General features: G+C 68.5%; 55 protein-coding genes, 2 tRNA genes and 1 pseudogene (1 of these 58 only partly in view). 40 read left to right on the top strand and 18 right to left on the bottom strand.

Annotated elements, in window-relative coordinates:
- Positions 1-1,026, top strand: partial view of a beta-galactosidase gene (locus ACFWQC_RS20155; protein ID WP_378681892.1) — the 3' portion only. 987 nt of this gene lie to the left of the window's left edge; the window shows 1,026 of its 2,013 coding nt (coding positions 988-2,013); the start codon falls outside the window, past its left edge; its stop codon occupies positions 1,024-1,026.
- On the opposite strand, the gene ACFWQC_RS20150 is transcribed toward ACFWQC_RS20155, so the two are convergent.
- From ACFWQC_RS20150 to ACFWQC_RS20115, 8 genes are all read right to left on the bottom strand, one after another.
- Positions 1,010-2,374 (bottom strand): hypothetical protein, encoded by a 1,365-nt coding sequence (locus ACFWQC_RS20150; protein WP_378681890.1) that lies wholly within the window; start codon positions 2,372-2,374, stop codon positions 1,010-1,012. The two genes, ACFWQC_RS20155 and ACFWQC_RS20150, sit on opposite strands and share 17 nt — an antisense overlap.
- A 2-nt stretch (positions 2,375-2,376) precedes the next feature.
- Complete coding sequence (locus ACFWQC_RS20145) at positions 2,377-3,003, bottom strand: hypothetical protein (RefSeq protein ID WP_378681887.1); 627 nt, start codon at positions 3,001-3,003, stop codon at positions 2,377-2,379.
- On the bottom strand, positions 2,996-4,846 hold the full coding sequence (locus ACFWQC_RS20140) for a hypothetical protein (RefSeq protein ID WP_378681884.1): 1,851 nt from the start codon (positions 4,844-4,846) through the stop codon (positions 2,996-2,998). The genes ACFWQC_RS20145 and ACFWQC_RS20140 overlap by 8 nt, the downstream gene beginning before the upstream one ends.
- Positions 4,843-5,505, bottom strand: coding sequence for a hypothetical protein (locus ACFWQC_RS20135; protein ID WP_378681881.1), 663 nt, complete (start codon positions 5,503-5,505; stop codon positions 4,843-4,845). The genes ACFWQC_RS20140 and ACFWQC_RS20135 overlap by 4 nt, the downstream gene beginning before the upstream one ends.
- Positions 5,506-5,525: 20 nt before the next feature.
- Positions 5,526-7,097 carry a hypothetical protein gene (locus tag ACFWQC_RS20130; protein WP_378681879.1) on the bottom strand — a complete coding sequence of 524 codons (1,572 nt, stop codon included), beginning with the start codon at positions 7,095-7,097 and terminating at the stop codon, positions 5,526-5,528.
- The gene (locus tag ACFWQC_RS20125) at positions 7,094-8,143 is read right to left on the bottom strand and encodes an AAA family ATPase (protein WP_378681876.1); all 1,050 of its coding nucleotides are present in this window, start codon (positions 8,141-8,143) and stop codon (positions 7,094-7,096) included. The genes ACFWQC_RS20130 and ACFWQC_RS20125 overlap by 4 nt, the downstream gene beginning before the upstream one ends.
- A complete protein-coding gene (gene pnuC, locus ACFWQC_RS20120) occupies positions 8,136-8,759 on the bottom strand; it encodes a nicotinamide riboside transporter PnuC (protein ID WP_378681873.1) in 624 nt (207 codons plus the stop codon). Before pnuC ends, ACFWQC_RS20125 begins: the two co-directional genes overlap by 8 nt.
- Positions 8,760-8,834: 75 nt before the next feature.
- The gene (locus ACFWQC_RS20115; RefSeq protein ID WP_378681871.1) at positions 8,835-10,547 is read right to left on the bottom strand and encodes a S8 family serine peptidase; all 1,713 of its coding nucleotides are present in this window, start codon (positions 10,545-10,547) and stop codon (positions 8,835-8,837) included.
- A 179-nt stretch (positions 10,548-10,726) separates the two neighbouring features.
- Between ACFWQC_RS20115 and ACFWQC_RS20110 the strand changes: the two genes are divergently transcribed.
- The 7 genes and pseudogenes from ACFWQC_RS20110 (at position 10,727) to ACFWQC_RS20080 (ending at position 18,961) form a co-directional block, all read left to right on the top strand.
- Positions 10,727-11,371, top strand: coding sequence for a TetR/AcrR family transcriptional regulator (locus ACFWQC_RS20110; RefSeq protein WP_378681868.1), 645 nt, complete (start codon positions 10,727-10,729; stop codon positions 11,369-11,371).
- Positions 11,372-13,124 (top strand): annotated as a pseudogene (locus ACFWQC_RS20105) (ABC transporter ATP-binding protein). It abuts the gene before it with no gap.
- On the top strand, positions 13,121-15,163 hold the full coding sequence (locus tag ACFWQC_RS20100; RefSeq protein WP_378681865.1) for an ABC transporter ATP-binding protein: 2,043 nt from the start codon (positions 13,121-13,123) through the stop codon (positions 15,161-15,163). The pseudogene ACFWQC_RS20105 and the gene ACFWQC_RS20100 overlap by 4 nt, the downstream one beginning before the upstream one ends.
- 379 nt (positions 15,164-15,542) lie before the next feature.
- On the top strand, positions 15,543-17,168 hold the full coding sequence (locus ACFWQC_RS20095; RefSeq protein WP_378681862.1) for an MFS transporter: 1,626 nt from the start codon (positions 15,543-15,545) through the stop codon (positions 17,166-17,168).
- A complete protein-coding gene (locus tag ACFWQC_RS20090; protein ID WP_378681859.1) occupies positions 17,165-17,665 on the top strand; it encodes a MarR family winged helix-turn-helix transcriptional regulator in 501 nt (166 codons plus the stop codon). Before ACFWQC_RS20095 ends, ACFWQC_RS20090 begins: the two co-directional genes overlap by 4 nt.
- 101 nt (positions 17,666-17,766) lie before the next feature.
- A complete protein-coding gene (locus ACFWQC_RS20085; protein ID WP_141802577.1) occupies positions 17,767-18,453 on the top strand; it encodes a metal-dependent transcriptional regulator in 687 nt (228 codons plus the stop codon).
- Positions 18,454-18,694: 241 nt separating this feature from the next.
- Positions 18,695-18,961 carry a hypothetical protein gene (locus ACFWQC_RS20080; protein WP_378681856.1) on the top strand — a complete coding sequence of 89 codons (267 nt, stop codon included), beginning with the start codon at positions 18,695-18,697 and terminating at the stop codon, positions 18,959-18,961.
- Here ACFWQC_RS20080 and ACFWQC_RS20075 read toward each other — a convergent pair.
- From ACFWQC_RS20075 to ACFWQC_RS20065, 3 genes are read right to left on the bottom strand one after another with little or no spacing between them, the layout of a single operon-like run.
- Positions 18,947-19,825 (bottom strand): Sir2 family NAD-dependent protein deacetylase, encoded by an 879-nt coding sequence (locus ACFWQC_RS20075; RefSeq protein ID WP_378681853.1) that lies wholly within the window; start codon positions 19,823-19,825, stop codon positions 18,947-18,949. The genes ACFWQC_RS20080 and ACFWQC_RS20075 overlap by 15 nt on opposite strands.
- Positions 19,825-20,091 (bottom strand): DUF2277 domain-containing protein, encoded by a 267-nt coding sequence (locus tag ACFWQC_RS20070; RefSeq protein ID WP_378681850.1) that lies wholly within the window; start codon positions 20,089-20,091, stop codon positions 19,825-19,827. The genes ACFWQC_RS20075 and ACFWQC_RS20070 overlap by 1 nt, the downstream gene beginning before the upstream one ends.
- A gap of 31 nt (positions 20,092-20,122) precedes the next feature.
- Complete coding sequence (locus tag ACFWQC_RS20065) at positions 20,123-20,884, bottom strand: LuxR C-terminal-related transcriptional regulator (RefSeq protein WP_378681848.1); 762 nt, start codon at positions 20,882-20,884, stop codon at positions 20,123-20,125.
- Positions 20,885-21,060: 176 nt separating this feature from the next.
- On the opposite strand from ACFWQC_RS20065, the gene ACFWQC_RS20060 reads away from it, so the two are divergent.
- Positions 21,061-22,239 carry a saccharopine dehydrogenase family protein gene (locus ACFWQC_RS20060; protein WP_378681845.1) on the top strand — a complete coding sequence of 393 codons (1,179 nt, stop codon included), beginning with the start codon at positions 21,061-21,063 and terminating at the stop codon, positions 22,237-22,239.
- 30 nt (positions 22,240-22,269) lie between these two features.
- Here the strand turns inward: ACFWQC_RS20060 and ACFWQC_RS20055 are convergent.
- Positions 22,270-22,345, bottom strand: a tRNA-Arg gene (locus tag ACFWQC_RS20055).
- A gap of 1,062 nt (positions 22,346-23,407) precedes the next feature.
- Here ACFWQC_RS20055 and ACFWQC_RS20050 point away from each other — a divergent pair.
- Positions 23,408-24,628 carry an LCP family protein gene (locus ACFWQC_RS20050; RefSeq protein ID WP_378681843.1) on the top strand — a complete coding sequence of 407 codons (1,221 nt, stop codon included), beginning with the start codon at positions 23,408-23,410 and terminating at the stop codon, positions 24,626-24,628.
- Positions 24,628-24,822 carry a hypothetical protein gene (locus ACFWQC_RS20045; RefSeq protein ID WP_378681841.1) on the top strand — a complete coding sequence of 65 codons (195 nt, stop codon included), beginning with the start codon at positions 24,628-24,630 and terminating at the stop codon, positions 24,820-24,822. The genes ACFWQC_RS20050 and ACFWQC_RS20045 overlap by 1 nt, the downstream gene beginning before the upstream one ends.
- A gap of 23 nt (positions 24,823-24,845) precedes the next feature.
- Here the strand turns inward: ACFWQC_RS20045 and ACFWQC_RS20040 are convergent, their stop codons facing one another.
- From ACFWQC_RS20040 to ACFWQC_RS20025, 4 genes are all read right to left on the bottom strand, one after another.
- Positions 24,846-25,199, bottom strand: a complete 354-nt coding sequence (locus ACFWQC_RS20040; RefSeq protein WP_378681838.1) for an MscL family protein — start codon at positions 25,197-25,199, stop codon at positions 24,846-24,848.
- A 67-nt stretch (positions 25,200-25,266) separates the two neighbouring features.
- On the bottom strand, positions 25,267-25,926 hold the full coding sequence (locus ACFWQC_RS20035) for an SAF domain-containing protein (RefSeq protein WP_378681835.1): 660 nt from the start codon (positions 25,924-25,926) through the stop codon (positions 25,267-25,269).
- A gap of 180 nt (positions 25,927-26,106) precedes the next feature.
- Complete coding sequence (locus ACFWQC_RS20030) at positions 26,107-26,379, bottom strand: FmdB family zinc ribbon protein (protein ID WP_378681833.1); 273 nt, start codon at positions 26,377-26,379, stop codon at positions 26,107-26,109.
- Between the two features lie 59 nt (positions 26,380-26,438).
- Complete coding sequence (locus ACFWQC_RS20025; protein WP_378681830.1) at positions 26,439-27,002, bottom strand: 5-formyltetrahydrofolate cyclo-ligase; 564 nt, start codon at positions 27,000-27,002, stop codon at positions 26,439-26,441.
- A 77-nt stretch (positions 27,003-27,079) separates the two neighbouring features.
- On the opposite strand from ACFWQC_RS20025, the gene ACFWQC_RS20020 reads away from it, so the two are divergent.
- From ACFWQC_RS20020 to ACFWQC_RS19935, 18 genes are all read left to right on the top strand, one after another.
- Positions 27,080-28,456 (top strand): UTP--glucose-1-phosphate uridylyltransferase, encoded by a 1,377-nt coding sequence (locus ACFWQC_RS20020; RefSeq protein ID WP_378681828.1) that lies wholly within the window; start codon positions 27,080-27,082, stop codon positions 28,454-28,456.
- A gap of 26 nt (positions 28,457-28,482) precedes the next feature.
- Complete coding sequence (locus ACFWQC_RS20015) at positions 28,483-28,905, top strand: hypothetical protein (RefSeq protein ID WP_378681826.1); 423 nt, start codon at positions 28,483-28,485, stop codon at positions 28,903-28,905.
- 10 nt (positions 28,906-28,915) lie between these two features.
- The gene (glp, locus tag ACFWQC_RS20010) at positions 28,916-30,124 is read left to right on the top strand and encodes a gephyrin-like molybdotransferase Glp (RefSeq protein ID WP_378681823.1); all 1,209 of its coding nucleotides are present in this window, start codon (positions 28,916-28,918) and stop codon (positions 30,122-30,124) included.
- Positions 30,124-30,609 carry a cyclic pyranopterin monophosphate synthase MoaC gene (gene moaC, locus ACFWQC_RS20005; RefSeq protein ID WP_378681821.1) on the top strand — a complete coding sequence of 162 codons (486 nt, stop codon included), beginning with the start codon at positions 30,124-30,126 and terminating at the stop codon, positions 30,607-30,609. Before glp ends, moaC begins: the two co-directional genes overlap by 1 nt.
- The gene (locus ACFWQC_RS20000; protein WP_378681818.1) at positions 30,606-31,085 is read left to right on the top strand and encodes a molybdenum cofactor biosynthesis protein B; all 480 of its coding nucleotides are present in this window, start codon (positions 30,606-30,608) and stop codon (positions 31,083-31,085) included. The genes moaC and ACFWQC_RS20000 overlap by 4 nt, the downstream gene beginning before the upstream one ends.
- 79 nt (positions 31,086-31,164) lie before the next feature.
- The gene (locus ACFWQC_RS19995; protein WP_378681815.1) at positions 31,165-31,764 is read left to right on the top strand and encodes a GNAT family N-acetyltransferase; all 600 of its coding nucleotides are present in this window, start codon (positions 31,165-31,167) and stop codon (positions 31,762-31,764) included.
- Between the two features lie 100 nt (positions 31,765-31,864).
- Positions 31,865-32,689, top strand: a complete 825-nt coding sequence (locus tag ACFWQC_RS19990; RefSeq protein WP_378681813.1) for a hypothetical protein — start codon at positions 31,865-31,867, stop codon at positions 32,687-32,689.
- A gap of 54 nt (positions 32,690-32,743) precedes the next feature.
- Positions 32,744-32,819 (top strand) — tRNA-Ala (locus ACFWQC_RS19985).
- A 412-nt stretch (positions 32,820-33,231) separates the two neighbouring features.
- Positions 33,232-34,212: an AraC family transcriptional regulator gene (locus ACFWQC_RS19980; protein ID WP_378681810.1), complete on the top strand. Its 981-nt coding sequence runs from the start codon at positions 33,232-33,234 to the stop codon at positions 34,210-34,212.
- A gap of 81 nt (positions 34,213-34,293) precedes the next feature.
- Positions 34,294-35,109: a carbon-nitrogen family hydrolase gene (locus tag ACFWQC_RS19975; protein ID WP_378681807.1), complete on the top strand. Its 816-nt coding sequence runs from the start codon at positions 34,294-34,296 to the stop codon at positions 35,107-35,109.
- Positions 35,106-35,786: a DUF2848 family protein gene (locus tag ACFWQC_RS19970; protein WP_378681803.1), complete on the top strand. Its 681-nt coding sequence runs from the start codon at positions 35,106-35,108 to the stop codon at positions 35,784-35,786. Before ACFWQC_RS19975 ends, ACFWQC_RS19970 begins: the two co-directional genes overlap by 4 nt.
- On the top strand, positions 35,786-37,261 hold the full coding sequence (locus ACFWQC_RS19965; RefSeq protein WP_378681800.1) for a 4-hydroxyphenylacetate 3-hydroxylase family protein: 1,476 nt from the start codon (positions 35,786-35,788) through the stop codon (positions 37,259-37,261). The genes ACFWQC_RS19970 and ACFWQC_RS19965 overlap by 1 nt, the downstream gene beginning before the upstream one ends.
- Positions 37,258-37,614: a cupin domain-containing protein gene (locus ACFWQC_RS19960; RefSeq protein ID WP_357336902.1), complete on the top strand. Its 357-nt coding sequence runs from the start codon at positions 37,258-37,260 to the stop codon at positions 37,612-37,614. The genes ACFWQC_RS19965 and ACFWQC_RS19960 overlap by 4 nt, the downstream gene beginning before the upstream one ends.
- Positions 37,615-37,628: 14 nt before the next feature.
- Positions 37,629-38,141, top strand: coding sequence for a flavin reductase family protein (locus tag ACFWQC_RS19955; RefSeq protein ID WP_378681798.1), 513 nt, complete (start codon positions 37,629-37,631; stop codon positions 38,139-38,141).
- 101 nt (positions 38,142-38,242) lie between these two features.
- Complete coding sequence (locus tag ACFWQC_RS19950) at positions 38,243-39,580, top strand: MFS transporter (RefSeq protein ID WP_378681795.1); 1,338 nt, start codon at positions 38,243-38,245, stop codon at positions 39,578-39,580.
- A gap of 81 nt (positions 39,581-39,661) precedes the next feature.
- Positions 39,662-40,654 carry an AraC family transcriptional regulator gene (locus ACFWQC_RS19945; RefSeq protein ID WP_378681792.1) on the top strand — a complete coding sequence of 331 codons (993 nt, stop codon included), beginning with the start codon at positions 39,662-39,664 and terminating at the stop codon, positions 40,652-40,654.
- A gap of 207 nt (positions 40,655-40,861) precedes the next feature.
- The gene (locus ACFWQC_RS19940; protein WP_378681789.1) at positions 40,862-41,305 is read left to right on the top strand and encodes a nuclear transport factor 2 family protein; all 444 of its coding nucleotides are present in this window, start codon (positions 40,862-40,864) and stop codon (positions 41,303-41,305) included.
- Between the two features lie 11 nt (positions 41,306-41,316).
- On the top strand, positions 41,317-42,078 hold the full coding sequence (locus ACFWQC_RS19935; RefSeq protein WP_378681786.1) for an alpha/beta fold hydrolase: 762 nt from the start codon (positions 41,317-41,319) through the stop codon (positions 42,076-42,078).
- 321 nt (positions 42,079-42,399) lie between these two features.
- On the opposite strand, the gene ACFWQC_RS19930 is transcribed toward ACFWQC_RS19935, so the two are convergent.
- Both ACFWQC_RS19930 and ACFWQC_RS19925 read right to left on the bottom strand, forming a co-directional pair.
- The gene (locus ACFWQC_RS19930) at positions 42,400-43,806 is read right to left on the bottom strand and encodes a fatty acid desaturase (RefSeq protein ID WP_378681784.1); all 1,407 of its coding nucleotides are present in this window, start codon (positions 43,804-43,806) and stop codon (positions 42,400-42,402) included.
- 147 nt (positions 43,807-43,953) lie between these two features.
- Complete coding sequence (locus ACFWQC_RS19925; protein WP_378681781.1) at positions 43,954-45,195, bottom strand: PucR family transcriptional regulator; 1,242 nt, start codon at positions 45,193-45,195, stop codon at positions 43,954-43,956.
- 280 nt (positions 45,196-45,475) lie between these two features.
- Between ACFWQC_RS19925 and ACFWQC_RS19920 the strand changes: the two genes are divergently transcribed.
- The 11 genes from ACFWQC_RS19920 to ACFWQC_RS19870 are packed head-to-tail and all read left to right on the top strand — an operon-like array spanning position 45,476 to position 56,819.
- Positions 45,476-47,230, top strand: coding sequence for an FAD-dependent oxidoreductase (locus ACFWQC_RS19920; RefSeq protein WP_378681778.1), 1,755 nt, complete (start codon positions 45,476-45,478; stop codon positions 47,228-47,230).
- A gap of 44 nt (positions 47,231-47,274) precedes the next feature.
- The gene (locus tag ACFWQC_RS19915) at positions 47,275-48,081 is read left to right on the top strand and encodes an MlaE family ABC transporter permease (protein WP_378681970.1); all 807 of its coding nucleotides are present in this window, start codon (positions 47,275-47,277) and stop codon (positions 48,079-48,081) included.
- A gap of 1 nt (position 48,082) precedes the next feature.
- Positions 48,083-48,886: an MlaE family ABC transporter permease gene (locus tag ACFWQC_RS19910; RefSeq protein WP_378681775.1), complete on the top strand. Its 804-nt coding sequence runs from the start codon at positions 48,083-48,085 to the stop codon at positions 48,884-48,886.
- A gap of 5 nt (positions 48,887-48,891) precedes the next feature.
- Positions 48,892-50,067: an MCE family protein gene (locus ACFWQC_RS19905; protein ID WP_378681772.1), complete on the top strand. Its 1,176-nt coding sequence runs from the start codon at positions 48,892-48,894 to the stop codon at positions 50,065-50,067.
- Entirely contained in the window at positions 50,064-51,092 is a 1,029-nt protein-coding gene (locus tag ACFWQC_RS19900; protein WP_378681769.1) for an MCE family protein, read from the top strand. Before ACFWQC_RS19905 ends, ACFWQC_RS19900 begins: the two co-directional genes overlap by 4 nt.
- Positions 51,092-52,081 (top strand): MCE family protein, encoded by a 990-nt coding sequence (locus ACFWQC_RS19895; protein ID WP_378681766.1) that lies wholly within the window; start codon positions 51,092-51,094, stop codon positions 52,079-52,081. Before ACFWQC_RS19900 ends, ACFWQC_RS19895 begins: the two co-directional genes overlap by 1 nt.
- The gene (locus ACFWQC_RS19890; protein WP_378681763.1) at positions 52,078-53,304 is read left to right on the top strand and encodes an MCE family protein; all 1,227 of its coding nucleotides are present in this window, start codon (positions 52,078-52,080) and stop codon (positions 53,302-53,304) included. Before ACFWQC_RS19895 ends, ACFWQC_RS19890 begins: the two co-directional genes overlap by 4 nt.
- Entirely contained in the window at positions 53,301-54,437 is a 1,137-nt protein-coding gene (locus ACFWQC_RS19885; RefSeq protein WP_378681760.1) for an MCE family protein, read from the top strand. The genes ACFWQC_RS19890 and ACFWQC_RS19885 overlap by 4 nt, the downstream gene beginning before the upstream one ends.
- Positions 54,437-55,756: an MlaD family protein gene (locus tag ACFWQC_RS19880; protein ID WP_378681757.1), complete on the top strand. Its 1,320-nt coding sequence runs from the start codon at positions 54,437-54,439 to the stop codon at positions 55,754-55,756. Before ACFWQC_RS19885 ends, ACFWQC_RS19880 begins: the two co-directional genes overlap by 1 nt.
- A 2-nt stretch (positions 55,757-55,758) precedes the next feature.
- Positions 55,759-56,244, top strand: coding sequence for a hypothetical protein (locus tag ACFWQC_RS19875; protein ID WP_378681754.1), 486 nt, complete (start codon positions 55,759-55,761; stop codon positions 56,242-56,244).
- Complete coding sequence (locus tag ACFWQC_RS19870) at positions 56,241-56,819, top strand: hypothetical protein (RefSeq protein ID WP_378681751.1); 579 nt, start codon at positions 56,241-56,243, stop codon at positions 56,817-56,819. The genes ACFWQC_RS19875 and ACFWQC_RS19870 overlap by 4 nt, the downstream gene beginning before the upstream one ends.
- Positions 56,820-56,946 lie beyond the last annotated feature (127 nt).

The raw sequence follows: 56,946 nt of genomic DNA, 5'->3' as shown, positions 1-56,946 counted from the left end.
ATCGCCAAGACCGCCGGCGAGATGCGCCGCAACTCCTTCCAGCACGTCGCGCGTGGCGCGGACGGCGCCCTCTTCTTCCAGTGGCGTGCCTCGCGCGGTGGCGCGGAGAAGTTCCACTCCGCGATGGTCCCGCACGCCGGCACCGAGAGCCGGCTCTGGCGAGATGTCGTACGCCTCGGGGCGGATCTCTCCGCGATCGCGGAGGTCGCCGGCACCCGGGTGGAGCAGGCGAGCGTCGCGATCGTCTTCGACTGGGACTCGTGGTGGGCGGCGACCTTCGACTCGCACCCGTCGGTCGATGTCGACCCGATGGCGACCACCCGGGCCTGGCACAAGGCCTGCTGGGCCCGCAACCTCGGTGTCGACATCGTGGGTGTGGCCGCACCGCTCGAGGGCTACGACGTCGTGGTGCTGCCGGTCCAGTACCTGCTCGCCGACGGGACCGTCGACCGGCTCACCGCCTTCGTCGAGGCCGGCGGCACCCTGGTCGCCACCTACTTCACCGGGATCGTCGACGAGCACGACCACATCCGGCTGGGCGGCTACCCGGGCGCGCTGTCCGATCTTCTCGGCGTGCGGATCGAGGAGTTCTGCCCGCTTCCCGAGGGCGACGAGATCCCGCTGACCGCCTACGGCTCCGGCGCGGTCTGGAGCGAGCGCGGCCGCGCCGTCGGGGCCGATGTCGTCGCTGCGTACGCCACCGGCGACTGCGCCGGCGACCCGGCCGTCACGCGCAGACGCGTCGGCAAGGGCACCGCCTGGTACGTCGGCACCGAGCTCACCCCCGAGGCTCTCGACACCCTGGCCACCCAGATCTTCACCACGACCAAGCCGGTCGTCGGCGGTCTCCCCGAGGGCGTCGAGGCGATCCGGCGGGTGGGTGAGCAGGGGACGTACGTCTTCGTCATCAACCACACCCACGAGGCGGTCATCGTCCCCGTCCGCGGCACCGATCTGCTCTCCGACAACGAGGGCGGCCCGCACCTGGTCCGCGCGGGTCAGGTTGCGGTCATCCGGGAAGGGTGAGGGGTGATCCTTCACGAAGGGACCGATAGCGGCGGGGCTTACCGTCGCCCAGATCGGCGAGGGTGTCGACGCGGCGGACGGTGACGTCGCGGGCGAGCATGGCGCCCAGTCGCGTGGCGACCGCCTCGGCGTCACCACCGGCGATGGTCGCGACCACGGTGCCGTCGGCGGCCTGCTCGACCGACCAGCCGCGCGCGCCGGCGTCCTGAAGATGCTGGGTGAGGTCGACGGAGGGGACCAAGCCGCCGGACGGGGTGGTGAAGACGGTGGCCTCGCGTCCTTCGAGGGCATCGATGGCGGGGCGCCCGTCGACGCGGACCAGACGGCCGGTGTCGCCGGTGCGGTAGCGGACCAGGGGCAGAAAAGCGTTCTCACCTGCAGTGACGACGATCTCGCCGATCTCGCCCTCGGGGAGCGCGGAGCCGTCGGGACCTAGGATCTCGACGTGCACCCGGCGGTCGGCGAGGACGAACGGGCCGCCGTCGGTGCTGACCGCCACCGGCCGGGTCTCGTGCAGTCCGTAGACGTCGATCACCGGGCACTCGAAGGTCCGCTCCAGGTCGGCGCGCAGCGTCGCGCTCAAGGCCATCGCGGAGGAGATGATCGCGACCGGGCGTACGACGTCGCGGAGGTCGAGGAGGTGCTCCAGCGAGGTGGGGTGGCCGGAGACCACCTGCGGGTCGGCGTCGCTCAGGAACGCCCGCTGGCTCTCGAGAGGCCACTCGCCGGGGTGAAGGTTCACCCGCGCGACCAGGCTCTCGCCGAAGCCGGGAGCGACCGAGACGTACGTGAACGCCTGGCGCTGCCACACGGCCTGCACCACGGCGAAACGAGCCGGATCCGGCGCCCAGCCGCCGGTCAGTCCGGCGACCAGGTCGCGCAGCCAGTGGAACCCACGGGCCAGCTCGTCGGGGTCGTCCGGCATCACCAGCGCCGCCCCGGTGCTCCCCGAGGAGGTGCCGTGCAGCATCCGTCCGTAGTCGGCGTCCAGCGGCACGAACCCGCCGATGTCCTCGACCAGGTTCTGCCTGCTGATCAGCGGAAACTCACTGAGGGTGTCGAGCGTCCCCTGATGCCGACGGTACGCAGGCAGTGACCGCGCCACCGCCAGGTGCTGCTCCAGCCAGCCCGCGAGCGGAAGCTGTGACCGGGCCGCCTTCTGCTCGGCCGGAGTGAGCCGGTGGCCGACCCGATGCCGCCAGACGGGCGCCGCGGGATGGTCGTCCGCCGCGGCCAGCCGCGCGGATCCGGCAGCCGAGAGCCCCGGCCAGCGTTCGACGTCGGTGAGGGCGGCCGAGGCCATCGGGGTGTATTCGGCCAGGTCAAGCGGGTCCTGTGTCTCGCTCATGGTCACTCCGGGCTGTAACGGCTGGCGGCCTCACGCGCTCGCGCGTCCTCCAGACGCCGCCGGATCTCGGAGCGGTGCTCCCGGTCGCGCCGGGCCCGTTCGAGCGCCTCGGCGCGGGCGGCGGAGTCGAGGCGCGACAACAGGGCCCGGGCGTTGCGCTCGTCCTCTCGCGCCGGCAGCTGCCCGTTCCACAGCAGGAAGGTCCGCGCCGCCTCCTCGCGGCGCTCGGCCTCCTCGACCCAGCGTTGCGGTTCGACGACCGCGGCCAGGCGCAGCGAGAGCGTCAGCAGCGCCCGGTCGAACCGGTCCTCGCGCAGCGCGGCCGAGAGCGGTCCGGCCAGCTCCTGCGAGGCGACCAGCCACAGGACGACCCCGGCTCCCTGGCGCGCGACCGGTTTCGCGGTCGCGGCCACCCTCCGGGCGGCCGCGATGAACTGCCCGCCCGAGGTGTCGAGAACGTCGCCGGCAAGGGCCACGATGTCGACGGCGTCGTCGAGGAACCACGACGGCGTGGTCGAGATCCGGGCCATCACCTCGTCGACGGATGGTCCCGGCGCCAGCCCGTTCCAGGCGGCGTCGAGATCGAGCTCCTCGTCGAGCCAGGCCTCGAACAGCTCCTCGTCAGCCACGGGTTGCTCCTTCTGGGGTGTAGACGGCGATCCGGGCGGCGAGCGCCGCGCATGCCGCGGGTGCCTGCATCACGTCCGGGATCTCAGCGACGTCGTAGCCGAGCCGCTCGGCCTGCTCGCGCGACTGCCCGCGCCAGTGTCCGATGATCATCAGTGACCCGGTGTCGATCACGCGCCGCACGGCGGGTGCGACGTCGGCGTACTCCTCCTGGCCGCGGCCCAAGAACGTGTCCAGCCCGGCGTCGGAGAGCACCACGAGGTGGCGCTGGCCCTCGGCCGGCCGCCGGTCGTTCTCGGGATAGCGGGCACGCAAGAGGTCCAGGGGAAAGGTCGTGCCGCCCCCGAAGAAGGTGGTCAGCTGGCGCATGATCTCGACCCGGTCGCGGGTGTAGGCGCTGTCGCCGGCGACCTGGCCGGCCGAGCTCCACGAGGTGACCCGCACCCGCCCGCCGCCGCGCAGCACCGAGAGCGACAGGATCGTCCCGGCGACGATCGCGGCCGAACCGCGCTGCGGGTTCGTCATCGACCCCGAGGAGTCGAGGTAGAGATCGAGCAGGACCGGCTCGTACGCCGGCTCGGGCTCGTCCGCGATGAACGTACGCCGCCGGGTGGTCACGCCCGGCACGAACACCGCGCCCGTGGTCAGCGTGGCCGGCCAGTCCAGGTCGGCGAGGTCGTCGCCGAGCTCCCATTCCTCCAAGGGACCGGGGATCGCCGGCCCGGCGGGAGCGAGCCCGCGCTGGACCAGGGGCGCTACGTGTGGGCGGGCCTCGGCCTCGTACCAGGCCGCCATCACCGCGTTGGGGTCGGCGCCGGCCATCAGCTCCAGCGTCCGGGCCAGTCCGAGCGCCTGTCCGCTGGCGTCGGAGGCGGCCGCGGCGTCGCCGTCCGCAAGGACGACCTCGGCGTCGTCGGGATGCACCAACGGCGTCTGCAGTCGCGGGTCGCCGATCGCTCCGGCGAGCTCGGCCGCGCTGGGTGCGCCCGGTGAGTCCTCGTGACACCCGCTGCTCTTGAAGCCCAGCAGCAGGTAGGGCGCCATCACCATCGCCCAGGGCACCGCGCCGCTGACCGGGTCGGCAGCGAGCGTACGCACCACGTCGGCCACCGTCGTCGCGTCGTGAGCCGGGTCGAGGCCCGCTCGTGGGTCGTACTCGAGCTCGGCGACCTCCCGTTTGGCCTGATAGGCCTCGTTCCGCTGCTTCGACTCAGAGCCGTGCAGGCGGCGCCGGGCGTTGCGGAGCTGTTGCTCATAGTCCGACTTCCACCGCATCGGCGGCTCGGGCCAGGCGAGGTCGCCCTCGGGCAGCCGCCAGAGGACCTCGTACGCCCGCTGCACCACCCACCACAGCTCGTTGTCCTCCGCGCCGCGCAGACCCTTGGCCAGTGCAGGCGCCGCGAGGGCCCGGGTGAGCTGCACCATGTCGGGGGTCTCGTCCGGGGCGAGCCGGGCGCGCTGCAGCTGCATCACCCGATCGTTGATCAGCATGTCGGACCACAGGTTGGCGCAGAACCCGCTCGCGGCGACCAGGTCGAGGCGGTGCTGCCGGTCGTAGAGATCGATCACCCGCGCCATCTGCTGACGGATCTTCAGCGAGTCGACCCGGGTGCTCGGGGAGAGCACGTGATGGCCGATCTCGTGAGCGAAGACGCTGGTCAGATGCCCTTCTGCGCCGTGGCGGGCGAGCTCGCCGGGGTCGACGTTGACCTCGGGCGGGAACCCGAACCAGGCGAAGCTGCCCTCGTTGGAGCGGGTGTGCACGACCGGGTCATGGAGGTCCACTCCCCACAGGCCGAGGGCCGCCTCCCAGGCTTCGCGCTCCGCTGCGGTCGGCGCCGTCACGCGGCCTCCCGCACGACCTCGAGCAGGTAGGACGTGGGCACACTGACCACCCGGACGCGCGGGGTGTCGACCGGATCGTCGGAGGGCTCCTCGCCGGCGAGCGAGACCGAGTGGCCGAACAGATCGGCGTCGACCTGCCACAGCTCCTCGCCGACCTCGACCAGCCACCGCCCCTCACCCGCCGCGATCACGTCGCCGGGGTGCGCCAGCCAGGGCCCGCCCAGCCCGGCGAACCCGCCGATCCTTGCCAGGAGATAGGCGCGGCCGAGGTTCTGCCAGGCGGGCCAGAAGAACCGGTCCGTACGCTGCCCCTCGGCGAATCCGGCCACGTCGGTGCCCAGCATCCCTAGCGTCGCGCCGACCGCGTCGGTCAGCCCGGCATCCGCGAGGTCGGCGACCGCGCGGAGCGCGTCCGTACGCAGCCCGATCACGCCTGCTCGCCATGCTGCGACTGCGGCGAGATCCTGGAGGAGCCCCGGATCGTTCACCGAGGTATCTCGGTGAACATCCGCGGACGGAGCCGCCAGCCCGGCGCCCAGGAACGCGGCGTACAGGCCCTGATCCCCGCCCCAGCGCGCGACGTTGGCGGCAGTGAGATCGAGATCGAGACCAGCCACAGCAGGCAACGACGCCGCACCGAGCCGGAGCGGGGCATTCACCGAGTGTCCGGGACGCCGGATCACTTCCCCTCCAGCCAGTGGAGGTAGTTGGAGTAGCGCTGGTGGAGATACTTCAGCGCGACCAGATCGTCGTAGTCGCGGCCGTAGATCTTGCCGACCTTGGAGATCCGGCCGACCTCCGACTCGATCCGGGTCAGCCGCTGCGAGACGGTCAGCCGGTCGAGCCCGTCCAGCCCGCCGCCGAGCTCGGCGAGCAGGTCGCCGACGGGATCGGCAGCGTCGAGGCCGAGTGCGACGAACTGCTTCATCGCGGTGTCGAAGAGGTCGACGAGCCAGGAGGCCGGGTCGTGGGCGAGCTCCTTGTCGCCGGCTTCGAACCGCGGGTGCTGCGGGTTGGGCAGCAGCTTGCCGCGGAGCACGAACGGCACCATCGCGCGCACGTCGTCGAGCCCGACGGACGAGGCGCAGCGGAACCAGGCCGAGGCCTTGGCGTACAGGATCAGGGTCTGCAGCGCCCGCACGGAGAGGCCGTTCAGGGTCTGCGCGCCGAGGTCGACGACCAGGTCGGCGCCGGAGTTGGCGTCGATGACCGCGCTCACGTCCCCGCCGGCGGTCGCGACGACGTCCTTGGTGCGGTACTCGAACCGCCGCCCGCCGTGCTGCACGAACTCGAACTGTCCGGTGAAGTACTCCAGCTTCCGGCGTACGTCTGCGGGCAGCGGGACCGCCCGGATGGCGGCCAGCATCGTCGTCTGCTCGTCGGCGGAGAAGACCAGGGATGACGGCACGTGCTCCTCCGGCCGCTCGCCGGCCTCGACCCGGGTGACCAGCTCGTCGAAGAAGCGGCCGTTGAAGCCGAACGCCTGCACGGTGACGTCGAGCCGGTCCTTGAGGGCCTGGATGACCTGGAAGGTGCCGCCGCCGGAGTCGTCGTTGGCGGTGAAGAACCAGCTCTCGACACCCTCGTCCGGGGCCGTCCGGCGCAGCTGGTCGTGGCTCTCCACATAGCCCTCGGCGACCATGGTGAGCAGCGCCGACTGGGTCTTGGTGGGGATGCGGTTGTACTCGTCGACGATCTTGACGCAACGGGTCAGCCAGGACTTCCAGGCGATCGTGATCTCCGCCAGCGACCCCGCGCTGACGAGGTCGCGCGGCAGCGGCAGCCCGACCAGATCTGACACGGTCAGCTGCGGCTGCCCCTGCTGGAGGTGGCGGCGTACGTCCTCCGGGGTCGCCCCGGACAGCACCCCCATCAGCACCGCGAGCGTCGTCTTGCCCCGGCCGGGCCCGCCGATCATCAGGCACTTCCCGCCGACCGCGAAGGTGAGCAGCGGCAGCAGCACGTTGGAGGAGTAGGCCGGCTGGGTCGGCAGCGTGATCTCCGCCCCGGCATCGCCGAGCGGGAACCGGTTGGCCTTCGCGGCGTCGAACTCGACGTCGTAGAACGGCGAGATCACCGCCTTGTTGACCAGCCAGAAATACGTACGCCGCAGCTTCTCGTCCAGGTCGACGGTCTCGTCCGGGGACCGGAAGAGGTCGGCGGCGGTGAGCCCGTCGCGCGGCCCGCCGTGCTGGACGTGTGGCACGGTCGGCGACGCCGAGGTCTTCTGCCAGCGGTCACGCTCGCTCATCTACCCAGCTCCTCCAATGACGGGCCGATCCGGTTGCTTCGCCCGAGCAGCGGCTCGAGGAACTCTGTGGTGGCAGCGAGCCGATCCTCCACGCTGCCGCGGACCTCGATCCAAGGCACCGACTGCTCGGCCAGCATCTCGCGGAACCGCTCCTGCATCCCGTGCCGGACGTGCTCACCGTCGCGCATCCCATCCTGCACGAACGGGATCTCGTCCCCGGTCAGGACGTACGCGACCGGCCGATGCGCGGCCGCGCGCTCGAGGAGATGGACAGGGGTCGGGCCGACGTAGCGCTCGTGCCACAGCGTCGTCGCCAGCACGTCGGTGTCGCAGACCAGGACCGGCTTCGGCACCCGCCTCCGGGCGGCGTCCTCCCAGCCGATCTGCCGGTCGACGATGAGGTCGAACTCGTCACTGCGCCAGGGGGCGAACAGGCCGCCGGGGCGGATTTCGGACCAGAGTCGGCCGTACTCCGGGACGCAGTGGGTGCCCAGGTCGGCGGCGAGCCTCTCGGCCAGCGTCGTGGTCCCGGTCGACTCCGCGCCGAGCACCACGACCCGCTCGGTGAGCCAGGCGCGGACCGGAGCCGGCAGCTCGGCCCAGTGCTCGGTCAGGTCGGGGCGTACGGCGGTGCCGGAGACCGGGTTGAACACCCGCCCGGGATCGACCTGGACCCAGGTCGCGTCCAGCCGCCGGGCGAGCTCCTCGCCGTAGGCGTCGGAGGAGAAGACCGCGTCGACCGGGCCCGGGAGCAGCTCGGAGATGACGACCATGTGCTCGTCCCAGGCAGCCGGGTCGTCGAAGTCGACCCGGGCCTCGTCCATCGCGGCCACCACGTGGGCGGTCGGGTGCTCCTCGCGCAGCCACTCCGCGCGCACCTCGAGCGGGATGGTCTCCACCTGCGAGCCGAGGAGCTCGACGGTGACCCGGTCACATGCCCGCAGCGCCGCGCGGATGAGCGCCTGGTGGCCGGCGTGGAACGGGTAGAACTTTCCGAGGACCAGACCGTGCCCGTACGTCTTCTCAGAGAGGTGTGGCTCAGACACCCGCGACCTCCGGCTCGCGCTGGTCGACCAGCACCCGGCGCCAGTCCCGCAGCGCGACCAGGACGATCACGCAGAAGCCGAGGTAGAGCACGGCGGTCGGCCACAGCCCCTTGTAGGCGTACAGGCCGACGGAGACGACGTCGACCGCCAGCCAGACCAGCCAGCACTGCCACCAGCGGCGGTTGAGCATGATCTGCGCGATCACGCTGCCCGCGGTCACCGTGGCGTCGGGAAGCTCGGTCGTGGAGTCGGTGAAGGCGAACAGGACGTACGCGATCGCCGCCAGCGCCACCACGAACCCCAGCGCCAGGAGCAGCAGCGTCCGGCCCGAGGCGATCCCGACGAACGCCTCGTCGCGGCGCAGCTGGGCCTCCGACTCCCGCCGCCGGGCCATGGCCCAGTCGACCCAGCCGGTCACCGAGAGCACCATGAACATGATCTGCAGAGCCGCGTCGGCGTAGAGCGCACTCTCGGCGAAGACCACCAGGTAGAGCGCGGTGTTCGCGATCCCGATCGGGTACGTCCACATGCTCCGCCGCGCCGCCAGGATCACGCACGCCGCCCCGGTGACGACCCCCGCGATCTCGACCCAGTGCGCCACCAACCAACTCTGCATGGCCGAACCCTATGGGACGGGAAGGACCCGGATGCTCGAGATGAGCATCCGGGCCCTTCGCAGGTGGGACGAGGGTCAGTGACCGACCGCCGCCTTGGCGTCGACGATGCCGCTGCCGTAGAAGCCGTTCGGTGCCTTGCCACCCTCACAGGTGTGGGTGGAGGTCGCCGTCGTGCCGTTGGGCAGGTGGCGTACGTAGGTGAAGTCCGCCGGGACGGGGCAGGCCTTGTCGGTGGCCGACTTGAGCAGGATCTTCTCGACCTTCTTGGGCGAGAGGGTCTTGCCGGAGAAGTCGCGGCTGCCGTACTCGCCGACGATCAGCGCGGCCACACCAGCAGCGTGCGGGGAGGCCATCGAGGTGCCCTGCAGATACTGGTAGTAGGAGCACTCACCGCTGGAGCAGTCCGCGACCGCCCACGGCACCAGGACCTCGCCGGTCGCCGGGTCGATCGCGCCCTCGGCCACACCCAGGTCGTACGGGTAGGCGGCCAGGATGGTCGCGGCGAAGTCGCGCGTGCCGTCCGCAGTGTCGTACGCATCCCCACCAGGCGCCGCGACGTCGACGAAGCCGTCGCCGTAGCTGGAGTAGTAGGACTTGCGCTCGGACGGACCGGTGGAGCTGACCGCGATGACCCCGTTGCCCTCGGTGGGCATCGAGACGCACGACTCCGGGTCGAGCAGGTCACGGACGTAGGCGGCCTCGCCGGGCTCGCTGGCGTAGTCGGGGCTGCTCGCGTCGGTCTGCGGCTTGGTGTAGTCGATCGCCTGGTTGCCGGCGGCCGCTACGAGGGTGACGCCACGGGTGCGGGCGTAGTCGAGGGCACGCTGCATCGCGGTGATGATCGTGACCTGCTCGGCCTGGTCCGCCGCGGAGTCGGCCGGGTGGTTGGTGCAGTTGAACAGCCACGGGTCGACGTAGTAGCTCATGTTGACCACGTCGATGCCGTTGCGGCCGGCGTAGGTCAGCGCGTCGACCGACGGCTGCAGGAAGAAGTAGCCGGAGTCCTGGCCGGCGCGCAGGTTGACGATGTCGGCCTGCGGGGCGACGCCGGAGATGCCGACGCCGTTGACCGGCGAGGCGATGGTAGAGGCGACGTGGGTGCCGTGACCGTTCTCGTCGACGTCGGCCGCGTCGCTGCAGGACGCGTCGGGCTCGTCCTCGCACGGACCGTCGACCACGGCGCCGTTGGCGTCGACCGGGATGTCGGTGGTGAAGTTGCGGCTCAGCCTTGCGTCGAAGTTGGGCGCGATGTCGGGGTGCGACCCGTCGACACCGGTGTCCAGGATGCCGACACGGACACCCTTGCCGCGCTCGGTCTTGTTGGCCGCCGCGGCGTCGATCTGCTTCATGTCCCACTGCAGACCGGAGAGCGGCTCGGTCTTGCCCCTGGGCTTCGGCGCCTTGGGCCCGGTGCCCTTGGTGCCGCTGCGGAACTCGGTCTCGACCTTCGACACCTCCTGCTTGCGGGCCTTGCTGGCCGCGTCAGGAGTCGTGGCGCCCACGATCCTGTCCTGGGCCGCGCCGACGAGGGCCTTCGAGGCGTTGGCCGCCTCGGCGAATCCCTCACCTGCGGTGACCGTCGCGACTCCGATGGCACTGTTCTCCGAGACGATCTCGCCCCCCGCGGCCTTCACCGCGGCACGGGCGCTGGCGGCCGAGGATCCCTCGGCATATGCCACGACATAGCGGACCTCCTGGTCAGAGGTGGCGTTGCCCGAGTTCGCCATGACGAGGGTGCCGGTGACCCCCAGCGCGACTGCGGCCGCGCCTGTCAACAACCTACGCATGCTGTCTCCATTCCGGATTCGGTGGTCGAGATTGTCGGGACCACCGCTGTCACGGCCCTTGTCGGCCCGACAGTGGGCCCAGCATGCCCTAGTCCGCATCGGGTCGAACAGGGTTTGGCAGGAGCACTGACCCATAATTAGGTTTGTGAGTGAGTGCTCACTCACTTACCCTGGTCGACGTGGACGAACGACGTACGCGGGCCAAGCCGATTCCCGCAGCTGACCGGCGCGCCGCGATCATCGCGGCGACCGAGACGCTGCTGATCGAGCACGGCACGGCAACAACGACCAGGCTCATCGCCGAGGCGGCCGGAGTCGCCGAAGGCACGATCTTCCGGCACTTCCGCGACAAGCGGGAGCTCTACCGGGCAGTGGCGGAGGGCGCCTTCGATTCGGCACGGCCCGGCCAGTCCATCGCGGAAGTCATCGAGGGGAGGCCCGACATCGAGGACAAGCTCCGCGCCGTCATCGACCTGCTGGCAGAGACTACGCAGCGAGGTCTGCTCATCATGATGGCGGTGCGCTCCGTTGTCTTCGAGGAGCCGGATCGGGAAGGCGTACGTCTGCGTCATGGGCCGCCCAAGTTCGTCGTCGAGGCCAACAAGGCCCTCGTTGACAATCTGGCGCGGCTCGTCTTCGAGCCACACGAGAGCGAGCTCCGGCTGCCACCGCGAAAGGCCGCGCTGGTGCTGCGCAGCCTCACGATCGGGGCCTGGCTCCCCGGCATGACCCGAACGAACCAGCCGTTGAGCAGCGAGGACGTCATCGACGTGCTGCTCGGTGGCATTCTCATTGAGCACAGCCTTCTCAGAGAGACCCCCTGAATGCTTCTCCGACTGCTGCGGGACTACCTGCTCCCGTACAAGCGATTCCTGGTCGTCATCGCGATCCTGCAGCTCATCTCGACGTCGGCCTTCATGCTGCTGCCCAGCCTGAACGCCGACATCATCGACAAGGGCGTGGCCGAGGGCGACACCGGTTACATCATGAGGATCGGCGCGATCATGCTCGGCGTCGCGTTCGTGCAGATCCTCGCCTCGATCGTCAGCGTCTACTTCGCCGCACGCAGCTCGATGAGCTTCGGTCGCGACCTGCGGGCGGCGATCTTCGCGAAGGTCGGCTCGTTCAGCGCTCGCTCGCGAGGTCGGCCGCTTCGGCGCCCCGTCGCTGATCACCCGGACCACGAACGACGTCCAGCAGGTCCAGATGCTCGCCGTGCTCACCTGCACGCTCGCGGTGATGGTGCCGATGATGATGGTCGGCGGCGTCGCGATGGCGATCCGTGTGGACGCCGGGCTCTCCTGGCTGCTCGCGGTCGTCATCCCCGTGCTGCTCATCTCCATGACCGTGGTCGTACGCGGCATGGTCCCCAACTTCCGCAAGGTGCAGGAGCGCATCGACGCGGTCAACCGCATCCTGCGCGAGCAGATCACCGGCATCCGGGTGATCCGGGCATTCGTACGCGAGCGTCAGGAGACCGAGCGCTTCGCGGAGGCCAACGACGAGCTCACCGACGTCGCGCTGCGGGCCGGGCGCTGGATGTCGACGATGTTCCCGCTGATGATGCTCGTCATCAACGTCGCCAGCGTCGCGGTGATCTGGTTCGGCGGCATCCGGGTCGACAACGGGTTGATGCAGGTCGGCCCGCTGACCGCCTTCCTGCAGTACCTGATGCAGATCCTGATGTCGATCATGATGGGCACCTTCATGCTCATGCAGGTGCCACGCGCCGCCGTCTGCGCCGACCGCATCGCCGAGGTTCTCGACACCGAGACCAGCGTGACCCCGCCGGCGGCAGGCGTCACGGAGATCTCCCGGCACGGGTACGTCGACCTGAGCGGAGCCGGCTTCACCTACCCCGGCGCGGACCACCCCGTCCTCCACGACCTCACCTTCGAGGCCCGGCCCGGGCAGACCGTCGCGATCATCGGCTCCACCGGTGCAGGCAAGACGACCCTCCTCGGCCTCATCCCGCGGCTCTTCGACGCGACCGCAGGTGTCGTCCGCGTGGGTGGGATCGACGTACGCGACCTCGACCCGGCCACCCTGCGCAGCTCCCTCGGGCTGGTGCCGCAGAAGGCGTTCCTCTTCACCGGCACCGTCCGCTCCAACCTGCTCCACGGCAAGCCGGACGCCACCGACGAGGAGCTCTGGCATGCCCTCGAGGTCGCCCAGGCGCGTGACTTCGTGGAGCGGATGGCCCCCGAGGACGGCACCGGCCTCGACGCCGAGATCGACCAGGGCGGCACCAACGTCTCCGGTGGTCAGCGGCAACGTCTGGCCATCGCCCGGGCGCTGGTGAGGAGGCCCGACATCTATCTCTTCGACGACTCGTTCTCCGCGCTCGACGTCGCCACCGACGCCCGCCTCCGCGCGGCGCTCGCCCCCGAGACCCGCAACTCCACGGTCATCGTGGTCGCCCAGCGGGTCTCCACCATCCGCGACGCCGACAAGATCCTCGTGCTCGAGGACGGCGCCATCGTCGGCGAGGGCACCCACGAGGAGCTCCTCGCCGGCAACGCCACCTACCAGGAGATCGTCTCCTCCCAGCTCAGCGCAGAGGAGGCGGCAGCATGAGCGACCAGAACACCAGCGAGACAGATGGCCAGACAGATGGCCAGATGAAGAAGACCGAGCGGATCGTACGTCCCCAGGGCGGCCCCGGCCCGATGGGCGCAGGCGGCGCGGTGGGGGACAAGGCGATGAACTTCGTCCCCTCGGCCAAGCGGCTGCTGCGCCGGATGGCGCCCTACAAGGTCCACGCCTTCGCCACCATCGGCCTGGCCGCGGTCAGCGTCACGCTGATGTCGCTGGGTCCGTGGCTGCTGGGCAAGGCCACCAACATCATCTTCGGCGGCGTCTTCTCCAGGGAGCTGCCGGCGGGGGTCACCCAGGAGGAGGCGGTCGAGGGTCTGCGTGCCCAGGGCGACGACAAGCTCGCGGACATGCTCTCCGGGATGGAGTACGTCAACCCGGGCCAGGGCGTCGACTTCGACGCCCTGCGCAGCGCGCTGCTCGTGGTGCTCGCCGTCTACCTCGTCGCCTCCCTGCTCTCCTTCGTGCAGGGCTGGATCCTCAACTCGGTCGTCCAGGGCACCGTGAAGGGCCTGCGCGAGGACGTCGAGAAGAAGGTCCACAGCGTCCCGCTGTCCTACTTCGACAAGCAGCCGCGAGGCGAGCTGCTCAGCCGCGTCACCAACGACATCGACAACATCAGCCAGACTCTGCAGCAGACCTTCAGCCAGGTGCTGACCGCTCTGTTCACGCTGGTCACGGTCTTGTTCATGATGTTCTGGATCAGCCCGATGCTGGCCCTGATCGCGCTGCTCGCGGTGCCGGTCTCGCTGGCGGTGACCAGCGCGGTGATGAAGCGGTCGCAGGGCCAGTTCGTTGCCCAGTGGCGCCACACCGGCAAGCTCAACGGCCACATCGAGGAGACCTTCTCCGGCCACGACCTGGTCAAGGTCTTCGGACGTCAGGAGGAGGTCGAGAAGACCTTTGCCGAGGAGAACGACAAGCTCTTCGCCGCATCCTTCAAGGCACAGTTCATCAGCGGGATCCTGATGCCGTTGATGATGTTCGTCGGCAACCTGATGTTCGTGGTGGTCTGCGTGGTCGGGTCCCTCCGCGTCGCCAGTGGGGCCCTGAGCCTGGGTGAGCTGCAGGCCTTCATCCAGTACTCGCGCCAGTTCACCCAGCCGATCACCACCCTCGCCTCGATGATGAACCTGCTCCAGTCGGGCGTCGCCTCGGCCGAGCGGGTCTTCGAGCTGCTCGACGCCGAGGAGCAGACGCCCGATGTCGGCGCTCCCCGGACAGACCTGATCGCCTCGGGCTCCGCTTCGGCATACGGCGCAGATGCAGGCGAGGTCCGGTTCGAGCACGTGAGCTTCTCCTACGACAAGGACAGGCCGCTCATCGAGGACCTGTCCCTGGTGGCCCGTCCCGGGCAGACCGTCGCGATCGTCGGCCCCACCGGCGCCGGCAAGACCACCCTGGTCAACCTGATCATGAGGTTCTATGAGCTCGATGCCGGCCAGATCACCCTCGATGGCGCCGACATCGCCTCGATTCCCCGTTCCGACCTGCGTGAACGCACGGGCATGGTGCTCCAGGACACCTGGCTCTTCGAAGGTACGATCCGCGACAACATCCGCTACGGCCGGCCGGACGCGACCGAGGAGGAGCTCCTCGAGGCGGCCCGGGCGACGTACGTCGACAGGTTCGTGCACTCGCTGCCGGATGGCTACGACACCCTGATCACCGACGAGGGCGGCAACCTCTCGGCGGGCGAGCGGCAGCTGATCACCATCGCGAGGGCCTTCCTTTCCGAGCCGTCGCTGCTGATCCTCGACGAGGCGACCTCCTCGGTCGACACTCGCACCGAGCTGCTCCTGCAGCATGCCATGGCGGCACTGCGCTCGGACCGTACGTCGTTCGTGATCGCCCACCGGCTCTCCACGATCCGCGACGCCGACCTGATCCTGGTCATGCGCGACGGCGCGATCGTCGAGCAGGGCAACCATGCCGAGCTGCTCGAGGCGAAGGGTGCGTACGCCGAGCTCTACCAGTCGCAGTTCAGTCATCCGCTGGTGGAAGAGGAGCCCGTCGCCTGATCGCTGGTCGAAGGCCACTTCGGAGCCGCCTAGCGGCTCAACCAGCGGGAAAACCCTTTGATCCCGATATGGCCAGGCGCCTACCGTTGAGCCACACGGGAAAGGAGGTGATCCGATCAGATGAAGAACGATTGGATGCGTGAGGTGGCTGCTCGCTAGCAGCTTCCCCAACTATGGATGGGGGCTGGCAATTCACTAGCAGCCACCCGACCCGCAGGCGTACCGGACTCATCCACCGGGTTGGCCACCTGGCCCGCCTGCGGGTCGCCCTTGTTTTTGACGGGCATAGTCGCGACCGGCGACAAGTTGCGTTTAGCAACTAATCCGACGTACATTGGTTGTCGATGTTCAACCAATTCGCGTGAGAGCCGAGTCCCACTTGTCAGAGTCCCAGCAGTCCTCGCAGGCCATCTCGGCACCGCAGATGACCCACCGCCAGATCATGGAGGTCCTCTCCGGCCTTCTGATGGCGCTCTTCGTCGCCATGCTGTCCGGTACGTCGGTCGCCAACGCCCTGCCGCGGATCGTCACCGACCTCGGCGGCACCCAGAGTGGCTACACCTGGATCGTCGTCTCGAGCATGCTGGCGATGACCGCGACGATGCCGATCTGGGGCAAGCTCGCCGACCTCTACAACAAGAAGGTGCTGGTCCAGGCCGCTCTCGGCCTCTTCATCGTCGGATCGGCGATCTGTGGTCTGGCGCCGTCGATGCCGGTGATCATCACCGGCCGGGTCATCGCCGGCCTCGGCATGGGCGGCATCATCGCGTTGATCCAGGTGATCATCGCGACGATCGTCTCCCCGCGTGAGCGCGGTCGCTACTCGGGTTACATCGGCGCGGTCTTCGCCCTGGCCACGGTCATCGGGCCGCTCGTCGGCGGCGTGATCGTCGACTCCCCGCTGGGCTGGCCCGGCGTGTTCTACGTCGGCGTGCCGTTCGCGGTGGTCGCCTTCATCCTGCTCCAGAAGACCCTGCACCTCCCGCACGTACGCCGCGAGGTCAGCATCGACTACCTCGGCGCGTTCCTGCTGGTCGCCGGCGTCTCGACGCTGCTGATCTGGGTCACCCTGGGCGGCGACTCCTTCGCGTGGACCTCGCTGATGTCGTACGCCCTGGTCGCCGGCAGCGTCGTCGTGCTGGCCCTCGCGATCCTGGTCGAGGGCAGGTTCGCCAAGGAGCCGATCATCCCGCTGCGCCTCTTCCGCGACCGCACGATGGTCCTCTCCACCCTCGCCTCGTTCTTCGTCGGTGCCGGGATGTTCGGCGCGACGGTCTACCTGCAGCAGTACTTCCAGACCGCTCGCGGGATGACGCCGACCCACGCCGGCCTGATGTCGATCTGCATGGTGCTCGGCCTCTCCAGTGCCGGGATGATCACCGGGCGCCTGATCAGCTCCACCGGACGCTGGAAGCGCTACCTGATCTTCGGCGGCATCATGCTGCCGATCGGGCTCTACCTGCTCAGCACGATCGACGAGCACACCAACCTGGCCCTGGTGGGCGCTTTCATGGCCATTCTCGGTCTCGGCGTCGGCGCCACCAACCAGAACCTCGTCCTCGCGGTGCAGAACAACCTCGACAACAAGGACATGGGTGCCGGGTCCTCGGTCGTCGCGTTCTTCCGGTCCATGGGCGGCTCGATGGGCATCGCCGCGCTCGGCGCGGTGCTCTCCCACCGGGTCGAGGACGTCATCACCGACGGCATCCCCGAGCTGGTGGCCAGCGGAAAGGTGACCCCCGAGGAGCTCCAGAGCCTGCAGGGCGGCGGGCTCGCCGACCCGGCGAGCATGCCGAGCGCGGTGCAGGCTCTCTACGAGCACGCCTTCGCCGTCGCCACCGCCGATCTCTTCCTGGTGGCCATCCCGTGCGCGGTCATCGCGCTGGTTGCGATCCTGGGTATCAAGGAGGTTCCGCTCAAGACTACGATCGAGGACCTCGCTCACGATGAGATCGCTCCTGAGGTCGCCGCGGAGCTCGAGGCGGGAGGAGCGGGCCGGAGATGACAGGGATGACAGCCATGGACAAAGCCGCCCAGGGCGAGCAGTTCGAGGACGGCCCTCGCGGTGAGTCGCTCAGCCGGCTCGAGTCCGAGGTCGGTGTGCTCGTGTGGAGGGCCAAGCGGGCGATGAAGGCACGCGGCCGGATGCTCCACCCGGATCTGCCGCCCGGCGGCTACATGATGCTGACCTGGATCGCCGAGCGTGGCCCCGTACGCGCCTCCGCGCTGGTCGACGGACTCGGCATCGACAAGGGAGCGGTCAGCCGGATGGTGCAGGCCATGATCGACCTGGGCCTGCTCGAGCGCCATCCCGACCCCGAGGACGGGCGTGCCAGCCTGGTCTCGGTGACCGCCCAGGCGCGGGACGGGCTCGAGCGGGTGGCCCGGGAGCGTCGCGTACGTTTCAACGACCGGCTGGCCGACTGGAGTCCGGACGAGATCGACCGGCTCAGCGCTATGCTTTCCAGATACAACGAAGCCCTAGAACGCCAGGGCTCCTAGGGGATCGCGCCGCGATGATCTCTCCTGCAGGCCGACGTCGTTCGGGACACACCCTGCTGGGTTCGGTTTTTCTGACTGATTCAAGGATGTAGGATTAGCCCGTGAGCGATCTCATCGATACCACCGAGATGTACCTCCGCACGATCTACGAGCTGGTCGAAGAGGGAATCGTTCCGCTGCGCGCCCGTATCGCAGAGCGTCTGCACCAGTCCGGCCCCACGGTCTCCCAGACTGTTGCCCGGATGGAGCGCGACGGGCTGCTCACCGTCGAGGGTGACCGCCACCTGCAGCTCACCGACGAGGGCCTTCGCCTGGCCACCCGGGTGATGCGCAAGCACCGGCTCGCCGAGCGGCTGCTGACCGACGTCATCGGCCTCGACTGGGAGCTCGTGCACGAGGAGGCGTGCCGCTGGGAGCACGTCATGTCCGACACCGTCGAGAAGCGACTGCTCGACCTGCTCGGCGACCCGACCGAGTCGCCCTACGGCAACCCGATCCCCGGTCTCGACGAGCTCGGCGGCAAGCCCGCCGACGAGGACTTCATGGCCGGCGTCCAGTCGCTCACGGCTGCGGCGAGCTCCGAGCGCGCCACCGTCCTGGTGCGCCGCATCTCCGAGGAGATGCAGAAGGACGAGTCGCTGATGAGCGCCCTGCGCCGGGTCGGCGCGACCCCGGACCAGACCGTCGCCATCAAGGCGACCCCCGACGGGGTCATGCTCGGCTCCGGTGGGGAGACTGCGGAGATCATCCCCGAGGCCGCGGACCATATCTTCGTGAAGGCCCTCTGACCCGCCGAATTAGCGTCGGTCGGCTCCACGAGTCGGCTTCGATGTGGCAACGCTGCGCCCACTTTTGTAACCGTGGGTGAAATTCTCTCGACGTCGGCAGAATCTGGCACATCACTCTGGACCGATTACGTCATAGATGCTTATGTTTGACGTGCAAGGCCTGCTGGAAGCCCGATTGTCGATGTGGGCTTCAGCAGTTGTCATGTCGAGACTTGCGGGGGTCTCCGGAGGGGAGAGCTCTATGGAGGTCGTTCATCTGCCCGCTCGCGGTCGCGAGCTGGATGAGACGTTCCGCCCAGTCGCCGTCCACCACACCGACACCGGCCTGACTCGTCACCTCGAGCGCGGCGAGGAGATCGTGCTCACCGACCTCGGCGGCGACTACCACAGCGCCAAGGTGCTGCTGATCGACGATGGCCCGGTCTACCACTTCTTCATCGGGGCCAGACTCTCCGTCGACGAGGCCGCCGGCCGCATGGCCGACCTGCCCCAGTCACGCTCTGCGTGACGCCAAGGTGGTGAGGAACTCGCTGGTTCCGACCTCCAGCTTGTACGCAGCCTCCCCATCGCCCCTGGTGGCGCCGCGGTTGACGATGACGACAGGGATCCCGGCCTTCGCGGCCCTGCGTACGAACCGATAGCCACTCATCACCGCCAGACTCGAGCCCGCGACGAGCAGCACGCCGACCTTCCCCTCGTGCTGCTCGCCGCGGGCCGCGGCGAGCGCATCGACCGCTTCCATGCACCGGGCGACCCGGTCCTTGGGGACGTTCTCCCCGAAGAAGACGACGTCCGGCTTGAGGATGCCGCCGCAGATCTCGCAGTCAGGCACGACGAAGTCCTGCGTCTCCTCGAGCGCGACGTCACCGTCAGGCCGGGTCTCCACATCCGCGTGCGCCTCGGCCCAACCCGCGTTGAGCGCCTCCATCCGCTCCTGGAGATCGCGGCGCGGGCTCAGCGTGCGGCAGGACAGGCAGATCACATCGGCCACCCGGCCGTGCAGCGTCACGATCCGGCCGTCGCTGGCGAGCTCGGGTGCCGCCTGCTCGTGCAGACCATCGACGTTCTGGGTGATCAGCATCTCCGGATCGATCGCGGCCAGGGCGCGGTGGCCGGCGTTCGGCACCGCGCTGCCCATCCGCCGCCAGCCGAGGTGGCTGCGAGCCCAGTAGCGCTGCCGCTCCTGCGGCCCCGAGATGAACTGCTGGAAGGTCATCGGCTGCCGTGACGGGCTGCCCGGGCTGCGGTAGTCGGGGATGCCCGAGTCGGTCGAGACGCCGGCCCCGGTCAGCACCACGAGGCGCCGGTCCTGCAGGAGGGCCAGGGCAGCTGCGTATGAATCGGTGTCGCTCGCCCCCGGGGCGAGCGTCATCAGGCGTACCTCGCCTCGGCGCGAGCCTTGCGCTTCGCGGCCTCGGCCTCCCGGTTCTTCTTGGGGGCGCTGGTGACCAGATCGTCGAGGAGATGCCGGGTGATGTGGGCGATCTCGGCGACGGCCTGGTCGAAGGCCTCTTGGTTGGCGGCCGAAGGCTTGGTCGTGCCGCTCACCTTGCGTACGAACTGCAGGGCGGCAGCGGCGACCTCGTCGTTGGTGGCGGGCGGCTCGAAGTTGTGGAGCGGGCGGATGTTGCGGCACATGCCATCCACGGTACCTGGATCCAGGCGACGGTCAGCGTGATCGGCCAGGGGTGCGGGAGGGGGCCTGGCCGCGCGGATGCGGTGGCATCGGCCCGCCGTTGGGTGGGGTGCCCTTCGTCTGCCGCACGTCGTCGGCAGGGGGAGCCGGCCGCGGCACGACGCCGTCCTCGAGGAGCCGGCTCGCCATCAGAGCGGCCTGGGTGCGGTGGCTGACGCCGAGCTTTGCGAGCAGACCGGTGATGTGGTTCTTCACGGTCTTCTCCGCCAGCACCAGACGGTCGGCGATCTGCCGGTTGGAGATGCCCTCGGCGAGCAGGACCAGGATCCGGCGCTGTTGCGGAGTCAGGTCGGCGACCACCTCGTGCATCCGGCGGCGCTCCTCGACGTTGTGGACCACCTTGGCGGCCGCCTCGGGGTCGAAGAGGGTGTGGCCGCTGGCCACCAGGCGTACGCCGGAGACCAGGCTCGTCGCCTCGATCTGCTTGAGCACGTAACCGGCCGCCCCGGCCATGATCGCCTGGCTCATCACCTCGTCGTCGGCGTCGGTGGCCAGGATCATGCAGCGGATGTCGCTCTTCATCGCCAACGCCTCGCGGCACAGCGCCACGCCGGAGGCGTCGGGCAGGTGGGCGTCGAGGATGAGTACGTCAGGACGGAGCGTCGCGATCAGCGGTCGTGCCTCGGCGGCGGTGCGGGCCTCACCGACGACCTCGATGTCTGGTTCGGGCAGCAGGACCGTACGCACGCCGACACGCACAACGTCGTGACCGTCGGCCAGCAGAACGCTGATCACCGCGTCACCCACAGGCTCGTCTCACTCATCTCGTGGTTGGGGATGGTGCCTGGTCGTTCACTCAAATGCTGATTCACCGAAAGAAACCGCTCAAGAGTATCCCTATTGATGCAACATTTGATCACTGAGAGACCCGTGCCGTCTCGGAATTCGTTGCTTCTGGAAAGGTAGCGGTTATGACGTCTTCTCGCGATCTCGACATCGTCCTGTTCGGTGCGACCGGGTTCACCGGCGGTCTGGTCGCCGAGTATCTGGCCGCGCACGCGCCCGAGGGGCTGCGCTGGGCGCTCGCGGGCCGCTCCCTGTCGCGCCTCGAGGCCGTCCGCGACGGGCTCGGCTCCGCCGACGTCGAGCTCCTCCAGGCCGACGTGCACGATTCCTCGTCGCTGGCCGCACTGGCGGCACGTGCTCGCGTCGTGATCACGACGGTCGGGCCCTACCTGGAGTACGGCGAGCCGCTGGTCAAGGCCTGCGCCGAGGCTGGCACCGACTACGTCGACCTGACCGGAGAGCCTGAGTTCGTCGACCGCATGTTCGTGAAGTACGACGCCACCGCCCGCGCCAACGGTGCCCGGATCGTGCACGCCTGCGGGTTCGACTCGATCCCGCACGACCTCGGCGCCTTCTTCACCGTGCGCGAGCTCGCCGCCGGCGGGGAGATCACCGGACCGCTGACGATGAAGGGCGTCGTCCGCTCCAACGCCACCTTCTCCGGCGGCACCTTCCACTCGGCGCTGGGGCAGATGTCTCGACCGCGGGAGATGACGGCGGCGTCGCGCGAGCGCCGGGCGCTCGAGGAGCGGCCGGTGGGGCGAAGGTCTCGGGCTGCCAAGCCGTCGCTCGGCCGCGACAGCGAGCTCGGCTACTGGCTGCTGCCGCTGCCGACCATCGACCCGTTCATCGTCGCCCGCTCCGGGCGGGCGCTGGAGTCGTACGGCCCCGCCTTCACCTACTCCCACTTCGCCGGCACCAAGACGTTGAGGTACGCCGTCGGCGGCGCCGTCGGGGTCGGCGCCCTCGCGCTCGCGATGCAGGTGCCGCCGCTGCGAGCCAAGCTCGGCGAGCGGGTCAAGCAGGGCACAGGACCCTCCGAGGGGCGCCGGGAGAAGTCGTGGTTCACCGTCGACTTCGTCGCCGAGTCCGGCGGCCGGAACATCCACACCAAGGTCTCCGGAGGCGACCCCGGCTACACCGAGACGGCGAAGATGCTCGCCGAGTCGGCGCTCTGCCTGGCCTTCGACACGCTGCCCGAGACGTCCGGTTCGGTGACCACCGCGGTCGCGATGGGCGACGCGCTCCTGGAGCGCCTCCAGGCTGCCGGGATCCGGTTCGAGGTCGTCGACAGCGCGTCCTAGGGCGCGGTGCTACGGGGAAATATCTGGAATTGGTGCCCCAGGCAAGAGTCGAACTTGCGACCTTTCGCTTAGGAGGCGGCTGCTCTATCCACTGAGCTACTGGGGCATTCGCGAATATCTTGCCATGGTGGCAGGTGATACTACGGTTTGGGGTTCGATGCGGTCAGGGGCCAAACTTGGGGCCCTCGCGTAGGTTGAGTCACCGTCGACTCAACCCGAATCCCCCCCAATGACCAGCGACGAGTGACGGTGATCTATGCCTGACGCCTCCATGCCTCCCCGACGTGGGGGTGCGGATTCAGGCCCCGGCGTGTCCGGATTCGAGTGGATGTACGGCGCCGACGAGCCTGAGAGCAACGAGTCTGGGGGGACTCGTTCCGGCCGTGGTGCTCGGGTCGCCGACGTACCGACCGACCAGCCGTCGGCGGAGCCCGGCGGTGGCCGGCGAGCCGCACGTCCGCAGTCCGAGTTCGTGTCGCCGCCGCCTCCCGGGCCCGCATCATCGAGCGGCGGCCGTCGGGCTGCGCGTCCGGCCCGTCAGGAGCCGGCTCAGCCTGGGCCTCCCGCTGTCGAGCCGCTGCACGCAGAACCGGTGCGGCGGGAGCCGACCCGCGCCGAGCGCTTGCAGGCGATGGGCCGGGGGACCTCTGGCCAGTCGCCGATGCCTGCCCCTGCCGCCCCTCAGGAGTGGGACCCCGACGCGACAGCCGTGGCCCCTCCGTTGCGCGAGACTCCGCGCCCTGGACGCCGAATACCCGCGCCGCCGGCCCCCGTACCCTCCGTCGAGGAGACCGCGATCGCGCCCGCGTCGGAGTGGTATCGCCAGGATCCTCACCCCCCCCCCCCCGCCCCCCAGGTCCCCGACCAGCAGCTCGCCCCGCCGGCCGCACGCGAGTTCGACTGGAACGACCCCGGCGCGACCGCTGTCGCGCCCCGACCTGATCCGGCCGACCGGCCCCGAGGTCGCACGTCCTCACGTGATGAGCTGCACGAGGCCCGCCACGAGGCCTATCCCGCCCCGGGCCGCCATGGCGCTGCGTATGCCTCGGGCTATGACGACGAGTCCTACGACGACTATCCGCCCCAGGACGGCTACCAGGAGCCGTACGCCCCCTACCCCGAGGACGAGCGCGAGGAGCGCGACAAGCCGCGGGTCGGTGTGTGGCAGGTGCTCAGCTCGACCCTGCTCGTGCTGGCGCTGCTCGTCGGCCTGTTCACCGTCTACACCTACCGCAGCCTGCGGTCGAACATCAGCACAGTCAGCCTCGGCGAGGCGGCCGCTGACGTCGGGCCGAAGGAACCGATCAACATCCTCGTGATGGGGTCGGACAGCCGCGACTGCAAGGGATGTGGCCTGGACGGCGAGAGCGGTGGCGGCTCGGATACCACCATCCTGTTGCACCTTTCGGCGAACCGTAAGTTCGCTTACGGCGTCTCCATCCCGCGCGACACGATGGTCAACAGACCTTCGTGCAAGACGGAGGAAGGGAAGACCGACCCGGCTGACTATGTGCAGTGGAACGCCGCGTACGAGACTGGAGGTCCGACCTGCACCGTTGAGCAGGTCGAGGCAGTGGCTGACGAGATGTGCGGTTCGAAGTGCGACCTCACCGTCAACCATGTCGTCGTGGTCGACTTCGGAAGCTTCAAGGGGATGGTCGATGCCATCGAGGGCGTCGACGTTTGCCTTCCTGAGGCTGTCGACGACAGTTACTCAGGCGCGAAGTTCGATGCTGGACCCCAGACGCTCAATGGCAAGGAAGCTCTTCAGTACGTTCGCATGCGTCACGTCTTCGGTGACGGAAGCGATTTGTTGCGGGCGAAGCGCCAGCAGGCGTTCATCGGCTCGATGGCGGCGAAGCTGCTCTCCGGCGACACCTTGTCGAGTCCGACGAAGGTCCTCGGCTTCCTGAATGCGGCGACGAAGGGCCTGACGATGGACGAGGGCCTCAAGGACAACCTCGATACGATGGCCAAGATCGGTGCCGGCTTCCAGAGCATCGGGATGGAGAACATCAAGTTCCTCACCATCCCTGTCATAGCGGATCCGCAAAACGAGAACCGCGTGATCCTCGATCCCGAGAAGGCCAAGAACGTCTGGAAGGCCATCGCGAACGACAAGCCGTTGACCAAGAAGATCGCGGCCGGGTCATTGGACGCTGGGCAGGCCGCGGGCGACAAGGACAAGAAGAAGTCCGACGACTCGGGTGAGGGCACCGACGGCGAGACCGCTGGTTCCGAGCCCTCCGACGATGCGTCCTCGGGAGACGCATCGGGCGACTCCTCGGGCGACGCGTCGGGCAATGCCAGCAGCGGCGCGACCGAAGAGGAGCTTGCTGAGATCGCCGAACAGGCTAAGGCTGAGCGCGAGCGTGCGGGGCTCTGCTGATGGCTGAGGACACCACGCCCGAACCGGAAGCGCCGGACGAGCCGGAGTGGAAGCGCAAGCAGAGGCTGGCGCGGATCTTCGGTGACGTACTTCCGGAGACGACCAGCGACGAGCGGGAATCGTCGGCGGAGTCGGAGGAGTCGGCAACGGATCGATGGCTGAAATCGCAGGTGCCGCCTCACCACGGTGGGTGAGACGGCATCTGGGCGCGAATGTGTCAGCGAACGGCGCTGAGGCGGTCGCGGATCTGCTTGAGGATGTCGATCTCGGTCTCGCCCGGCTCGGGCTCCGGGAAGAAGCGCTCCTTGGCGTGGGTGTAGGGCTTCACGATCATGAAGTAGACCACCGCGGCCATGATGACGAAGGAGATCACCGCGGTCAGCCAGGCGCCGAGGCTGACGCCGCCCGGCTCGTAGTTCGAGAAGTCCGGCGTACCGCCGACCTTCCCGATCAGGTCCATGATGACGTCAACCGTGGCAGTGACCACGGAGGCGAACGCGGCACCCATGATGAACGCGACCGCTAGTTTGATCAGGTCGCCCTGGAGCAGGAACTTCTTGAAACCGTTCATGTGTTGCTTTCTCCTGTTGCTCATTGTGTGAGGTGAAGGAGACCCCGGATGTGGCGTGCGTTGGCCGTCAGTACGCGAAGGTGAGGTAGCCACCCACCCCTGCTGATGTGACGTCCTCGACGCTGTTCTCGGCGACTCCGACGATGACCAGACGCCCGGCCGAAGTGTTCGTGACGCCAAACCCGTCGGTCTTTCCTTGTGCCATGGAATCATCGCGGCTCGGTTCCGCGCCTTGAGGGAGGCTGAGGATCAGCGTGTCGGTGGTGACCCGGGCGGTCTCGGCGGTGGCGGGATCGGTGGCGTAGAGGTCGACGGTGTCGCCGACTTGGAGCAGCCCGGCCATCTCGGCGTCGGGGAGCCGGACCGGGACGGCCACCAGGTCGGGGTGTCCCTCGGTCAACTCCGGCCCCACGAGGCGTACGTCGGTGACGGGCTCGCCGCGCCGCAGGGGCGCTGCGAGGCGCTCACCGAGCGGCGCTTCGGCCAGGTCGACGGGCACGTTGGCGGGGTCGGTCGAGACGTCGGTGAGGTCGGCGGCGGTGAGAACCGTGCCGACCGGCAGATCTCGGGAGGCGACCGCCATCGTCGAGGTGTCGGGTGGGTCCGGCCTGGTGGCCGAGAACCCGAGCGCGACCGCGGAGGCGGTCAGCAGGAACGCCAGCAGGCGTCGATGGGCGAGGACCCCGCGGCGTACGCGGCGGGAGAAGGACGTGATTCGAGTGAACATGTCGGCACGCTAAGTCGCCCTCGCGATTCCCGCATCTCGCTATCCACAGCCCCGAACATGTTGTGGACAACCCTGTGGAAAACCAAAGGCCGAGGCGTCACTCCCGTCGACCGAGACGTCACGGAGGTGCCGTCTCGGCCGACGTACGTGACGTCTCGGCCGACGCGGGTGACGCCTCGGTCAGTCGGAAGAGCCGGAGGCGGCCGGGGCCGGGGTCGAGGAGGTGGTCGACGAGGACGACGAAGTGGACGACGAGTCCGACGACGAGGAGGACCCGGAGCGGGAGTCGGTGCGGTAGAACCCGGAGCCCTTGAAGACGACGCCGGCGGCACTGAAGACCTTGCGCAGCTTGCCGCCGCACTCGGGGCACTCGGTCAGCGAGGCGTCGCTGAAGCTCTGGAACTGGTCGAAGGCGTGGCCGCACTCGGTGCAGGCGTACTGATAGGTGGGCACGTTTCTCCTAGAACAGAATCTGGCACTCGACGGGCGCGACTGCCAATATTAGCGAACGCCTAGAAGAAGCGCTGCATTCCCTCCGCGCTCGCCGCCGCTCCGACCGCCCGGTCGTGAGCCTCGACCGGCACCGAGACGCCGATCTCCCATGGATAGAGAAGTGCGCAGGTGAAGGTTCCGGCCGGCACCCGAGCCAGCACGCGGTCGTAGGATCCGCCGCCACGCCCCATCCGATGCCCACGCGAGTCGACGGCCAGGCCGGGGACGAGAACTACGTCAGCGTCGGCGATCGCGGAGACGCCCAACCGCTCCCCGCCGGGCTCTAGCAGCCCCCGAGGCGCCCGTACCAGCTCTCCGTCGTAGGCGGCCCAGTCCACATCGTTGTCCGGCAGCAGACAGGGCAGCAGGATGCGTTTCCCGGCCGCGTCCAGCTCGTCGATCAGAGGTCCGGTGCCCGGTTCGGTGCCGATCGAGACGTAGAGCGCAACCGTTCCGGCGCTACGTACGTCTGGAATATCAGTGACCACCTGCGACAGGGCGCGCGCGAGCGAACCCAACCGAGGGAGCCCGATGCGCCCCCGGCTGGTCAGCAACTGGTCGCGTAAGGCAGTCTTGCGCCCCACGAGGTCAGCGGGGGCTGGACTATCAGAACCCGGAGGGGTGTGTGAACCCGACACAACGACAGCCTAGGCTTTCCTCTATGGGTAGCCCAGGTTTGGCCAAGGCAATGGCGAAGATGCGCGATGCCGGCGTGGACGACGTCGCGGTGCAGACATTTGCACATTACTACCGCCAGCTCGAGCACGGTGAGACCGGGATGATCCCGGAGGAGACCATCGAGCCGGTCGACATCCCGTCGATCAGCGACGTCGTGGTCACCGACGAGGAGGCGCACGCCGCGATCTCGACCACTGCGGTGATCAAGCTCAACGGCGGCCTCGGCACCTCGATGGGTATGGACCGCGCGAAGTCGCTGCTGTGCGTGCGCAAGGGTCTGAGCTTCCTGGACGTGATCGCCCGCCAGATCCTGCACATGCGCGAGAAGTACGACGTACGCCTCCCGCTGCTGCTGATGAACTCCTTCCGCACCTCCGAGGACAGCCTGGCCGCACTCGAGCGCTACCAGGACCTGCCGGTCGAGGGCCTGCCGCTGGAGTTCCTGCAGAACCGTGAGCCGCGCCTGCTCGTCGACGACCTGACCCCGGTCGAGTGGCCCAAGGACCCCGAGCTCGAGTGGTGCCCGCCCGGCCACGGCGACATCTACACAGCCTTGCTCGACACCGGGCTCCTCGACCTGCTCATCGAGCAGGGCTACGAGCGGGTCTTCGTCTCCAACTCCGACAACCTCGGCGCCGTCCCCGACGAGAAGGTCGCCGGCTGGTTCGCCAAGTCCGGTGCCCCCTTCGCCATCGAGGCCGTACGCCGCACCCCGAGCGACCGCAAGGGCGGTCACTTCGCGCGCCGCAAGTCCGACGGCCGCCTCATCCTGCGTGAGACCGCGCAGACGCTGGACGAGGACAAGGTGGCGCTGCAGGACCTCAACCGCCACAAGTACTGCTCGACCAACAACATCTGGTTCGACCTCAAGGCGCTCAAGAAGGTCCTCTCCGAGCGCGACGGCATCCTCGGCCTGCCGCTGATCCGCAACGAGAAGACCGTCGACCCGGCCGACCCGAAGACCCCCAAGGTCGTCCAGATCGAGACCGCCATGGGCGCCGCGATCGAGGTCTTCGAGGGATCGCAGCTGATCGAGGTCGGCCGCGACCGGTTCGTCCCGGTCAAGACGACCAACGACCTCCTCGTCCTCCGCTCCGACGTCTACGACATCGGCGACAACTTCGTGCTCGACCAGGTCGCCGACGTGGTGCCGTTCATCGACCTGGACGGCGACTACTACAAGTACGTCGCCAGCTTCGACGAGCGCTTCCCCGAGGGCGCACCGTCGCTGCGCAAGGCGGCCTCGCTCACCGTCAACGGCGACTGGACCTTCGGCAAGGGTGTCAAGGTCATCGGCGCGGTCTCGCTCGACGGCGCCGACGCCGAACGCGTCCCGCCCGCCACCGTCCTGTCCGACTGACCAACGGCTGATCCACAAGGGTCGGGTTGCCCTGGGAAGGCGAGTTCGAGTTCGTCGGCTCCGAGTACCACGAGGGATATCGCGGTCGCAGCTGGTACTCGATCGACCTCCGCGACACCAGGCTGGACCCGGACGGTAGCCCCGGTTTCGTCCGTGCCGTCGAGAAGTTCGACCACGAGGACGTCGAGGGACTGACCTACGGCATGCCGGTCGCCGCGACCCTCTGGCGCGGTCGGATCATCGAGGTCCGGATCGACGGGCGAGAGCTACCGACCAGCGACTACCCCGAGACGGTGCCCAAGGGCTTGAGTTTGACCCCGGCCCAGGGCACGGTCACCTTGATCTTCGGAGCCGTCTTCCTCCTCGCCTGTGGTCTGCTGCCGTACGTTCGAGACTTCCGTGCCCGCCGAGCCCAGGCGACCACGCAGAACGGCGCTGCGGGCGACTAGTGTTTCCGGGGTGACACCCCACGAATATCGCCAGCGCATTCTCGAAGACCTCGAGCCGATGCCGGCCTACCCGCAGCCCTTGATGGACTGCCTCGGGCTGGCGGTGGCGGAGGACATCCATGCCGAGGTGGCCCTGCCGGGCTTCGACAACTCCTCGATGGACGGCTACGCGGTCCGCTACGCCGACGTCGCGACCGCTTCGGCCGAGGCTCCGGTGCGGTTGCCGGTGCTCGGTGAGATCGGTGCCGGGCAGGCCTCGCTGCTTGCGCTCCCGCCGGGTGCGGCGGCGAAGATCATGACGGGCGCTCCGTTGCCGACGGGTGCCGACACGGTCGTGCCGTACGAGTGGACCGACCGAGGCGTCGCCGAGGTCGAGATCCGGCGGACGCCGGAAGAGGCTCAGCACGTCCGCTACGCGGGCGAGGATGTCGCCAAGGGCGATCTGCTCATCCCCGCGGGCACGGTGCTCGGCCCTCGCCATCTGGGCCTGATCGCCTCCGTGGGCCGCGCACAGGTGGCGGTGCGCCCGCGCCCCCGGGTCGTGGTGCTCTCGACCGGCACAGAGCTGCGCGAGCCCGGCGAGACCCTGGGTCACGACTCGATCTACGACGGCAACTCCTTCCTGCTGGCCGCCGCCGCTCGCCGTGCCGGCGCGATCGCGTACCGCGTCGGGATCGTCCCTGACGAGCCGCGGGCGTTCATGACCGCGCTCTCCGACCAGCTCGTCCGTGCCGACCTGGTGGTGACCTCCGGCGGCGTCTCGATGGGTGACTACGACGTTGTCAAGGAGGCGCTGACGCCGGAGGGGGTCTGGTTCGGCCCGGTGAGCATGCAGCCGGGCAAGCCGCAGGGCTTCGGCCGGATCGGTGACGAGCGGGTGCCGGTCCTGTGCCTTCCCGGCAACCCGGTCTCCTCGTTCGTCTCCTTCGAGCTCTTCGTGCTTCCGGCGCTGCGCCGGCTGATGGGCATGACCCCCGAGGCCAGGCCCGTACGCCGCGCCGCCCTGACCCACGCGGTGCGTTCGCCGAAGGGCAAGGAGCAGTATCTGCGCGGTTGGTACGACGGCTCCCGTGCCGGTGTCTCGCCGATCGGTGGGCCCGGGTCCCACCTGATCGGGGACCTCGCCGGCGCCAACTGCCTGATCGTCGTTCCGCCGGAGACGACCTCGCTGGACAAGGACGCCGAGGTGGACGTGATCGAGCTGGACGTGGAGTTCTGATGGCTGACAGGTTGACCCACGTCGATGAGACCGGCGCGGCTCGGATGGTCGATGTCTCCGAGAAGGCGGTCACGACTCGTACGGCGACCGCGTCCGGGCGGGTGCTGGTCGCACCGGAGGTCGTCGAGCTGCTCCGCGGCGAGGGCGTACCGAAGGGCGATGCGCTCGCCGTCGCCCGCATCGCGGGGATCATGGGCGCCAAGAAGACCCCCGATCTGATCCCGCTGTGCCACCCGCTGGCGGTCTCGGGCGTCAAGGTCGAGCTGAGTGTCGCTGACGACGCCGTCGAGATCACCGCGACCGTGAAGACCACCGACCGCACCGGGGTCGAGATGGAGGCACTGACCGCGGTCGCGGTAGCGGGACTCACGGTCGTGGACATGATCAAGGCCGTCGACAAGCGGGCGGTCATCACCGATATCCGGGTCGAGATGAAGACCGGCGGAAAGTCGGGTACCTGGGAAATCGGGCAGAGCCCGCGATGAGCCTCAAAGCGACCGTCGTCGTCGCCTCCAACCGCGCCTCGGCAGGCGTCTATGAGGACGCCACCGGGCCCCTCCTGGTCGCCTTTCTAAAAGAGCTCGGTTTCGTGGTCGGCCCTCCCGAGGTCGTACGCGACGGAGAACCGGTCGGCGAGGCCATCGCCCGCGCGGCCGAGGAGGGGGCGCGGGTCGTCCTGACCACCGGCGGCACGGGGCTGACCCCCACCGACCGCACCCCCGAGGTCACCCGCCCGCTGCTCGATCGTGAGATCCCCGGCATCGCCGAGGGCATCCGCGCGGCCGGAGTGGCCAAGGGGATCCCGACGGCGCTACTGTCCCGCGGTCTGGCCGGTCAGATCGGAGCGTGCGTGGTGGTGAACCTTCCCGGGTCCCGGGGTGGCGTGAAGGACGCGATCGACGTGCTGCGTCCGGTGCTGCCTCACGCCGTGGAACAGTCCGTGGGAAGCGACCACCGGTGACCGAGCGTCAGCGAGGGAACCACGGATCTCTCATCGGGCCACGTCCGTATTCTGGCGCTTGCGCTACGGAGGTGGCCCGGTGACCGATCCCGGCTGGCCCGCCGTCCTCTCCCACGGCGCGGTGACCCTACGCCCCCTCGACCGCCTCGACACCAAGGCATGGACCGAGGCGCGCCGCCGCTCGGCAGCCTGGCTGCACCAGTGGGACGCGACCGTGCCCCCGGGATCGAGCGCGCGGCCCACGACGTTCGCAAGCCTCGTACGTCGTCTTCGGCGTCAGGCCAAGCGTGGCGTGACCTATCCGTTCGCGATCGATGTCGACGGTGTTTTCGCTGGTCAGGTCACGGTCAACAACATCGTGCGCGGCTCCGCGCAGTTCGCCTCGATCGGCTACTGGATCGACCAGCGCTTCGCTGGACGCGGCGTGATGCCGCTGGCGGTGGCGCTGGTCATCGACCACTGTTTCACCGCCGCGCGGCTGCATCGGATCGAGATCTGCATCCGCCCGGAGAACTCCAACTCGCTCCGTGTCGTGGAGAAACTGGGCATCAACGAGACCGGATATGCGCCCCGATTTCTGCATATCGACGGTGCCTGGCGAGATCACCGTATCTTCGCGATAACGGTTGAAGAATGTCACCAAGGAATGCTGGCCAGGCTCGGTTTGTCACCTGAATGAGGCATTGACTCGGCGTGTCCTTCTGAAATCACACAAGTCACACGCGACACACCACTGCACGTCCGCCTACGGGCTGGTAATGGCTCCTACGCTTCTTAACGTGGACCCGAGCGCACTCATCTTCGTCGCCCTCGCCGTGGCGTGGGCGGTGTACTTGGTGCCCAAGATGCTCGAACAGACAGCGACGGCCGAGGACGGGACCAAGAGCCGGGCCGGCGCCGCCATCTCCAAGTCCCGCCGGATCCTCGCGCGGCGAGAGGCCACCGGCAAGGACTCCACCGATCTGGTGACCGAGAAGTCGCCGAAGAAGCCGGAGGCGGAGGCCGAGGCCGAGGCGATCCCGGAGGCCGCTCCGCGACCCGTTCCGATGGCCGTACGCCGCCGCGCGGCTCGCGCCGCGGCCAAGCGCCGCAGCATCGTGCTCGGTGTGCTCATCCTCGGTCTCGCCGTGGTCGGCGCGCTCGCCGGCTTCGGCATCTTCGGCCCGGTGTGGGTCACGATCCCGGGTGTGCTGGTCGTCGCCTGGCTCATCACCTGCCGACTCAGCGTGCGCCAGCAGCGTGAGGTCTGGGCGCGGATCCCGTTCCCCGAGGACCTCCCCGAGCCCGAGCCGGTCGCCCCGCCCCGGGTCACCTTCGACATCGACCAGGACACCGGCGACCTGGTCGCCGTCGTCGAGCACGACGACACCGGCGAGCACCTCCCCGCGGGATCCTGGAAGCCGGTGGAGACACCGCTGCCGACGTACGTCTCCAAGGAGGCCGCGCCGCGCCGCACCGTCCGCACCATCGACCTGGACGCCACCGGCGTGTGGAGCTCGGGTCGCAACGCCGCCGACTCCGAGCTCGTCCGCCAGGCCGAGGAGGCCGAGCGTGCAGCGGCCGCGGCTGCCGAGGCTGCTCGCGGCCGCGCCACGGGCTCCTGAGGCCATACTGATTGGGTAACACCCGCGACGAGATGCTAACGTTTCTCATCGCTTGGGGCTGTGGCGCAGTTGGTAGCGCGTCTCGTTCGCAATGAGAAGGCCAGGGGTTCGAATCCCCTCAGCTCCACCAACGGAAACCCGGTTCTGAACAGCCACAACACGGCAGTCGGAGCCGGGTTTCTTGGTTGTCATTCGCCCATCTGCTCGTCATCTGCCCCCGGGGTCCTTCCGGACGCTTCTGAGCACTCCCGTGCAGGGTCGCCCCGGTATCGGTGGTGAACAGAAGATCGTTGGCCTTCCTGCCGGTAGTCATGTCCTGAACGCTCATGGAGCTCTGTAGGAGGGAGCGACTGGAGCCGACAGGGCGGTGGCGTCTGTTGCTCGTCCCAGGGGCGGAGATTTCGAGCGAGCGGGGCGTGGCGGAGTGGTTGGGTGCACGTTCTTGACCCGACGCATCGTTGACGCCGTCGGACCGGCGAGCCATGATCGGTGGAATTCGAGCGTCGACTCGAGTCCGTCTCTTCAGATTGCCGGGAGGTGTCATGGGAGTTCTCACCTTGGCGAGCCTCGCGGCAAATCGCGGTCGTGCCGTGCTGTCGGACACCGAGGACGCCGACCAGATCATCGACGTGTGCACCGGCGCGCTGCGCCCGCACTCCCTTGCGGTACGCCAAGCCCGAGCGCAGCTCGCCACGACCCTGACCCACGTCCAGCTGCGTGATGCCTCGGTCAACCGGCTGCGCTACGGAGCGGAGGTCACGGTGAGCTCCGGGGACGGAGTGCTCGACGACTATCTCCTGACCCTCCCTGTCGCGGGCGCAGGGATGTTCCGCTACGGAGATACGGAGGTGCTGGCGACACCTGGCCGCGGCGTCATCATCGGCCCGCACCGCGAGTTCGAGTTCGCGTTCGACGCAGCGTGGGACCAGGTGATCGTGCGCCTTGACCGGGGCCGGGTCGAGTCGGTGGCGGCCGGCATTACCGGTGAGGTGGGACCGGTCCACTTCGACGTCGCCCTGGCCGAGGGCGTCATCAGCCTCGACGGCTTGCTGGAGTCGGCCGTCAGCCTCGTCGACTCGGCCGCGGTCGAGCATCGTCCTCATCTGTTGTGGCAGCTAGAGCAGGTGATCATCGAGACGCTGCTGCTCGCGCAGCCGAACAATCGGACGTCCGCCGATCCAGACGATGCTCAGCCGGTGTCGCCACGCTTGCGGCGGGCGATGGACTTCATGCTCGACCGCATTGGTGACCCCCTGACCGTCACGGCGGTGGCGGAGGCGTGCGGAACGAGCGTACGGAGCCTGCAGGCCGGCTTCCGGCGTGAGCTCGGGACGACCCCGCTGCAGTGGCTGCGTTCCCAGCGGATCGAGCGCGCCCACGCTCTGCTGGCAGGCGGTGCGACCGGACTGTCGGTGACCGACGTCGCCTACAGCTGCGGCTTCTTCCACCTCGGCGAGTTCAGCAATGCTTTCCGCCGCCGCTACGGAGTCACTCCCTCCACGGTTCTCGCCGGGCGTCGCTGACCAATCTCTTCGCGCATTTCCGAGTGCGCGACAGCGTCTTTCCGATATCGGGTGTGCCCCCGGTCACATGATCGTTGGGGCATGCAGATATCGCTCCTCCAGCTCGCCAGTCCGGACCATGAATCGGTCGAGGACCGACTTGCCCGTGTCGACCGCGCGGTTCGCTCCGAGCGCGCCTTGCGCGACGTCGATCTGCTGGTCCTGCCGGAGATGTGGACGGCCGGCTACTTCTCCTTCGAGCAGTACGCCGAGCGTGCCGAGCCCTTCGAGGGCCCGACGCTCTCCGCAGCTCGCAGCTGGGCGGCCGCGCTGCGGCTGTTCGTTCACCTCGGCAGCTTCGTGGAGGCCGACGCCGAGGGCCGGCTGCACAACACCTCCGTGGTCGTCGCCCCTGACGGCGCAGTCGTCACCCGCTACCGCAAGGTCCATCTGTTCGGCTACGGCTCTCGCGAGTCCGAGCTGTTGACGCCGGGCGCCGACCTCGGCGTCGGACCGGTTGCAGGTCCTGCCACGGGTATCACGACGTGCTACGACCTGCGCTTCCCCGAGCTCTTCCGGAGCCTGGTCGACGAGGGAGCGGAGCAGGTGGTCGTCTGCGCCGCCTGGCCCGCTGCTCGCCTCGAGCACTGGCGTCTGTTCACCTCGGTGCGCGCCGTCGAGCAGCAGGTCAACCTGATCGCGTGCAACGCGGTCGGCGACCAGCAGGGTGTCGCTCTTGGTGGTCACAGCCGTGTGGTGGCGCCCACCGGCGACGTGCTGGTCGAGGCAGGAACCGACGAGGGCTTCACGTACGCCGATCTCGATCCCGGTCTGCCGAGCCGATTCCGCGCCGAGTTTCCCGCCCTGGCCGACCGCCGTTGGCCGGCCGCCCTCACCACGATGAAGGAGTACGCATGAGCACCACTGCGACACGTCTCCGGCTCGGCACCACGGACGGTGCCGATGTCGAGATCGAGCCGACCCATCTCGTCGTCGCCGGCTACACCGGCCGCGACCAGGAGGCGGTTCGCCATCACATCGACGAGCTCGCCGCGATCGGCGTGCCGAAGCCGGACACGATCCCCGCCTTCTACCCCCTCGAAGTCGACAGGCTGACCACCGCCGAGCGCATCGAGGTCAGCGGCACCGAGACCTCCGGCGAGGTCGAGCCTGTGCTCGTCCGGGCCAACGGCACCTACTACCTGACGATCGGGTCGGACCACACCGATCGAAAGATGGAGACAGTCGGCATCCAGCTTTCGAAGGCCGCCTGCCCCAAGCCGATCGCCTCCACCCTCATCGAGCTCGGCGACCCGCCCACCCTTGTCGACTGGGACGCCATGGTCGTCCGCAGCTGGGTCGACGGCGACCTCTATCAGGAGGGCACCCTCGCCTCGATGCTCCCGATCACCCAGGTCCTGGCCGAGTGGGACCAGATCGGTGGCAGCGCCGACGTCGCACTGGTCCTCTTCGGCGGCACTCGCCCGCTGATCGACGGCACCTTCCGCTACGGCTGCGACTGGCGCATGCAGCTCGAGGTCCCCGGCCACGCACCGATCGAACTCACATACACCGTCTCTGTCAGGAGCAACTGATGCGTACCAGCACCGATTACCTCGCCTCCCTTGACGACGGCCGTCGTGTCATCGTCGACGGCAAGCCTGTCGAGCACATCGCCAGCGACCCGGCCTTCGCGCCTATCGCCAGCACCATCGGCGATCTGCTCGACCTCGCTGCCGACCCCGCCAACGGGATGCAGGTCCACGACCAGGCGAGCGATCGCCCGGTCAACCGTCTCTTCCTCGCGCCCCGCAGCGCGGATGACCTGCAGTCGTGGCGCGACGCCGCCCAGGTCTGGGCCAGCCACACCCACGGCTGGGTGGGACGCTCTCCCGACCATGTCGGTGCGTTCGTGGCCGCGTTCTCGGCCTACCCCGAGGCGTTCGCGACCGAGCGCGGTCTGGCCGACAACGTGCTCGCCTTCCACCGACGCATCGTCGAGAACGACCTGTACGTGTCGTACGCGATCATCCCGCCGCAGGTCTCACGCGCCACGACCGCGCACGCCTGGGAGGGCGACTTCATCCAGGTCGGCGTCAAGGAGGAACGCGAGGACGGCATCGTCGTCCGCGGGGCCCAGATGCTGGCCACCGGAGGTGCGGTCGCCGACGAGATCCTGGTGTCCTGCATCAAGCCGCTCCAGGCCGAGGACGCCGACTTCGCGGTCAGTTTCACGATCCCGGTCAACGCCGACGGCCTCAGTCTCTACTGCCGTCGCCCGTACGCACCCGGCGCGACGAGCGAGTACGACTACCCGCTCAGCTCCCGCTTCGACGAGACCGATGCACTGCTCGTCTTCGACGACGTGTTCATCCCGTGGAAGGACGTCTTCGTCTACAAGGATGTCGCCGGCCTCCGCAAGCAGTTCTTCGAGACAGCGGCCCATGTCCTGGGCAACTTCCAGGCCCAGATCCGGTTCGCCACCAAGCTGAGGTTCCTCGCGGGCATCGCCCGCAAGGTCGCCGCGGTCAACGGCGTGGACAAGTTCCCCGGCGTGGTCGAGAAGCTCGGTGAGCTGGCCAGCCTGGTCTCGGTCGTCGAGTCCGGTGTCAACTCCGCCCAGTTCACCGCCACGATCGATGCGCAGGGCGTGATCCGTCCCGGGGCCCAGGCGCTCTACGGTGCCATGGGTCTCCAGGCCGAGATCCACCCGCGCGTCATCGGCATCCTGCGAGACCTCGTCGGTGGTGGAGTCCTGCAGGTCCCCTCCAGCGTCCACGAGCTCGTCGAGGAGGCTACCCGGGACGACATGGAGCGCTACGTCAGCAGCCCCGGCATGTCCTCGATCGACCGGGTCAAGCTGTTCAAGCTGGCCTGGGATGCGATCGGCAGCGAGTTCGCCGGCCGTCACCAGCAGTACGAGCTCTTCTACTCCGGAGCCCCCTTTGTCGTGAAGGGCTACGCGTTCCGCAACTTCGACTACGACGGGCCGATCGGGTCCGTCGAGGAGTTCCTGGCGTCGTACGGCGTCACCGAGCTCGCCGCAATCACCGAGGAGGTCACCGCATGAGCAAGCCCGAGATCGAGTTCACCCCGATCACCGACATCGACTACACCCTGTGCCCGGGAGACAACCCCCTGATCAAGGAACGGATCCTCGCCTCCGACCCGAAGGGCGGCGTAGCCACCCGGATCCTGCGTTACGAGCCGGGCGCGGACTCGACAGAGCTGGGCGTGCAGAAGCACGAGTTCTGGGAGGAGGTCTACATCATCGAAGGGTCGTTCCACGACCTCTCCTTGGACCGGACCTTCGTGGCCGGCGAGTTCGCCTGCCGGCCGCCCGGCATGCCGCACGGCCCGTGGCGCACCGACGAGGGTGTGACCACCTACGAGGTCCGCTACCACGCCCGGGCCGAGGACTGAGGGAGATGGGGACGATGACCGCATCCCTGGTCGACCCGATGACGATGCGGCAGACCATGGGCCGCTTCGCCACCGGTGTCGCCGTCATCACCACAGAACACGAGGGCGTCCCGCACGGCATGACCGTGAACTCGCTGACCTCGGTCTCGCTCGAGCCGCCGCTGCTGCTGGTCTGCTTCAATCACGGGGCTCGCAGCGGGGATGCGGTCACGTCCGCCGGGCGGTTCGCGGTCAACATCCTTTCCGTGCGCCAGCAGCCGATCGCGATGCGCTTCGCCCAGCGCGGCGAGGACCACTTCGCCGGCCTCGGCCTGGAGTACGACGGCCACCGCGTGCCCGTCGTGCCCGGTGCGTTGGCGCACCTCGATTGTGACGTCGAGCAGGTGGTCGAGGCGGGCGACCACACGGTCGTCTTCGGGGCAGTCAAGGACGTCTGCTCCCGTGAGGGGGACGCTCTCGGGTTCCACGGCGGACGCTTCGCGGACGTCACCGCACACGGGCACGAGCCCGAGCACTGGTTCTTCTAGGTCACCCCGGCCCGAACCAGACCTGAACGAGAAATGCCCCGGCGGCTGCGGCAACAGCCCCCGAGGCGAGGTCACCGGACACGCACCTTCAGGAGAGACCCATGTCCAGAACAACCCTCGATCAACCTAGCAAGCAGTCTCGGCGAACATCACACACCAGCCTGCCGGTCGTCGCCGGCTCGAGCCTCGCCGGCACCGCCGTCGAGTGGTACGACTTCTTCCTCTACGGCACCGCCTCGGCGCTCGTCTTCAACACCCTGTTCTTCCCTGCCTCCGACCCCCTCGTCGGCACGATCCTCGCCTTCGCGACGTACGCAGTGGGCTTCCTGGCGCGTCCGATCGGCGCCATCGTCCTCGGGCACTTCGGCGACCGGCACGGGCGGCGCGCCACGCTGATCGCGAGCCTGCTGCTGATGGGCGGATCCACCTTCCTGATCGCCTTCCTGCCGAGCTACGCGACGATCGGGATCGGCGCGCCGATCCTGCTCGTGACCCTTCGCCTCGTGCAGGGCTTCGCACTGGGCGGCGAGTGGGGCGGCGCCGTACTGCTCGTCTCCGAGCACGGCGACGAGAAGCGGAGGGCGTTCTACGCCTCCTGGCCCAACATCGGCCCACCGCTCGGAAACCTCGCCGCGGCAGGAGTGCTCCTTGCTCTCAACAGCACGCTGTCCGAGGCCGACTTCCTGTCGTGGGGCTGGCGGATCGCCTTCGGCCTCTCGGCGCTCCTGGTCCTCATCGGTCTCTGGCTGCGTCTCTATGTCGCAGAAACCCCGCTCTTCGAGCAGGCACAGAAGAAGGCCGATGCCCAGCCCAAGGGCCTACCTGCGGGCGTCGTGGTCCGCAAACACTGGCGGATGGTGCTGCTGGCCGCGGCAACCCGCTTCGGTGAGAACGCAGGGTTCTACATCTACTCCCTGTTCGTGATCACCTACGTCACCAAGATGCTCCACCTCGACCAGTCCGTGGCTCTGACGGCCGTACTGATCGGGCAGGGGTTCGCGGTCGTCGCCATTCCCTCGATCGCGGTGCTCGCCGACCGGATCGGACGACGCCCGATCTACCTCGCCGCCTCGATAGCGACGATCGTGTGGTCCTTCGTCTTCTTCGGCCTGCTGGACACCAAGAACCCAGGGATGATCGTCCTGGCCGTCACCGGAGGCCTGCTGATCTTCGCCGCTTTCAGCGCGGTGATCGGCGCCTTCTTCTCCGAGCTGTTCCCGACCGAGGTCCGCTACTCCGGCGTCTCGCTGGCCTACAACCTGGCCTCGGTCCTCGCCGGCTCGCTCGCTCCGATCATCGCCATCGCGCTCTACCAGAAGTTCGGCACCGGCTACGCGATCGCGGCCTACCTCGCCGCCATGGGCGCGGTCTCACTCGTCGCCTCCCTGATCGCTAAGGAGACGCGGGAGACCGACCTGGCCACCGTCGGACAGGACTGAGCGATCTCGGCGGCTCTGCGGCCGGCATCGCTGATCAACAAGTCGTTCATGCCAGATCTACTCTGGGGAAGGGGGTGCAACGTGTCCATCGATGAGATCGCTGAAGTCGTTCGATGCCACGGCACTCCACTCCTCAGGGCCGCAGACGAGGTTGACGAGGTGGTCGACGCCTGCGCGACAGCGCTACGTCCTCATGTGCTGCGCGTACGCGGTCGAGGAGCCGATCTCTCCGCGCGGCTGGATCATCTGCCGAGCGCAGTCGGTTTGTGCCGGCTGCGCTACGGCGCTGACGTCACCATCTCGGGGATCGCCCCGGAGCAGGATGAATTCATCGTTGCGCTGCCGGTCGCGGGACGTGCGCGTTTCGACTATGGACGGGCGACCGCTGTGCTCGGGCCCGGAGCCATGTCAGTCGTCAGTCCCTACCGGCCGTTCACGCTGGAGATCGGCCGCGACTTCGACCAGGTCCTGATGCGCTTGGACCGTCGGCGTGTCGAGATCGCGGCCGCGGCGCTGATCGGGGCTCGAGAGGCGACCCCCGTGCACTTTGATCTCACGACCGCGCAGATCAGCCCCGGGCTCGTGGGGGTGATCGACGCGGCCGCCCGGCTCGCGGCCGACCCGTACGTCACGCAGCGCATGCGCCTGGTGATCCATGCCGAGACCCTGATCGTTGATGCCCTTCTGCTGGGGTACCCGAGCAACCTGAGCAGGAGACTCGAGGGCGTCGCGAAGAGCCCCTCCGCCGAACGTGTGTCTCGTGCGATGGAATACATGCTCGTGAACCTCGCCGAACCGCTCTCGCTCTCGGACGTTGCTCGGCATTGTGGGGTGACGCTTCGGAGCCTGCAGCTCGGGTTCCGCCGCGAGGTCGGAATGTCGCCCGGTGAATGGCTCCGCAATCAGCGTCTAGAACGCGCCCACCATCAGCTCTCCATGGCTGACGAGGCCGAGACCACCGTGACGGCGGTGTCCGTGGCGTGCGGCTTTCTGCACCTCGGGGACTTCGCCGCGAGGTTCAAGCAGAGGTTTGGCGAGTCGCCATCGGCCGTGCTGCGAGGCGCCCGCCGGTAGGTCCGACGTCGCTTGCAAAGGTGGCCGTTCGCGTCCGTGCTCACCAGTGTTCGCATCGGCGATTGGCGGGAGCCCCCTGGTGGACGAGACTCGATTGAACCGGACGAGCGGTCAGCCGGTCTGGATTCCAGAACCGTCGCCACCGACGGACCTGCATCGCGGCACATCGCGCTTCCAACACCACGCCAATGAGCAAGGAGATCCACCATGTCCCTATCGGTCGAAGACAAGCTCGAGATCGTAGAGCTCTCCAACGCGCACATGCGCTCACTCGACAACCACGACGTCGACGCCTGGGTAGCGGCCTGGGTACCGGACGGGACGTTCGTCGCCACGTACGGCACGTTCGCCGGGCACGACGCGATCCGTGAGTTCATCAACGGTCACATCGCAGCCGGCAAGGAAGACGGTGCCCGCCACCTGATGACGAACTACGTCGTCGACGGCGATGGCGACGCTGCCAGCATCACCTGCGCAGTCACCAAGCTCCAGGTGGAGAAGCCCCCGTTCATCATCGCCTCGGGTATCTACACCGACAGCGTCGTGCGCACCGCAGAGGGCTGGAAGTTCGCGTCGCGCAAGTTGGACATCGACAACGGTGTGTTTGCGCGTGCCGCGGCCGAGGCGGCTGCCGCCGGATCGCAGCGTTGAGGAGTCTGGCCATGACCGAACTTGCCGCGGAACGCTGGGGAGACTCGGGCCCTCGGGTCGTCATGGTGCACGGCAGCTTGGGCTCTGCTGCGGCCGCCTTCGGCGAGCAGCAGGTGCTCGCCGACCGATTCCAGATCATCGCCCCGTACCGCAGGGGCTATAGCCCGAGCCCGAGGACGGAGCGGATCGACCCAGATCGCGACGCGACCGAGATCGTCGAACTGCTCGGCGACGGGGCGCACCTGGTGGGGACCTCCATGGGAGGGGTCGTCGCGATGCGGGCCGCGGCCTTGGCTCCGGAGAAGGTCTGGTCGCTGACTGTCATCGAACCGCCGGCGATGCCGAACGGTGCAGGTCGACCAGCAGCAGACCAGCTCATTGCGGCGCTGCGCGACTACTGGGCCGTGGCCGACGCCTCGGATCTTGAGTCTTTCGCAGCGGGCTTCCTCAAGGTTCTCAGCGTTGATATTCAACTGCCCTCGCCGCTCCCGCCGCCGCTCGTTGAGGCGGTCGGAAACCTCACGACCGAGCGGCCTTGGGAGACCGGAGTTCCGGTGGCGAAGCTCGCACAGACCTCCTTCCCCAAGCTGATCGTGACTGGCGGCGGAACAGCCGGTTTCGAGGACGTGGCTGACGCCTTGGCGGAGGCGTTGGGTGCCAAGCGAGTTCTGTTCGCGGGGAGCCCGCATGCCGTCCAGCGAATCGGCCAACGGTTCAACGACGAACTCCTCGCCCACCTGAGTGCTGCCACGGCCGCTGTCAGGCAGGTCTGACCGTCGCCGAGTCAGGGCGGGGAAGGTCACCCTCGGGCTGATGCCCACAAGCATCACCCGAAGACCGCACGCGAAGGCATGATGGCGTCGGTGTCCGGAGTATTCAGATTGCAGGCGCCATACAGCGGCCATGTCGGACCGGTGATGCACGTGCCGCGCTCCCCGTCGTCCTGGGCAGGCTCGGTGTCGACAACCGGCAACCTGGATCGCCCGCCGGTACGGCCGGTCTAGTTTCATGCACCGCAGAAACCGGCTCCGGACCAGAAGTGCCATCTGGTCAGGAGCCGATTTCGTCGTCCGTGCGTCAGGGTGTTGCCTGACTCAGGCCCGGGCGGGGTCGACGGGAATGAAGTCGACCTTCTCCCGGACTCCGCAGTCGGGACAGCACCAGTCGTCGGGTACGTCGTTCCAGGCCGTGCCCGCTGCGAAGCCCTCCAGCTCGTTGCCGGCGGCGACCTCGTAGAGATAGCCACAGCCGGGGCACTTGGCGGCGAGGACCTCGACCGCGGAGATGCTCGCCACCGTGACGTCTGCGGTCGTTGTGCGAGCGTGCTCGCCGGCGCCCCATCTGGCCAGGACGCGCTCGCGCTTCCGTGGGGAGATGTTCGCCAGTGTCAGGTCACCGTCGAAGTGCGCGGCGACCCGCTTGTCCATGATGTGCCAGAACAGCGGAGGGATGAGCGCCACGACGATCATGCCGGTGTAGCCGGTCGGGAGCACCGGCGACTCGGGGAAGTCCCGCAGGGTCTGGTAGCGCCGGGTCGGGTTGGCGTGATGATCGCTGTGCCGCTGCAGGTGGTAGAGCAAGACGTTGGTGGCGATGTTGTTGCTGTTCCAGCTGTGCGAAGGGTTGACCCGCTCGTAGCGCTGCCGACCGCCGCCACCGACCCGCTGTCGCAGCATCCCGTAGTGCTCCATGTAGTTGACCGCCTCCAGGAGGGAGAACCCGACGACGGCCTGGAGCAGCAGGTAGGGGAGGACGACGGGTCCGAGCCACAGGATCAGGGCGCCCCACAGCGCCACCGACATGAGCCAGGCGTTGAGGACGTCGTTGCCCAAGCGGAACGGGTGCTGCTTCTTGCGGGCGAAGCGCTTCTTCTCCAGGTGCCACGACGAAGTCAGCGAGCCGGCGACGGTGCGCGGCCAGAAGCCGTAGAAGGTCTCACCCATCCGGGCGGAGGCGGGGTCGTCCGGGGTGGCGACGCGGACGTGGTGGCCGCGGTTGTGCTCGATGTAGAAGTGGCCGTAGAACGTCTGTGCCAGGGCGATCTTCGAGAGCCACCGCTCGGCGTCCTCACGCTTGTGGCCGAGCTCGTGGGCGGTGTTGATCGCAACGCCTCCGACGATGCCGACCGAGACGGCGATCGCGACCCGGTCGACCGTGGGCAGGTCATGCGATGCCAGGTACCACAGCGCGCCGACGAAGCCGGCGTACTGCACCGGAAGATAGAGGAAGGTCACCCACCGGTAGTACTTGTCGTTCTCCAGCGCCTCGATGACGTCCTCGGGCGGGTTGGTGTCGTCGTAGCCGGAGAGCAGATCCAGGAGCGGGATGACGACGAAGAACATCGCCGGCGTGAGCCAGAGCCACAGGCTCGATCCGGTTGCGTCCATCAGCAGGACGCCGATGATCGGGAACAAGGGCACGGCGATGCCGAGCACCCACAGGTAGCGCTTCTTGTCCTTCCACTCCGCGTGCATACGGGTGGACGCCGCTGATGCAGCCATGATGGCCTCCTCGGATAGTCACGAGCTGGGCTGGTACAGCCCGATACGACGAGATTCGCCGCTGCGGACCGTGTCTGGCTCGTGGCGTGGTTCAAGATCCCGGCCGGCTTTTGTGTACGAGGCCAAGCCGGGCGCGCCGAGCACGGCTCAGTCCTGGCCCTCCGTGGCGTGGAACATTGCGCGGTGCTGGATCGCCAGCCGGAGCTCGTCCCCGGTCTTGGCCACCGGCCGGGCCAGCAGCTCCTCGGCACGACCGAGCCGGTACCGGACAGTGTTGCGGTGAACGCAGAGCTTCTCTGCGGCGTCCTCCATGCTCCCGCCGTGGGACAAGAAGGCGAGCACGGTCTCGCGGATGCGTGCCGTCGGCTCGTCGGGTGACCCCAGCGGTCCCAGCACACGGTCGACGAACCGGTCGACCTCGGCGCTGCAGCCCAGCAGGGCGAGGAGCTCGACCCGGTCGTAGCGCATGACCGGTGCCGGCCTGCCCCCGCTCGCGGAGATCCGCAGGGTGCGCCGGGCGTCGTCGTGGCTGCTGACGAACCCGTCTTGACCAGGTGCGGGTGCCCCGGCGTACATGACGGCTCTGATGGCGTCCAGGGCCGGGCGGAGGCCGTCGAGACCGTCCAGGTTCGGCTGGTCACGTGTGCCGATCCAGGCCCACAGTCGGCGGCCGCCAGGATGCACCACCAGTGGATTGCTCCCACCGAGTCTGTTGGCGACATCGCGGACGATCCGGTCGAGCTCGTCGATCGCGTACGCATCGGCGGTCTCCAGGATCAGGGCGGTGTGCCGCACCGACATCGGATAGCCGCCCAGGGCTGCCGAGGTGCGGCGGGCGTCGGTGGACTCTCCGGCCAGGACGGCCTTCACGACCTCATACCGCTGCGCCGCCACGCCTTTGGTGTGGCGAGAGTTCTCGGCGTGGAAGATCTCGGTGGAGTCTGTGATCGCTGCATCGATCCATGAGCTCGCGCGTCCCCAGAGGAAGATGAGCAGCGCGGCGTGGTCGATCTGGTCGGTCGGCAGCGCGTTGACGACGCCGGTGACGTAGCGCCACGACTCCTGCTGAGCGGCTCGGTAGATCTTGATCAGAAGCTCGAGCGGTAGCTGGCGATCTGCGACCTCACGAGCCATCCGACTGCCTGCCCTTGGCAGGTGGGCCTGGAAATCGGGTTGGACGAAGGCTGCCAGAAACGCAAGCCAGTGTTCCTTGACGGCGTCGTCCAAGAGCGCGACGAAGTCCGGCTCCGAGGCAATCTCGGGCAGCTCGCGCCGGATCGCGCTGCTCGTCCGGGTGACCCAGCCGTCGATCATCTCCGGGCGCAGCTCGTCGGCGACGAACGACGGGAGCCAAGCGGCGACCTCGGTAGGAAGAGCATCGGTGGTCAACTGAGGTCCCTCCCGAACGGGGTAGTACGGCGCGCTGGCTCGCCAGGCTAGCCCACTTTGTGACCGTGGCCACGTTGTGTTCACGCCACGTCGTGCTCACGCCGGTGCTGCGGTCCGGACCGGGCTCCGGCCCCGATGTCAGGTCGTTTGTCATGCCGTACAACCGGGGCGACGACATTTGGGCGCATGTCACAAGAGGCCGCCGCAACTCCGTTGATGAACTACGCGAGCCCGATCGTGTGACGGGCAACACGTTCCGAACAACTGACAGGAGTGCTCGGTGGATGCATCGTGCCCCGAACAGGCCTTTGACGTCGTCGTGGTCGGCTCCGGCTTCGGCGGCTCGGTCGCCGCTCTGCGGCTGGTCGAGAAGGGCTACCGGGTGCTGGTGCTCGAGGCCGGTCGTCGGTTCCGCGACGAGGACTTCGCCGCGACCTCCTGGGACGCCCGAAGGTTCCTGTTCGCGCCTCGACTCGGCTGCTTCGGAATCCAGCGCATCCGTCTCCTTCGCGACGTGGTCGTACTCGCAGGTGCAGGTGTGGGCGGCGGTTCGCTGGTGTACGCGAACACGCTCTACGAGCCTCGCTCGGACGCCTTCTACCGTGACGCCCAGTGGTCCCACGTCACCGACTGGCGCGAGGAGCTGGCTCCGTACTACGACCAGGCCAAGCGGATGCTCGGGGTCCGGCCGAACCCGACGACCACCCGGCCCGACGAGATCATGGGCGAGGTCGCCGCCGAGCTCGGCGTGGCCGACAGCTATGGTCCCGCGCCCGTCGGGGTCTTCTTCGGCCGCGGCGACGCCTTGGAGCCCGGCGTGACGGTCGCAGACCCGTACTTCGGCGGCGTCGGTCCCGACCGCACCGGCTGCCTGGAGTGCGGCGAGTGCATGACCGGATGCCGGCACAACGCGAAGAACACGTTGCTGAAGAACTATCTCCACCTCGCCGAGCGGGGCGGGGCCGAGGTGCGGGAGCTCACCACCGTCGACAGCATCACGCCCGCCGACGGTGGCTATCGCATCGCCACCCACCAGACGGGCCGGTCACGCCGGCGCACCGCGCAGACGATCGCAGCCGAGCAGGTGATCATCGCCGCCGGCACCTGGGGCACGCAGGAGCTGCTGCACACCATGAAGGGGCAGGGCCTTCTGCCCGGCCTCTCCGACCGGCTGGGGGAGCTGACCCGCACCAACTCCGAGGCCCTGTGCACCGCGAGCACACGACCGGGGCGCCGGACCGACGGCGACCTCAACCACGGCGTCGCCATCACCAGCTCGATCCACCCCGACGACCACACCCACATCGAGCCGGTGCGCTACGGCGCCGGGTCCGGCTTCATGGGGCTGCTCACCACGGTGATGACCGACGGCGGCGGCCGGGTGCCCAGGGCGGTGAAGTGGGTCGGCCAGATCCTGCGTCATCCGGTCCAGTTCATCGGCCACTACCTGGGGATCCGCACCTGGGCGGAGCGTACGGTCATCGCCCTCGTCATGCAGACCAGCGACAACTCGATCACCGTCTTCGGCAAGAAGCGGCGCCTCGGCCGTGGATCGCTGCGGCTCTCCTCGAAGCAGGGCCACGGCGAGCCGAACCCGACCTGGATCCCGGTCGCCAACCAGGCGATCCGCAGCATCAGCGAGAAGATCGACGGCCGGCCGTTCTCGAGCGTCGGCGAGATCTTCAACGTCCCGATGACGGCCCACTTCCTCGGCGGCTGCGTGATCGGGGACAGCGCCGAGAGCGGCGTCGTCGACCCGTACCACCGCGTCCACGGCCATCCCGGGCTGCACATCACCGACGGCTCGACGATCTCCGCGAACCTCGGGGTGAACCCGAGCCTGACCATCACGGCACAGGCCGAGCGCGCCCTGTCGATGTGGCCGAACAAGGGCGAGGCCGATCCGCGGCCGCCCCTCGGTGCGGCCTACCGGCGAACGGCGCCGGTCAGCCCGAACCACCCGATGGTGCCGGTCGAGGCACCCGCCGCTCTGCGACTGCCGGTCATCGCGATCAACGGCCGGACGGCTTCGTGACCGCCGCCCCGACCGACCGGGTCGAACCATCCGGGGTCCGCGGCATGACGCCGGAGCGTCAGCGGATAGCCAGCGAGGCGCTCCAGTCGAACGCGATCTTCAGGGCCCTGGCCTCCTTCGGCGACTTCTACGACTTCGTCGTCCAGGTCTTCCGGAAGGGGTTCACCCGGAGGTTCCAGTTCCGTGAGTTCATCTCCCAGGCATGGTTCATCACCACGGTCTCGTTCTGGCCGGCGCTCCTGGTCGCGATCCCGTTCTGCGTGGTAATCATCTTTCAGGTCAACCAGCTCCTGATCGAGATCGGCGCGGTCGACCTGGCCGGCGCCGGCGCTGCCGTCGCCGTCGTCCGCGAGATCGGCCCGATCGTCAGCGTTCTCGTCGTCGCGGGGGCCGGGGCCACCGCGATCTGCGCGGATCTGGGCTCACGCAAGATCCGCGAGGAGATCGACGCGATGACGACCCTCGGGATCGATCCGGTCCAACGCCTCGTCGTCCCTCGCGTGGTCGCCTCGACCCTCGTGGGCATCGCGCTCAACGGCCTGGTGACCGTCGTCGGCCTGGTCGGCGGCTACTTCTTCTCGGTGGTGCTGCAGGGCGCCACGCCAGGGCTCTACCTCAACGACCTCACCCTTCTCGTGGGGCTGTCGGACTTCGTCGCCGCCGAAGCGAAAGCAGCGGTCTTCGGACTCCTGGCCGGCCTGACCGCCTGCTACCTGGGCCTCAACGCCAAGGGCGGCCCGAAAGGCGTCGGGGAAGCAGTGAACCAGACCGTCGTGTTCGCGTTCATGCTCCTGTTCGCCGCCAACAGCGTTATCAGCACCCTGTTCCTTCAGTTCAAGCTGGGAGCCTGAAATGGCCGTCAACACATCAGCCCTCCGCGAGCTCGGCGAGCAGCTCGCCTTCCACGGCCGCGCCTACTCCCACTTCCCCCATGCCTTCCGCCGCTACCGCAAGGAAGTCGTCCGGCTCCTGGCCGAGGTCGCGATGGGGACCGGCGCCCTGGCACTGATCGGCGGGACCGTTCTCGTGATCGGCTTTCTCACCGCGGCGTCGGGCATCGAGGTCGGGTTGCAGGCGTACACGTCCTTCGACAACATCGGCGTCTCCGCGCTGTCGGGGTTCTTCTCGGCGTACTTCAACACCCGCGAGGTGGCTCCGATCATCGCGGGGATCGCACTCACAGCGACCGTCGGCGCTGGGTTCACCGCCCAGATCGGCGCCATGCGGGTCTCGGAGGAGATCGACGCGCTCGAGGTGATGGCGGTGCCGCCGGTGCCCTACCTGGTCACCACGCGGATCATGGCCGGGCTCATCGCCGTCATCCCGCTGTACGCCATCGCGGTGATGATGTGCTGGCTGGCGACCCGCCTCGTGGTGACCGTCGGCTATGACGAGGCGCCCGGCACCTACCAGCACTACTTCGACACCTTCCTGATCCCCGGCGACCTGTTCCTGTCGATGCTGAAGGTCGCGATCATGGCTCTGGTCGTGGTCTCGGTGTGCTGCTACCACGGGTTCAAGGCGTCGGGCGGACCCGCCGGTGTCGGCCGCGCCGTCGGCCGGGCCGTGCGCTCGGCCCTCATCGCCATCATGTTCGTCGACCTGATCTTCGGCATCGCCATCTGGGGCGGTCCGTCGGTCCACATCGCGGGGTGAGCGGCATGGCTGATCGTCACGTCACCTACGGGCTCGCCTTCATCGCGCTGATCCTCGCGCTGATCGCCGGTACCGTCGCCAGCTACCAGGGGGCCTTCCGCTCCACCGTCCCGCTCACCGTCTCCTCCGACCGGGCGGGGCTGACCCTGGCCCAAGGCGCGGCGGTCAAGCTCCGCGGCGTCGCGATCGGCCGGGTCGGCTCCGTCCACCACGACGCCGGTGACGGGGTCTCGATCCAGCTCGACATCGACAGGGGCGAGTTCGACCAGATCGCCAGCGACACGACCGCCGAGATCGTCCCGCCGACGGCGTTCGGCGCGAAGTACATCCAGCTCAACCCCGGAGAGCCGGGCGCCGAGCGGATCCAAGCGGGGGCGACGATCGACGCCGACCGCGTCACGGTCGAGGTCGACGAGGCGTTCGAGAACCTCACCCAGGTCCTCGACACCGCCAAACCCGCCGAGGTCGCCGCCGCGCTCACCGCCGTCTCGCAGGCCGTGGACCAACGCGGCGAGGACATCGGGCTCCTGATCAGCCAGACCAACAGCTATCTCACCTCGTTCAACCCCTACCTGAGCACGCTCACCAGCGACATCAGGTCGGGCGCGAGGGTCGCCCAGACGTACGACACCGCACGGCCCGACCTGGTGGCCCTGGCCGACAACGCCGCCGTGACCAGCAGGACCCTCACCACCCAGCAGAAGTCGCTGCACGCCTTCGAGCTGAGCCTGTACTCCTTCGACAACAGCGCCGACAGGCTGCTGGACAGCTCCGGAAAGCGGCTGACCACCACGTTGAAGCTCACCGAGCCGGTCACCGACGTCGTGGCGAGGTACTCCCCGGAGCTGCCCTGCACGATCCTCGGTCTCGCCTCGGCCAACAAGCTCGCCGAGGCCGCCGTCGGAGGCACACATCCGGGGGTCACGACGATCACCCGCATCGTCCCGGGGCGCGATCCCTACACGTACGAGCGCAATCTACCGAAGGTCGGCGACACGAGAGGTCCCGAGTGCTACGGGCTTCCGTACGTCACTGAGGAGGAGGCGCAGGACGCGGTGCCGACGTTCGTGACCGGAGCCAACCCCTATGCGGGTAAGCAACCCACGGTCCAGGAGAACACGCTCACCACGCTGCTCGGTCTGCTGGCCGGTGGCGCCAACGCCGCAGGAGGCAAGCAGTGACCAGCAACAGCAAGCTTCGGCGCCGAGAGCGTTCCGACCTGATCAAGTTCGGCATCTTCCTGGTCGTCGCGGCGCTGTTCACCTACTGGGTCGGGGTGGTGACGGCCGCGCACCGTCCCGGCGACCGGGTCACGTACGACGCCGTCTTCGCCAACGTGTCGGGTCTCCAGAAGGGCGACTCGGTCCGGATCGCCGGCGTGGACGTCGGCAAGGTCACGGCCCTGGCGGTCCAGCGCGACGCGACCGTACGCGTCTCCTTCGACGTCCCGCGGGGCCAGAAGCTCAACGCCTCGACCGAGGCCACGGTGCAGTACCGGAACCTCATCGGCGACCGGATCGTCCAGCTCAGCCGACCTGACCCGGACGCGAGACCGATCGCGGCCGGCGAGACCATCCCGATATCGCGGACCAGGCCCGCTCTCGATCTCGACCTGCTGCTCAACGGGTTCAAACCGCTCTTCGCGGGTCTCGCCCCGGCGCAGATCAACGCCTTCTCCGGCGACCTGGTCAAGATCCTCCAGGGGCAGAGCTCCGCGATCTCCACCCTGGTGGAGCGGGCGGCCTCGCTCACCACGACGCTCGGCAACCGCCAGGAGCTGATCGGGGAGGTGATTCGGAACCTCAACACCGTCGTCGGCACGCTCGACGACAAGCGCGAGACCATCCAGGCGCTCATCGACCAGTTCAGCAAGCTCCTCGACGGTCTCGAGCAGCAGGACACCCAGATCCTCGACGCAGCGGCGCAGACCGACCGGTTCGCGCGCCAAGCGGCGTCACTGGTCGAGGCGGGCAGGGGAGACCTCAGGGCCGACCTGACCCAGCTCACCAAGGCGGCGAACGGCATCAACCAGGAGCAGGCCACCCTTCAACAGGTGCTGCAGAAGCTGCCGAACCACTACACGGCGATCCAGAACGCCACCTCGTACGGCAACTACCTCAACTTCTTCCTGTGTGGGGTCCGGGTCCAGGCCGACGCCACCATCACGACTCCATGGATCATGTCCGACGCGCAGAGGTGCAAGTGATGAGCTTCCGTACGCCCGCTCAGAACGCCGCCCGGGGCCTGATCGGCACCATGGCGATCGCGCTGGTGGTCACCGCCAGCCTCAACTACAACAAGCTCCCGCTCGTGGGCAACGGAGACATCATCCACGCTGCCTTCGCCGAGGCCGGTGGCCTCAAGGGCGGCGACGCCGTCATGGTCTCCGGCGCCCGGGTCGGCAAGGTTCGCGACGTACGTCTCGACGGCGACGAGGTCGTCGCCGACATGGTCCTCACCGAGGGCAGTGTCGAGCTCGGCACCAAGACCGAGGCACGCATCATCACCGTCACCCTCCTCGGCCGTGCCGCCGTCGAGCTCGTCCCCTCAGGCGGCGGGCGGCTGGGTGCCGGCGACACGATCCCGACCTCGCGGACATCCTCGCCTTACAACCTCACCGCCACCCTGAACGAGCTGACGACGACCACGGCGGACATCGACAAGACCCAGCTCGCCGGCGCGCTCGACCAGGCCAGTACGGCGCTGAGCGGAACCCACGACGACGTCGGACCCGCTCTGCGAGGTGTCACCGAACTCACCGCAGCCGTCGAACAGAACGACGACCAGCTCCGCGCTCTGCTCGCCCGCGCCTCGCGGGTCTCGGGCGTGCTCGCGAGCCGCAACGAGCAGATCGAGACCCTGCTCGTCTCCGGACAGTCGCTGCTCGAGCAGCTCAACGCCCGACAGGCCGTTGTGGTGAGCCTGCTCGCCAGCGTGCAGGACCTCTCCGCGCAGCTGCGTGGTCTCGTCGACGACAACCGGGCCACGCTCGGCCCGGCGCTCGACCAGCTCGACGAGGTGGTCACCCTGCTGAACCGGAACAAGGCCGCTCTGCAGGACGCCATCACCGGGCTGCGCGGCTACGTCACCGGGATCGGGGAGGCCATCTCCACCGGACCGTGGTTCGACGCGTACATCCAGAACCTCACCTCGCCGGGCACGCTGGCGCCGATCGTCTCGGGGGTCGTGAAGTGACCATCTCCTCCAGCCTCCTGCTGCGCCGCGTCCTGATCGGGCTCGCGCTGCTGCTCCTCGCCACTGGCGCCTACTACACCGTCAAGGACACCCGCTCGACGGTGGTGACCGCGGTCTTCACCAACGCCGATGGGCTCTACGAGGGCGACGACGTCAAGGTTCTCGGGGTCGCCGTCGGCCGGGTCACCGAGGTCGACCCGCAAGACGATGGCGTACATGTCGGGATCGAGGTCGAGGGCGGGCAGCGGATCCCGGCCGGCGCCCACGCCGCCATCGTCTCCCCGAGCCTGGTCAGCGGGCGGTTCGTCCAGCTCTCACCGGCCTACACCGAGGGTCCGGCGATGTCCGACGGCGCCCAGATCGAGTTGGACCGCACCGCGGTGCCGGTCTCGTTCGACGAGGTCAAGAAGCAGCTCACCGACCTCTCCACCGCGCTGGCTCCCGCTGGCTCCGGCAAGCAGCCGCTCCGAACCGCCATCGAGACCCTGGACGCCAACCTCCGCAACGGCAACGCCGAGCAGTTGCGCGAGGCGGTCGAGGGGCTCCGTAGCGCCGCCGCGACCCTTTCTGACGGCCGCGCCGACATGTTCACGACCGTCTCGAACCTGAACAGCTTCACCAAGAACCTGGCGGTCAACGATGCCGCCGTGGCGGGGTTCACCGAGCAGCTCAGCGAGGTCTCCGCCGTGCTGGCGACCAACCGGCGCGAGCTCACCGCGGCGATCGAGGAGCTCTCCGCGGCGCTGGCCGCGACGGGGGAGCTCACCCACGACAACCGAACCAGGATCAAGAGCTCCGTACGCGACCTGAACCTGCTCAGCGCGGCCCTCGCGGACCGGTCCAACCAGCTCGCTGCGATCCTGCAGATGGCTCCGACGGCACTGATCGATCTCTTCAACGTGATCGACAAGCAGGCGATCGCCGGCCGGGCCTCTCTCACCGGGCTCAACGACGCCGCCCAGCTCGTCTGCGGCGCCGTGCTCGGCGCCGGTGGTACGGCGCAGCAGTGCCGCGATGCGTTGGCGCCGCTCGTCGACCTGATCAAGACCGCCCAGCAGAGTGGCACCCCCGGCGCGGGGTCGGGCGCAGCCGAGCCGGGCGCAGCCGAGCCGGTCGACCCGGCTCGGCCGTCGACACCGCTCCCCGAGGTCGGCGAGGGCCTCGACGGCGTACAACCCCTCTTGCCCGGCCTGCTCGGCACCGACCTCGGAGGCGACCGATGAAGACACGCATCTTGGCGACCATGGTTGCACTCATGGTCGGCCTGACCGGCTGCAGCAGCCTCCAGCCGAACGACCACACGCTCCCGGGCCAGCCCGGCGTCGGCGGGGACGGCTACACCGTCACCGTCACCTTCGACGAGGTCGCGAACCTGGTGCCGAACTCCGCTGTCCAGATGGACAACGTCGTCATCGGCACCGTCGCCGGCATCAGCGTCTCGGACTGGCAGGCAAAGGTCCGGCTCCGGCTGATGAAGTCGGCCCGAGTCCCGGCCGACGCGACCTTCGCGATCGGGCAGAAGACCCTGCTCGGCGCCCAGTACGTCGATGTCAGCGCGCCGGAGCCGACATCGACACCGAGCAGCGCCGGCAGTATCGCGGCAGCGGCGGAGCGGGCCGAGATGCTGCGGGATGGCGCCAGGATCCCGGTCACCCAGACGGGCACCTATCCGGCCACCGAGCAGGTCCTCGGCGCGGTGGCACTGCTGCTCAACAACGGCGGGCTGTCGCAGATCGAGACCATCACCTCTGAGCTGGCGACCGCGTTGGACGACCGGGTCCCCGACACCCGCAACCTGGTGCGGCGCACCAACCAGCTGCTCGCCGTGCTCGATGACAACAAGGGCGAGATCGTGCAGGCGCTCGAGGCGCTCGACCGGCTCTCCGCCGGCCTCGCTCGGGACCGGACGGTCCTGGCGAACGCGATCGACGAGATCGCTCCGGGGCTGCGTACGCTCGAGGAGGAGCGGCAGAGCCTGGTCCGCGCCGTCACCCGGACCGGCGAGACCGGGGCCCAGGCGACGAAGGTCATCCGGGCCAGCCGTACGGCTCTCCTCGCGAACCTCGACGCCCTGCGGCCCATCCTGGCCAGCCTCGGCAAGGTCGGCGACTCCATCCCCGAGGCGCTCAAGCTGGGTCTGACCATCCCGTTCCCCGCGATGACCACGACCAACGCCCTCAGCGGTGACTACACCAACCTCTTCGTGACGCTCGACCTTCGCGGCTCGAGTCTCACCGACACCTGGCTCACCGGAGGCCCGACCGGCCTGCCTCCCGCAGGCGCCACCGCGTCGACGCCCGCCCCGAGCACGCCCGACGACAGCGGCTGCCTGCTCGCGAACCTGGGAGGTTGCTGATGCTGCTGACGAGACTGGTGAAGCGGCAGCTGGGCGTCTTCGCCTGCCTGACGGCTCTCGCGCTCGGGTTGATGGTCTTCACCTATGCGAGGGTCCCGGCGATGCTCGGCATCGGGGTCTACCAGGTCACCGCCGAGTTCAACGATGCCAGCGGGCTCTACGAGAGTGCCCTGGTCACCTACCGGGGCGTCAAGGTCGGGCAGGTGACCGACCTCGAGGTGACCCCACGGGCAGCCATCGCCACTCTTCGCCTTGACAACGGCACCCGGATCCCCGGCAACGTCGACGCTGAGCTCCACAGCACCTCGGCGGTGGGCGAGCAGTACGTCTCCCTGGTCTCCGGGTCCGCCACCCGGGCGGCCTTGAACGGCGGGGATGTGCTGCCGCCATCACGCACCGTCGACATGCCCCAGATCGCGCCCGTCCTCGACGCCGTCAACCGCCTGCTCGAGTCTGTGCCGCAGCAGCAGACTCGCAACGTACTGGACCAGGTCGACACCGGTCTCGGGTCGAGCAGCGAGGACGTCGGCCGGCTGATCGAGGACTCCAGCACGCTGATGGACACGGCCCAGCAGGAGGTCACCTCGACGACCGAGCTGATCCGTGCGCTCGAGCCGGTGCTCGCCACCCAGGACGAGATGGCGCCGCGCACCGTGTCGTCGATGTCATCGCTGCGTGCGCTCACCAGGGAGCTCGCGGCGAACGACGCCGATCTGCGCTCGCTGCTCCGCGACGGGCGTACCGGGCTCGACAGCACCACCGCGACAGTCGACGACCTCCAGACCACGCTGCCGATGCTCCTGGACAACCTGATGGTCAACGGCGAGGTGCTCAACACCTATCTTCCGCAGCTTCAGCAGACCCTGGTCGTGTACCCCGCCACGATCGGACGACTCCAGCAGACGGTCAATCCGCGGGCCAAGGAGGGCGACGTGCAGCTGGACCTACGCGCAGGCGTCAACGATCCACCGTCGTGCACGGAGGGATACCTGTCCACCGATGATCGGCGAAGCCCCTCCGAGGAGGACGTACGCAAGGCCGACCCGCTCGCTCACTGCAAGACCGCGCCCAGCGACCCGTCCTCGGTGCGGGGCGCTCGCAACCAACCGTGTCCGAATTCCAGCGCGCGGGGTCATCTGCCCTCCTCGTGCGGGCTGGAGTTCGGCAAGGGGCGCTGGCCCGAGGGCGCTGATCCGAACGCGGCCTCGACCGCGCCGAAGGCTTCGGCAGGCGAGCCGCCGTCGAAGGGGACCACGGACGCGTCTGCCGAGGACAACTCCTGGAAGCAGCTGTTCCTCGAGCCGGTCGGGCTGTGGTGACGATGTCCAGACTCTCCTCAAGGACCTTCGTGCTCCTGCTGGTGCTGGGCGTCGGGCTGCTCGTGTTCGCTGGGCAGCGCGCCTGGTCCTGGCGCGACGACATCAGCGCGGAGCACCAGCGAGCCGAGGCCGTCTCGGCGGCCTCCGCCGAGGTCACCCGACTGATCTCGGTCAGCGCAGAGGACTCGGAAGCGGTCTTCGAGACCCTCCTCGACGGCGCGACCGCCTCCTTCCGCAGCGACCTGAAGCAGCAGGCGAACGCGCTGCAGAAGGCACTGAAGGCCAACAAGGTCGACGCCGAGGGCGAGGTCGTCTCGGCCGGTGTGGCGCGCTCGACCGACGAACAGGCGACGGTCTACGTCGCAGCGACCGGCACCGTGTCGAACTCGGGCACGAAGGCACCGCAGCAACGTGACTACCGGGTCAAGGTCGAGATGCGGAACGTCGAGGGCCGCTGGCTCGTATCCGGACTGGAGTTCATCCCGTGACCATGGAGGAGACCGAGATGGCGGCCGACCTCTCAGAAGAGACCGAACACACCGGCCAGCCCCGGCCGAGCGCATCCGGTCGGCTGCGGCTCGACCTGGAGCGAGGACTGCTGCTGCGATGGGTGATCGTGCTGCTCGTGGTCGTCGGACTGGCCGCGGCGATCACCTTCACCATGCTCGCCGGCCAGGCCTCGGACCGTGCTCGCGACCGTACGGACGCTCTCGCCGCGGCCAAGAGCCGGGTGCCCGTGCTGCTGAGCTACGACCACCGCACGCTTGAGGCCGACCTCGCCCGCTCCAAAAAGCAGACCACCGGACGATTCGGCACCGACTACACCGAACTGCTCGATGGTCCTGTCGCCAAGGTGGCGGCCCAGAAGCAGATCTCCACGAAGGCGACCATCTCCGGGGCAGGGGTCGTCAGGGCCACTGGATCACAGGTCTTGGTCCTGGTCTTTCTCACCCAGACCACGGTGGCGCCCGGGGTCGAGCCCAGCATCAGCGCATCGCGCGTCGAGGTGAAGATGCAAAGAGTCGGCAACGACTGGAAGGTTGCCGGGCTCACGCCCCGCTGACCGGACGACAAACCGCGAGTGGAGGCATGGATATGGGTGTAGACGTAAAGATCGAAGGGCTGACCAAGAGCTTTGGTAAGCAGCTCATCTGGAAAGATGTCTCGTTGACGCTGCCTGCGGGCGAGAT

The sequence above is a fragment of the Nocardioides sp. NPDC058538 genome (assembly GCF_042719275.1).
GTDB lineage: Bacteria > Actinomycetota > Actinomycetes > Propionibacteriales > Nocardioidaceae > Nocardioides.
The sequence above is the reverse complement of the archived record's forward strand: the minus strand, read 5'-3'. Positions and strand labels throughout refer to the sequence as shown.

Coding starts and splice junctions, on each gene's coding strand:
- ACFWQC_RS20150 (WP_378681890.1), bottom strand. CDS start 2,374: ATGAGCGAGACACAGGACCCGCTTGACCTGGCCGAATACACCCCGATG.
- ACFWQC_RS20130 (WP_378681879.1), bottom strand. CDS start 7,097: ATGAGCGAGCGTGACCGCTGGCAGAAGACCTCGGCGTCGCCGACCGTG.
- pnuC (WP_378681873.1), bottom strand. CDS start 8,759: ATGCAGAGTTGGTTGGTGGCGCACTGGGTCGAGATCGCGGGGGTCGTC.
- ACFWQC_RS20115 (WP_378681871.1), bottom strand. CDS start 10,547: ATGCGTAGGTTGTTGACAGGCGCGGCCGCAGTCGCGCTGGGGGTCACC.
- ACFWQC_RS20100 (WP_378681865.1), top strand. CDS start 13,121: ATGAGCGACCAGAACACCAGCGAGACAGATGGCCAGACAGATGGCCAG.
- ACFWQC_RS20090 (WP_378681859.1), top strand. CDS start 17,165: ATGACAGGGATGACAGCCATGGACAAAGCCGCCCAGGGCGAGCAGTTC.
- ACFWQC_RS20080 (WP_378681856.1), top strand. CDS start 18,695: ATGGAGGTCGTTCATCTGCCCGCTCGCGGTCGCGAGCTGGATGAGACG.
- ACFWQC_RS20075 (WP_378681853.1), bottom strand. CDS start 19,825: ATGACGCTCGCCCCGGGGGCGAGCGACACCGATTCATACGCAGCTGCC.
- ACFWQC_RS20070 (WP_378681850.1), bottom strand. CDS start 20,091: ATGTGCCGCAACATCCGCCCGCTCCACAACTTCGAGCCGCCCGCCACC.
- ACFWQC_RS20060 (WP_378681845.1), top strand. CDS start 21,061: ATGACGTCTTCTCGCGATCTCGACATCGTCCTGTTCGGTGCGACCGGG.
- ACFWQC_RS20045 (WP_378681841.1), top strand. CDS start 24,628: ATGGCTGAGGACACCACGCCCGAACCGGAAGCGCCGGACGAGCCGGAG.
- ACFWQC_RS20040 (WP_378681838.1), bottom strand. CDS start 25,199: ATGAACGGTTTCAAGAAGTTCCTGCTCCAGGGCGACCTGATCAAACTA.
- ACFWQC_RS20035 (WP_378681835.1), bottom strand. CDS start 25,926: ATGTTCACTCGAATCACGTCCTTCTCCCGCCGCGTACGCCGCGGGGTC.
- ACFWQC_RS20020 (WP_378681828.1), top strand. CDS start 27,080: ATGGGTAGCCCAGGTTTGGCCAAGGCAATGGCGAAGATGCGCGATGCC.
- moaC (WP_378681821.1), top strand. CDS start 30,124: ATGGCTGACAGGTTGACCCACGTCGATGAGACCGGCGCGGCTCGGATG.
- ACFWQC_RS20000 (WP_378681818.1), top strand. CDS start 30,606: ATGAGCCTCAAAGCGACCGTCGTCGTCGCCTCCAACCGCGCCTCGGCA.
- ACFWQC_RS19980 (WP_378681810.1), top strand. CDS start 33,232: ATGGGAGTTCTCACCTTGGCGAGCCTCGCGGCAAATCGCGGTCGTGCC.
- ACFWQC_RS19975 (WP_378681807.1), top strand. CDS start 34,294: ATGCAGATATCGCTCCTCCAGCTCGCCAGTCCGGACCATGAATCGGTC.
- ACFWQC_RS19970 (WP_378681803.1), top strand. CDS start 35,106: ATGAGCACCACTGCGACACGTCTCCGGCTCGGCACCACGGACGGTGCC.
- ACFWQC_RS19965 (WP_378681800.1), top strand. CDS start 35,786: ATGCGTACCAGCACCGATTACCTCGCCTCCCTTGACGACGGCCGTCGT.
- ACFWQC_RS19960 (WP_357336902.1), top strand. CDS start 37,258: ATGAGCAAGCCCGAGATCGAGTTCACCCCGATCACCGACATCGACTAC.
- ACFWQC_RS19955 (WP_378681798.1), top strand. CDS start 37,629: ATGACCGCATCCCTGGTCGACCCGATGACGATGCGGCAGACCATGGGC.
- ACFWQC_RS19950 (WP_378681795.1), top strand. CDS start 38,243: ATGTCCAGAACAACCCTCGATCAACCTAGCAAGCAGTCTCGGCGAACA.
- ACFWQC_RS19940 (WP_378681789.1), top strand. CDS start 40,862: ATGTCCCTATCGGTCGAAGACAAGCTCGAGATCGTAGAGCTCTCCAAC.
- ACFWQC_RS19935 (WP_378681786.1), top strand. CDS start 41,317: ATGACCGAACTTGCCGCGGAACGCTGGGGAGACTCGGGCCCTCGGGTC.
- ACFWQC_RS19930 (WP_378681784.1), bottom strand. CDS start 43,806: ATGGCTGCATCAGCGGCGTCCACCCGTATGCACGCGGAGTGGAAGGAC.
- ACFWQC_RS19915 (WP_378681970.1), top strand. CDS start 47,275: ATGACGCCGGAGCGTCAGCGGATAGCCAGCGAGGCGCTCCAGTCGAAC.
- ACFWQC_RS19910 (WP_378681775.1), top strand. CDS start 48,083: ATGGCCGTCAACACATCAGCCCTCCGCGAGCTCGGCGAGCAGCTCGCC.
- ACFWQC_RS19905 (WP_378681772.1), top strand. CDS start 48,892: ATGGCTGATCGTCACGTCACCTACGGGCTCGCCTTCATCGCGCTGATC.
- ACFWQC_RS19895 (WP_378681766.1), top strand. CDS start 51,092: ATGAGCTTCCGTACGCCCGCTCAGAACGCCGCCCGGGGCCTGATCGGC.
- ACFWQC_RS19885 (WP_378681760.1), top strand. CDS start 53,301: ATGAAGACACGCATCTTGGCGACCATGGTTGCACTCATGGTCGGCCTG.
- ACFWQC_RS19880 (WP_378681757.1), top strand. CDS start 54,437: ATGCTGCTGACGAGACTGGTGAAGCGGCAGCTGGGCGTCTTCGCCTGC.
- ACFWQC_RS19875 (WP_378681754.1), top strand. CDS start 55,759: ATGTCCAGACTCTCCTCAAGGACCTTCGTGCTCCTGCTGGTGCTGGGC.